The following is a 57671-nucleotide window of genomic DNA, read 5'->3' on the forward strand; positions in this document are numbered from 1 at the left end:
AATCCGCCAACGCGCATCGCCACCGGGTACTTGGTGGTAAACCAACCCACCGTGCGCGACAGGTCAACCTCCTCGGCCAGCTCCTCATAGCGGCCATGACCCTCGACGTCGATACCGACCGGCGCATCAGGGTTGCCAAAAAACTCCGCCGCCGCCAACCCGAAGGCGATCAACAACACCTCGTGCACCCCGGTGTGAAACGCTGCGGGCACCTCACCGAGCAGCATCGAGGTGATCTCGGTGTCCAACTCCATCGTCACGTGCCCGGCACTGGCAAACGTATCGACGACCGGCTGCACCGCCTGCAACATCGCCGGCGTGGCGGCCACCCGTTTCCAGGCATCCGCCTGGTCGACCACCTCCGGGTGATAGGCGTGCTCAGCCAGCAGTGCCGACCACCGGGCAAACGACGTCTCACCGGCGGGCAACACCACCGGCTGTCCGCTGCGATGCTGGGCCCAGGCGATGTTGAGGTCTTCCAGCAGGATCCGCCACGACACCCCATCAACGGCCAAATGGTGAACGATCACCACCAACTGACCCGTACTCGCAGCCCACACCGCGCTCAACATCACCCCGGCGGCCGGGTCCAATCGCGACCGCGCCGCCGCTACCGCCTCATCAGAGAGCGCGTCCGCGGTGTGCAGGCATCCGCGCGCATCCACCGACCCCGCCTCGGGCACCATCAACGACCACCCACCAGCACCATCGTCGTCGACCCGGGCCCGCAACATGGCGTGCCGATCCAGTAACGCCTGCAGCACCACCACTACATCGGCCTCGGTGACTCCTGCCGGTGCCTGCAGCGGGACCGTCTGGTTGAACTGCTCAACCAGGCCCTCCAGGCTCTGGAGCCACCGCATGATCGGGGTGGCCACCACTGGCCCTACCCCTTCATCAACCGAGCCGCCCGATGACCCGCCGACCGTTCGGGCGACCCGGGCCAGCCGGGCCACGGTCTGCTCGACGAAAACATCTCGCGGCCGACACACCAGCCCGGCGAAGCGGGCCCGCGCCACCACCTGGATCGACAAAATGCTGTCGCCGCCCAACTCGAAGAACGAGTCATCGACCCCCACCCGCTCCACACCGAGCACCTCGGCAAAAATGCCGGCCAGCGTCTCCTCGACCGGATCGGCCGGGGCACGGTACTGATCAACATGCTGATACTCCGGTGCCGGTAGCGCTCGGGTATCGAGCTTGCCGTTAACCGTGAGCGGTAGCGCCTCGAGCACCACCACCGCCGCGGGCACCATATAAGCCGGCAACCGCTCAGCCAACTTCGTGCGCGTGGCGCCCGGATCGGCGGTGCCGGTGACATAACCGACCAGCCGCTTGTCGCCGGGGTGGTCCTCGCGGGCGATCACCACGGCCTGCTTGACTCCATCGCACCGGGCCAATGCGGCTTGGATCTCTCCCAACTCGATGCGATACCCGCGGATCTTGACCTGCTCATCAGCACGTCCCAGATACTCCAACTGCCCATCAGGGCCCCAACGAACCAGATCCCCGGTGCGATACATTCGCGCCCCGGGTCCGCCGAAGGGACAGGCCACAAACCGCGACGACGTCAACGCTGACCGGCGCACATACCCATAGGCCAGCCCGGTACCGGCCACATACAACTCCCCCACCACCCCGGCGGGCACCGGACGCAACCACCCGTCGAGAACGAAAAAGCCCAAATGTGCCAACGGCACCCCGATCGGGCTGACGCTGCGATCAACATCAGCCTCGACGATCTCGCGGAACGACGCGTGCACCGTGGTCTCGGTGATGCCATACATATTGACCAACCGCGGCGAACCCCGGTGATGATCCAGCCAACCGCCCAAACGCGAAGGATCCAGTGCCTCACCACCGAAGACGACCGTCTCGAGGGTGAGTTGAGATCCGACCTCCGGCGCCAGAGAGTCAGCGGTCTGCAGCGCATAAAACGCTGCCGGCGTCTGACTCAACACACTGACCTGCTCAGCGGCCAGCAACGCGTGCAGCTCTTCGGGCGAACGCACCACCGAGTCGGGCACCACGACCAGGCGCCCCCCATGCAGCAGCGCGCCGAAGATTTCCCAGACCGAGAAGTCGAACGCCAACGAGTGACACTGCGTCCAGACTTGCCCTGCCGACAACTCCAGGTCAGCATCCAACGTTTCCAGCAGCCCGATCACGTTGCGATGAGCAACCGCCACGCCTTTGGGCATTCCGGTGGTACCCGAGGTGTAAATCAAATACGCGATGTCGTCAGGCCTCGGCGTGGGCAGTGCAACGCTCGGTTGGCTGTCCACAGCAGGGTCGTGGATGTCGACGACCGCAACGTGATGGTCACCAAGTCGTCTGGCCAGCCCGGCGGTGGTGAGTGCGGCGATCGGCGCGGCATCGGCCACCATGAAGCCGATCCTGGCATCGGGATGGCCGGGGTCGATCGCCAGATACGCCGCCCCCGTTTTGAGCACCGCCAACAGCGCCACAATCGCCTCGGCGGATCGCTCCACCAGCAGCGCCACACACTGCCCTGCACCGGCTCCGCGCTCAACTAACAAGTGCGCCAACCGATTCGACGCTTCATCGAGCTCCCGGTAGCTCATCGCGCAACCGTCAAAGCTGACCGCCACCGCCTCGGGAGCACGCGCCACCTGCGCGGCGAACAGCGCAGGAATCGACTGCCCAGCAGGGGCCGGCAAGCTCAGTACCGCCCGGTTGCCGATCTCATCGAGGCGGACATGTTCACCCGCATCGAGCACATCGACCGACGACACCTGCCGAGCCGGGTCGGCGGTCACCGCCATCAGCACCCGCTCCAACCGTTCAATCAGTATCTCGATGCTGGCGGCGTCGAACACATCGGTGCGAAATTCCACCGTGCCACCGATCCCGGCAAGCTCCCCGTCCTCGGTGAAACGTTCCGCCAATGAGAACGTCAAATCCATTCGGGCGGTGTGGGTGTCCACCGGCAGCGGGGTCAGCTCCAAATCACCCAAACCCAGCCCGGTAACCGGATCTCCGGCGAAGTTCTGCCAGGCCAGCGCGACTTGGACGAGCGGGTGATACGTCAACGACCGGGTCGGGTTGAGCCGGTCTACCAGTACCTCAAAGGGCACGTCCTGGTGCTCGTAGGCGGCGAGGCTGCGCGAGCGCACCTGCGCCAACAACTCTGCCACGGTGGGATCACCGGCCACATCGACCCGCAGCACCAACGTGTTGACGAAAAAGCCGACCAACTCATCCAGGACGGGGTCACGTCGTCCGGCGATCGGGAACCCCACCGCCACATCCGAATTGGCGCTGATCTTGGCCAGCAGCACGGCCAGGGCGGCCTGCATCACCATGAAACTGGTCGCGTTATGCTCAGCGGCCAGCGCGCGCACCCGCTGCTGCAACTCCATCGGCCACTCCACCGCTACAGTGGCCCCGCGCTGATCAGCCACCGGCGGGTAGGGCCGATCAGTGGGCAACGCCAGGCGCTCGGGCATTCCGGCCAATGCGTCCTCCCAGTAGGCCAACTGGGAGGAAATCAAGCTCTCGCTGTCATCCAGCGCACCGAATTGCGCGCGCTGCCACAGCGTGTAGTCCACGTATTGCACCGCCAACGGCGCCCACTGCGGAGCCCCACCGGCACACCGACTGGCATACGCCACACCCAGATCAGCCACCAACGGTCTCATCGACATACCGTCGGCAGCGATATGGTGCACCACCGCTACCAGCACATGCTCGTCCTCGGCAACACGGAAAAGCCGTACCCGCAAGGGAAGGTCGCTCGCTAGATCGAACGGCCGGCCCGCCGTTTCCTCGATGGCCTCACCTAGCCGGTTTGCCGGCCAACCGCTGGCATCAACGGTGTCCCAACCCAATTCAGCGCGCTCAATCGGGACAACCACCTGTTGCGGGACACCGTCAGCAGCGGCGAACACCGTGCGCAAGCTTTCATGGCGAACCACCACATCGCCCAGCGCTGCACCTAACGCCGCGGTATCCAGGCGCCCGCCCAGCCGCAACGCCACCGCCAAGTTGTAAACCGGTGAGGGACCCTGCAATTGGTCGATAAACCACAACCGGTTCTGGGCAAACGACAACGGCACCACCGCCGGCCGATCGCCGGCCACCAACGGCGCCAAGCCAGGTCCGCCAGCAGACAGTCGCGGCGCCAACTGCGCAACCGTGGGCGCCTCGAACAACACCCGCACCGCCACACCGGCATCCAAAACGGTATTGATCGCAGCGACCACTCGCATCGCCGAGAGCGAATCCCCACCCAGATCGAAGAACGAGTCATCGACCCCGACCCGTTCGATCCCCAGCACCTGGGCGTAGATACCGGTCAACACTTCCTCGACCGGGTTGCCCGGAGCGCGATAGCGGTCAACACTTTGGTACTCGGGGGCAGGCAGGGCGTGGGTATCCAATTTGCCGTTGGGGGTGAGCGGCAGCGCTTCGAGCACCACCACCGCGGCCGGCACCATAAATGCCGGCAACCGCTCGGCTAGCTTCGAACGGGCGGAGGCCGCATCCACGGTCCCGGTGACATAACCGACCAGGCGCTTGTCGCCGGGGCGGTCCTCACGGGCCATCACCACCGCCTGCTCAACCCCGGCGAGCACGGCCAGCGCGGCCTGAATCTCCCCCAGCTCGATGCGATAGCCGCGGATCTTGACCTGCTCATCGGCACGGCCCAGATACCGCAACTGACCATCGGCGCCCCACCGCACCAAATCCCCGGTGCGATACATCCGCCGTCCACGCGATCCCGCATCCCCGAAGGGACACGCCACAAACCGTGATCCGGTCAGCCCCGAGCGATGCCGATACCCGTAGGCCAAGCCGCCGCCGGCCACATACAACTCACCGACCACCCCAACCGGCACCGGGTGCAGCCAGCCATCGAGCACAAACAACGCTGCGCCGGGTACCGGCGCACCGATCGGCACCCCCCACCCTGGCGCCAACGGCGCACTGATTGCCACACACATCGTGGTCTCCGTGGGCCCGTAGGCATTGAGCATCACCCGCCCAGGCGCCCACCGATCCACCACCTCGGCCGGACATGCCTCACCGACCACCACCAACGCCGCCGACTCCAACCCCTGCGGCGACAACACCGCCACCGCCGACGGCGTCTGAGTCAGCACATCGACGCGTTCACGAACCAGCAAGGTGTGCAAGTCTTCTGGCGAGCGAGTCACCCACTCCGGCGCCACCACTAACCGTCCGCCGCGCAACAGCGCACCAAAGATCTCCCACACCGAAACGTCGAAGGCCAACGTATGAGTCTGTGACCACACCCCGGCGCGGGGCAGACCACCATCCAACGACGCCAGCAGCTCGGTCACGCTGCGATGCGCAACCGCCACCCCTTTGGGCAACCCCGTGGTGCCCGAGGTGTAAATCAAATAGGCGATGTCGTCAGGCCCAGGTGCCGGCAAACCCGTGCTGGGCTGGCTGTCCACAGCAGGATCGTCGACGTCGATGACCGCCACCTCATGCTCGTCGAGCCGCCCGGCCAAATCCGCGGTCGTGATTGCCGCGATCGGGGCGGCGTCGGCCACCATGAACTCGATCCGGGTATCGGGATGGCCCGGGTCGATCGCCAGATACGTCGCCTGCGTTTTGAGGACCGCCAGCATCGCCACGACCGCTTCGGCGGATCGCTCCATCAGCAGCGCCACACACTGCCCCGCACCGGCCCCATGATCAATCAGCAAGTGCGCCAACCGGTTCGCTGCCGCATCCAACTCCCGATACGTCATCGAAGAGCCATCGCAGCTCAGCGCCACCGCCTCCGGTGCGCGCTCAACCTGCGCCGCGAACAACGCTGGGATCGACACCGCAGCAGGCGCCGGCAGACTCAACAACGCCCGGTTACCGATCTCATCGAGGCGGGCATGCTCACTGGCGTCAACCACATCCATCGACGACACTCGCCGAGCCGGGTCAGCGGTCATCGCCACCACTACCCGCTCCAACCGCTCGATCAGCGTTTCGATGCTGCCCGCGTCGAAGACATCGGTGCGAAACTCCACCGCACCACCGATTCCGGCAAGCTCACCATCCTCGGTGAACCGCTCGGCCAACGAAAATGACAGATCCATCCGTGCGGTGTGAGTGTCCACCGACAGCGGGGTCGCCTCCACATCACCCAAACTCAGCGTCGCGGGCTGGTTGTTCTGCCAGGCCAACAACACCTGCACCAGCGGGTGATGGGCCCGGCTTCGGGTCGGGTTGAGCCGCTCCACCAACACCTCGAAAGGCACATCCTGATGCTCGTAGGCGGCCAGGCTGCGCGCGCGCACCTGCGCCAACACCTCCGCGACCGTGGGGTCGCCCGCTACATCGACCCGCAACACCAACGTGTTGACGAAGAAACCGACCAACTCATCCAGGGCCGGGTCCCGGCGCCCAGCGATCGGGAACCCCACCGCCACATCAGAGCTGGCGCTCAACTTAGCCAACAACACCGCCAACGCGGTCTGCAGCACCATGAAACTGGTCGCATTATGCTCATGAGCCAGCGCGCGTACCCGCTGCTGCAACTCGACCGGCCACTGCACGGCCACACTGGCCCCACGCTGATCAGCCACCAACGGATAAGGCCGATCAGTGGGAAGCTCCAGACGCTCGGGCATCCCGGCCAAAGCGCTTTCCCAGTAGGTCAATTGGGAGGCGATCAGGCTCTCGCTGTCATCGAGCTCACCGAATTGCACGCGCTGCCACAGCGTGTAGTCGACATACTGCACCGCCAACGGCGCCCAGCCCGGAGCCCCCCCGGCACAGCGGGCGGCATACGCCACCCCCAGATCAGCCACCAACGGAGCCATCGACACCCCGTCGGCCGCGATATGATGCACCACCGCCACCAGCACATGCTCACCCTCGGCAACGCGGAAAAGCCGCGCCCGCAACGGGATCTCAGTCGCCAAATCAAAACAGTGACTGGTCGTCTCCTCAACGGCCTCCTGCAGGCGGCTTACCGACCAACCGGTGGCATCAACGACGTCCCAACCCACCTCAGCGCGCTCCACCGGAAGCACCACTTGCTGCGGAACACCATCAGCAGCGGCGAACACCGTCCGCAGGCTTTCATGGCGGGCCACCACATCGGCCAGCGCTGCACCCAGCGCCTCCTCATCCAGACGCCCGTCCAGCCGCAAGGCCACCGCCATGTTGTAGACCGGCGACGGCCCCTGCAACTGATCCAAGAACCACAACCGGTTCTGGGCAAACGACAACGGCACTACCGCCGGCCGCTCGACCGCTACCAACGGCGCCAACACATCTCCACCAGCTGCCAGCCGCGGCGCCAACTGCGCAACCGTGGGCGCCTCGAACAAAACCCGCACGGCGACACCGGCATCCAAAGATTTGTTGACCGCCGCGATCACCCGCATGGCCGATAACGAATCCCCACCCAGATCGAAGAACGAGTCATCGACCCCGACTCGCTCCACACCCAGCACCTCGGCGTAGATGCCAGCCAGGATCTCCTCGGTGGGGCTGGCGGGCGCGCGGTAACGATCAACGTGCTGATACTCCGGTGCCGGCAGGGCCCGGGTATCGAGTTTGCCGTTGACTGTCAGCGGCAGCGCATCAACTACCACCACCGTCGCGGGCACCATGTAGGACGGCAACCGCTCAGCTAGCTTGACGCGCGCGGTGGCCGGATCGACAGTGCCGGTGACATAACCGACCAGACGTTTGTCGCCGGGGTGGTCCTCACGGGCAATCACGGCCGCCTGCTCGACCCCCGCCAAACCGCCCAGCGCGGCTTGAATCTCACCGAGCTCGATGCGATACCCGCGGATCTTGACCTGCTCATCAGCCCGGCCCAGATACTCCAGCTGTCCATCCGAACTCCAGCGCACCAGATCCCCGGTGCGATACATGCGTGTTCCCGGCGCCCCGAACGGACAGGCCACAAACCGCGACGACGTCAACGCCGACCGGCGCACATGCCCATACGCCAGGCCGGCGCCGGCCACATACAACTCGCCGACCACACCCGCCGGCACCGAACGCAACCAGCCGTCGAGAACAAAAAAGCCCAAATGCGCCAACGGCACCCCGATCGGGCTGGCGCTGCTATCGACGTCACTACCGACGATCTCGCGGAACGAGGCATGCACCGTCGTCTCGGTGATGCCATACATATTGACCAACCGCGGCAACCCCGGATGACGATCCAGCCAACTGCCAAGACGCTGCGGTTCCAGCGCTTCCCCGCCGAACACCACCGTCTCCAACTTGAGCTGAGATCCCAACTCAGGGGCCAGCGCATCAGCGGTCTGCAGCGCATAAAAGGCCGAGGGGGTCTGACTCAACACGCTGACCTGTTCGGTGGCCAACAACGCATGCAGATCTTGGGGCGAACGCACCACCGCATCGGGCACCACTACCAGTCGCCCACCCCGCAACAACGCACCCCAGATCTCCCACACCGAGAAGTCGAAGGCCAACGAATGGCACTGCGACCACACCTGTCCCGCCGACAGCTCCAGGTCAGCATCCAAAGTGTCCAGCAGCCCGACCACGTTGCGGTGCGGGATCGCCACTCCCTTGGGCATCCCGGTGGTGCCCGACGTGTAGATCAGATACGCGACGTCGTCAGGCCGTGGCGCCGCTAGCGCAGTGCGCGGTTGGCTGTCGACAGTGGGATCGTCGATATCGATGACCGTCACCTGATGGCCATCCAGCCGACCGGCCAGCCCGGCGGTGGTGAGCGCCGCGACCGGCGCGGCATCGGCCACCATGAACTCGATGCGTGCATCGGGATGACCGGGGTCGATCGCCAAATACGCCGCGCCGGTTTTGAGCACCGCCAGCATCGCCACGACCGCTTCGGCCGATCGCTGCACCAGCAGCGCAACACACTGACCCGGGGCGGCACCGTGGCTAATCAGCAAGTGCGACAACCGGTTCGCAGTCTCATCGAGCTCACGGTAGGTCGTCGAGCGGCCATCAAAGCTGATCGCCACCGCCTCCGGAGCACGCGCTACTTGTGCGGCGAACACCGTCGGAATCGACCCGAAGGCCGCCTCCGGTTGGGTCAAGACCGCCCGATTGCCAACCACATCCAGTCGGACATGCTCACCGGCGTCGACAACATCGACCGACGACAGCCGCCGAGTTGGGTCAGTTGTCACGGCTACCAACACTCGCCGCAACCGCTCGATCAGCGTTTCGATGCTGACCGCGTCGAACACGTCGGTGCGGAATTCCACGGCCCCGCCGATCCCGGCGGGCGCACCATTGTCAGCCCAGCGTTCCGCGAGCGAGAACGTCAAATCCGTCCGGGCAGTGCGGGTCTCTACCGGTACCGGCGTGACCTGTAAATCGCCTAAACCCGAACCTGCGACGGGATCCGCCGCGAAGTTCTGCCAGGCCAACAACACCTGCACCAGCGGGTGATGGGCGCGGCTTCGGGTCGGGTTGAGCCGCTCAACCAGTACCTCGAAGGGCACGTCCTGGTGCTCGTAGGCGGCCAGGCTGCGCGCGCGCACCTGCGCCAACACCTCAGACACGGTGGGATCACCAGCTAAGTCGACCCGCAACACCAACGTGTTGACAAAAAAGCCCACCAACTCATCCAGGACCGGGTCACGCCGCCCTGCGATCGGGAAGCCCACCGCCACATCAGAATTAGCGCCTAACTTGGCCAACAACACCGCCAACGCAGCCTGGACCACCATGAAACTCGTCGCATTATGCTCACGCGCCACCCGAGCAATCTGCTGCTGCAACTCGACCGGCCAGTCCACCGCCACGCTGGCCCCACGGAAATCAGCCACCAATGGATAGGGCCGATCAGTGGGAAGCTCCAGACGCTCCGGCATCCCGGCCAAAGCGCTTTCCCAATAGGCCAATTGGGAGGCGATCAGGCTCTCGCTGTCGTCCAACTCACCGAATTGCGCGCGCTGCCACAATGTGTAATCGACATACTGCACCGCCAACGGCGCCCACCCAGGAGCCTCGCCGGAACACCGGGCGGCATAGGCCGCACCCAGATCAGCCACCAACGGGGTGATCGACCAACCGTCGGCAGCGATATGGTGCACCACCGCCACCAGCACATGCTCATCCTCGGCAACGGTGAAAAGCCTTGCCCGCAAGGGGATCTCGCTCGCCAAATCAAAACAGTGGCTGGTCGTTTCCTCAACGGCTTCCTGCAGCCGACTTACCGACCAACCGGTGGCATCAACGACGTCCCAACCCACCTCAGCGCGCTCGACCGGAAGCACCACCTGCTGCGGAACACCATCCGCCGCGACGAACACCGTGCGCAAGCTCTCATGCCGGGCCACCACATCGCCCAGTGCTGCACCCAATGCCTCGGCATGCAAACGTCCGCCCAGCCGCAATGCCACCGCCATGTTGTAGACCGGTGAGGGACCCTGCAACTGATCGATGAACCACAACCGGTTCTGAGCAAACGACAACGGCACCACCGCCGGCCGCTCGCCAGCCACCAACGGCGCCAACACATCTCCGCCGGCACCCAGCCGTGGCGCCAACTGCGCAACCGTGGGCGCCTCGAACAACGCCCTTACCGCCACACCGGCATCCAAGGATTTGTTGACCGCAGCGATTACCCGCATCGCCGAAATGCTGTCGCCGCCCAAATCGAAGAACGAGTCGTCGACTCCGACCCGCGCGACCCCCAGGACTTGGGCGTAGATGCCAGCCAGGATTTCCTCAACGGCGTTGGCCGGGGCGCGGTACTCAGCAGCGGTGTACTCCGGCGCGGGCAGCGCGCGAATATCCAGTTTGCCGTTGACTGTTCGCGGCAGCGCCTCGAGCACCACCACCGCCGCGGGAACCATAAACGCCGGCAACCGCTCAGCCAAGGCAGCGCGCGCGGCAGCTGGCTCGGCGGTCCCCGTCACATAGCCGACCAGACGCTTATCACCGGGGCGCTCCTCGCGAGTAACCACCGCTGCCTGCTCCACACCGTCGAGTGCGGCAAGCGCTGCTTGAATCTCACCCAACTCGATGCGATAGCCGCGGATTTTGACCTGCTCATCAGCACGACCCAGATAACGCAGTTGCCCGTCGGGGCCCCAGCGCACCAGGTCTCCGGTGCGATACATCCGTGCACCAGAACCTCCGAACGGACACGCCACAAATCGCGACCCGGTCAAACCGGCCCGGTGCCGATATCCATATGCCAATCCGGCTCCGGCCACATACAACTCACCCACCACCCCGGCCGGCACCGGGCGCAACCATCCATCGAGCACAAACAATGCCGCCCCAGGCACCGGTGCACCGATCGGCACCACCCCCGACCCCGGTTTCAACGGCGCACTGATCGTCACAATCATCGTGGTCTCGGTGGGGCCGTAAGCGTTGACCATCACCCGTCCGGGCGCCCACCGATCCACCACCTCGGCCGGACAAGCCTCCCCGGCTACCCATAACGTCGCGGACTCCAGACCCTGCGGCGATAACGCCGCCACCGCCGACGGCGTCTGCCCAAGGATGTTGACGTGCTCGGCAACCAGTAAGCCGTGGAAGTCATCCGGCGAGCGCGCCACCGAATCGGGTACCACCACCAGCCGCCCACCACGCAGCAGGCAGCCGAAGATCTCCCACACCGAGGAGTCGAAGGCCAAGGTATGCGTCTGCGACCACACGCCCGCGCGCGGCAAGCCGGCATCCGGCGACGCCAACAGTTGGGTCACGTTGCGGTGAGTCACCACCACGCCTTTGGGCACTCCGGTAGTACCCGAGGTGTAAATCAGATACGCGATATCGTCAGGGTCGGGCACCGGCAGTGCAGTGCTGGGTTGGCTGCGCAGGGCGGGGTCGTCGACATCGATGATCACCAGGTCGTGCCCGTCGAACCGCTCAGCCAGATCAGCGGTGGTGATCGCGGCGATCGGCGCGGCATCAGCCACCATGAACCCGATCCGCGCGTCGGGATGGCTTGGGTCGATCGGCAGATACGCCACCCCTGCCTTGAGCGCCGCCAGCATCGCGACGACCGCCTCAGCGGAACGCTCCAATAGCAACGCCACGCACTGCTCTGGACCGGCACCCCGCTCAACCAGCGTGTGCGCCAACCGATTAGCTGCCTCATCCAACTCTCGATAGGTCATCGAAGAGCCGTCGAAACGCAGTGCCACCGCCTCTGGGGCACGGGCCACCTGCGCGGCGAACGCCACCGGAATCGACCCCAACACCGTTTCCGGCTGGGTCAACGCTGCGTGATTACCCATCACATTCAGCTGGGCGTAGTCAGTCGCATCGAGCAGATCCATCGACGAAAGCTGCCTACTCGGGTCCGCGGTCATCGCCGTCAACACCCGCTCCAACCGCTGAATCAAGACCTCGATGCTGGCCGCGTCGAACACATCGGTGCGAAACTCCACCGCGCCGCCGATCCCGTCCGGCTCGCCGGACTCAGTCCAGCGTTCAGTCAACGAGAACGTCAAATCCATTCGCGCGGTGTGGGTGTCCACCGACAGCGGGGTGGCCTGCAGATCACCCAAACTCAACGTGGCGGGCTGATTGTTCTGCCAGGCCAACGCCACCTGCACCAGCGGGTGACGGGTCAGCGACCGGGTCGGGTTGAGCCGCTCAACCAGTACCTCGAAGGGCACGTCCTGGTGCTCGTAGGCGGCCAGGCTGCGCGCGCGCACCTGCTCCAGCAACTCCCTCACAGTGGGATCACCGGCCACATCGACCCGCAGCACCAAGGTGTTGACGAAAGACCCCACCAATTCATCGAGCGCAGGGTCGCGGCGTCCGGCGATCGGGAAACCCACCGCCACATCAGAACTGGCGCTCAACTTCGCCAGCAACACCGCCAGTGCGGCTTGCAGCACCATGAAACTGGTCGCATTGTGCTCACGAGCCACCTGGGCAACCTGCTGCTGCAGCTCGGCCGGCCACTCCACCTCCACGCTGGCCCCGCGGTAATCCGCCACGGCCGGGTAAGGCCGATCGGTGGGAAGCTCCAGGCGCTCCGGCATCCCGGCCAGGGCCTCTTCCCAATAGGACAACTGGGAGGCGATCGGACTATCGCTGTCATCGAGTTCACCGAGTTGCGCGCGCTGCCATAGTGTGTAATCCACATACTGCACCGCTAGCGGCGCCCAGCCAGGAGTCTGCCCGACACACCGACTGGCATAAGCCATACCCAGGTCAGTCACCAGCGGAGCGATCGACCAACCGTCGGCAGCGATATGGTGCACCACCCCCACCAGCACGTGCTCATCCTCGCCGAGGGTGAAAAGCCGTGCCCGCAAAGGGATCTCAGTCGACAAATCAAAGCAATGGCGGGCGGTCTCCTCGATAGCGTCCTGCAGCCGGCTAGTCGGCCACCTGCTGGCATCAACAACGTCCCAGCCGAAGTCGGCTCGCTCCGGGGCTACCACCAGCTGTTGGGGGATGCCGTCCGGAGCGGTAAACAGCGTCCGCAGGCTTTCATGGCGGGCCACCACATCGGCCAGTGCTGCATCCAACGCCTCAGCATTCAGGCGCCCACCTAGCCGCAACGTCACCGCCATGTTGTAAACCGGCGAGGGCCCCTGCAACTGATCAACGAACCACAACCGGTTCTGGGCAAATGACAACGGCACCACCGCCGGCCGCTCGCCAGCGATCAACGGCGCCAACACATCCCCGCCAGCGGCCACCCGCGGCGCCAACTGCGCAACTGTGGGCGCTTCGAACAACTCCCGCACCGCCACACCGGCATCCAACGATTTGTTGACCGCAGCAATCACCCGCATCGCCGAAATGCTGTCGCCACCCAAGTCGAAGAACGAATCATCAGCCCCGACCCGCTCCAGACCTAACACCTGGGCGTAAATACCGGCCAGCACCTCCTCCACCGGACCGGCCGGGGCGCGATATTCACCACCGATGTACTCAGGTATCGGCAGGGCCCTCTTGTCGAGTTTGCCGTTGACCGTCAGCGGCAGCACCTCGAGCACCACCACCGCCGCGGGCACCATATAGGCCGGCAGCCGCTCAGCCAGTGTGCTCCGCATCTGGGCAGGATCAGCGGTCCCGGTGACATAACCCACCAGGCGTTTGTCGCCAGGATGGTCTTCGCGGGCGACCACCGCCGCCTGCTGCACGCCGGCGCAGGAGGCCAGCGCGGCCTGAATCTCGCCCAACTCGATGCGATAGCCGCGGATCTTGACCTGCTCATCGGAACGCCCCAGATACCGCAATTGCCCATCGGGGCCCCAACACACCAGATCGCCGGTGAGATACATCCGCGACCCGGGCGCCCCGAACGGACACGCCATAAACCGCGACGCCGTCAGACCCGACCGCCGCCAATAGCCATACGCCAACCCGAGTCCGGCCACATACAACTCACCCACTACGCCCGCCGGCACTGGATGCAACCACTTATCCAGCACAAACAACGCCGCTGCGGGCACCGGCGAGCCGATCGGCACCGCCCCCGACCCCGGTATCAGTGGCGCACTGATCGTCACGACCATCGTGGTCTCGGTGGGGCCGTAGGCGTTGACCATTACCCGCGCGCGCGCCCACCGATCCGCCACCTCGGTCGGGCAGGCCTCCCCGGCTACCAGCAACGCCGTCGACTCCAAACCCTCCGGCGACAATGCCGCCACCGCCGACGGCGTTTGGGTGAGCGTGGTGACCTGCTCAGCAACCAGCAAGTCATGCAAGGCATCTGGCGAGCGGGTCACCGAGTCGGGCACCACGACGAGGCGCCCCCCACGGAGCAGTGCACCCCAGGTCTCCCACACCGAGACGTCGAAGGACAACGAGTGACAGTGCGACCACGCCTCCGGGGGCAGCAGCTCGGTATCCAGCGTCGCCAGCAGCTGGGTCACGTTGCGGTGGGTCACTGCCACGCCCTTGGGCACGCCGGTGGTGCCCGACGTGTAGATCAGGTACGCAATGTCGTCAGCCGCAGGCGCCGGCAACGCAATACACGGACAGCTGTCGATGCGGGGATCAACGACATCGATGACCGGCACATCACATCCGCCTAGCCGGTCGGCCAGCCCGGTGGTGGTAATCGCGACGACCGGCGCAGCATCGGCCAGCATGAACTCGATACGCGCATCGGGATGGCCCGGGTCGATCGGCACGTACGTTGCCCCCGCTTTGAGCACCGCCAGGATCGCCACGACCGACTCAGCGGAACGCTCCACCAGCAACGCCACCCGCTGCCCGACACCCACACCATGGTCGACCAGCAAGTGCGCCAGCCGATTCGATGTTTCGTCGAGCTCGCGGTAGCTCATCGAGCGGCCGCCGCAGGTCAACGCCACGGCATCTGGGGCACGCGCCACCTGCCCGGCGAACAACACTGGAATCGACCCCGCCGGCCCCGCCGGCGGCAGGCTCAACACCGTCCGGTTAGCCCACCCGTCCAGTCGGGCGTGCTCAGCGGCATTCAGCACATCCACCGACGACACTCGTTGTGCGGCGTCGGCAGTCAGCGCCACCAACACCCGCTCCAAGCGCTGAATCAGGGTCTCGATGCTGGCCGCATCGAAGACATCGGTGCGAAACTCCACCGCCCCGCCGATCCCCGCAGGTGCACCGCTGTCAGTCCAGCGTTCAGCCAGTGAGAACGTCAAATCCATCCGGGCAGTGCGGGTCTCCACCGGCATCGGCGTGACCTGCAAATCACCCAAACCCAGCGCGGCAATGGGGTCGCCAGAGTGCCCGGCGAAGTTCTGCCATGCCAGCAACACCTGCACCAGGGGATGGTGGGCCCGGCTCCGGGTCGGATTGAGCCGCTCAACCAGAGCCTCGAAGGGCACGTCCTGGTGCTCATAGGCGGCCAGGCTGCGCGACCGTACCTGAGCCAACACTTCACCGAGGGTGGGATCCCCGGTCACATCGACCCGCAGCACCAAGGTGTTGACGAAAAAGCCGACCAACTCATCCAGGACCGGGTCACGCCGCCCGGCTATCGGGAAACCCACCGCCACATCAGAACTGGCGCTCAACTTGGCCAGCAGCACTGCCAGGGCAGCCTGCACCACCATAAAACTGGTCGCATTGTGCTCACGAGCCACCTGGGCAACCTGCTGCTGCAATTCGACCGGCCAGTCCACAGCCACACTGGCTCCGCGGTAATCGGCCACCAGAGGATAGGGCCGATCAGTGGGAAGCTCCAGGCGCTCGGGCATTCCGGCCAAAGCGCGCTCCCAGTAGGCCAACTGCGAGGCGATCGTGCTCTCGTTGTCGTCGAGCTCACCCAATTGCGCGCGCTGCCACAGCGTGTAGTCGACATACTGCACCGCCAACGGCGCCCAGCCAGGAGCCTCGCCGGCATAACGGCTGGCGTAAGCCACACCGAGATCAGCCACCAAGGGGGCCATCGACAAGCCGTCGGCAGCGATGTGGTGGGCTACCGCCACGAGCACATGCTCGTCCTCAGCAGCGCGGAAAAGCTGTGCCCGCAAGGGGATCTCGCTTGCCAAATCAAAACAGTGACTTGTCGTCTCCTCGATGGCCTCCTGAAGCCGGCTCGTCGGCCATGTGCTGGCATCGACGACCCGCCAACCCAAATCGGCGCGCTCCACCGGGACCACTACCTGTTGTGGAACACCATCAGCAGCGGCGAACAGCGTCCGCAAGCTTTCGTGACGGGCCACCACGTCGCTCAGTGCTGCACCCAACGCCTCAGCATCCAGGCGTCCGCCCAGCCGCAATACCACTGCCATGTTGTAAATTGGCGAGGGCCCCTGCAACTGATCGATGAACCATAACCGGTTCTGGGCAAATGACAACGGCACCATCGCCGGCCGCTCGCCAGCGATCAACGGCGCCAACGCATCCCCGCCGGCACCCAGCCGCGGCGCCAACTGGGCAACCGTGGGCGCTTCGAACAACTCCCGCACCGCCACACCGGCATCCAACGATTTGTTGACCGCAGCAATCACCCGCATCGCCGAAATGCTGTCGCCACCCAAGTCGAAAAACGAATCATCAGCCCCGACCCGCTCCAGACCTAACACCTGGGCGTAAATACCGGCCAGCACCTCCTCCACCGGACCGGCCGGGGCGCGATACTCACCAGCGGCGTATTCGGGTGTCGGCAGTGCCCGGGTGTCGAGTTTGCCGTTCGGGGTGAGCGGCAGCACCTCGAGCACCACCACCGCCGCGGGCACCATAAACGCCGGCAACCGCTCAGCCAATGCGCTACGTGTCTGAGAAGGATCAGCGGTCCCGGTGACATAACCGACCAGGCGCTTGTCGCCGGGGCGGTCCTCACGGGCAATCACCACCGCCTGCTCGACCCCAGCGCACCGAGTCAGCGCGGCCTGAATCTCACCGAGCTCGATGCGATAGCCGCGGATCTTGACCTGCTCATCGGCACGCCCCAGATAGTCCAGCTGCCCATCAGCACCCCAGCGCACCAAATCCCCGGTGCGATACATCCGCCGTCCAGCACTGCCGAACGGACAGGCCACAAAGCGCGACGACGTCAATCCCGACCGGTGCCGATACCCATAGGCCACTCCGCCACCGGCCACATACAACTCACCGACCACCCCGACCGGCACCGGACGCAACCACCCATCGAGCACAAACAACGCCGCCCCAGCCACCGGCGACCCGATCGGCACCCCCGCCCCGGGGGCCAACGGCGCACTGATCGCTACACACATCGTCGTCTCCGTGGGCCCGTAGGCATTGAGCATCACCCGCCCCGATGCCCAGCGCTCCACCACCTCAGCCGGACACGCCTCACCGACCACCACCAACGCCGCCGACTCCAACCCCTGCGGCGACAACGCCGCCACCGCCGACGGCGTCTGAGTCAACACATCAACCTGCTCGTCAACCAGCAAAGCGTGCAGGTCCTCAGGTGAGCGGGTCACCGAATCGGGTGCCACCACCACCCGGCCGCCCCGCATCAACCCACCAAAGATCTCCCACACCGAAACGTCAAAGGCCAACGTGTGACACTGCGACCACACGCCCGGGTCGGGCAGCCCCTGCAGCGACCCCAACAACTCCGTCACGCTGCGATGCGCAACCGCCACCCCCTTGGGCACCCCCGTAGTGCCCGAGGTGTAAATCAAATACGCGACATCATCAGGTCCAGGTGCCGGCAACGCCGCGCTGGACTGGCGCTCAATGCGCGAATCGTGGACATCCACGATCACCAGCTCATGCCCGGCAAGGCGCACCGCCAGATCCGCGGTGGTGATCGCGGCGATCGGCGCAGCATCCGCCACCATGAACTCAATCCGCGCATCGGGATGACCCGGATCGATCGCCACATACGCCGCCCCGGTCTTGAGCACCGCCAGCATCGCCACAATCGCCTCAGCAGAACGCTCCACCACAAGCGCCACACGCCGCCCCGGACCCGCGCCTTGCTCAATGAGCAAGTGCGCCAATCGGTTCGACGCCTCATCCAGCTCGAGGTAACTCATTGACTCACCGTCAAAGGTCAACGCCACGGCCGCGGGGGCACGCGCCACCTGGTCGGCGAACAACGCGGGAATCGACGCCCCAGCAGGAGCCGCCAGGCTCAATACCGCCCGGTTGCCGACCTCATCGAGCCGGACACGCTCGCCCGCATCCAGCAGGTCCATCGACGACAACCGCGTGCCAGGATCGGCGGCCATCGCTACAAACACTCGTTCCAACCGCGCGACTAAATCGCGCGTATCGCAGTTTGAAAACAATTCCCCAGCGCCGGGTGTGCTGAGGAAAAGCTGATCGTCGTCCCTAAAAAAGACCAGCCTGAACTGGTCCCCGAGTCCATCATGAGTCAGAGTCGCCGATACCGGAGAACCGGCAAGGTCTGCCATATGCGTGGTCGGAATGAAATTGACAGCTACCCGATTCGACGCCGGTCCGGTTTCGCGGAGACGCATTTTGTTTTCGATAGCATGCACTGGGTACCGCTGATGCTGTAGCGCTTCCCGGATTCGGGTATCGACATGTTCACAAAAATCAGCAACCGTACCATCCGGCAAAGGTTTGAACACCAGCGGAACCACCCCGGAAATCATTCCGGGCACCAGTTTTACCTCGGGACGCATTCGCCTGCTGACGGGAAAGTCGAACACCACGTCCGATCCCTCGGTGTCGCTCCCGCGTACCAGCAGTGCACACGCTGCGGTAATCACCGACGAGCGACGCATCCCCAATGTTTTTGACAGTTCGTCGATGCCGGCAACGGCGGAGGGGTCCAGTTGAATCGGTGCCGAAGACTCATCCCGATCGCGCCCGCCCACGTCGTGCATCGACCGAGTACGCACCTCGCCTTCTGCCGCAAGATTGGTCGTCCAAAAGTCCTGGTCATCGAGATATTCGCTGGATGCTTCGTATTCTGATTCGCAATCAATCAAATCATTCAGCGATCCGAAAAACCCCGGTGGAATCGGCTCGCCGGAAGCAAGTGCGTTATAGACCACTGCGATCCGGTGGCACACAAAGGCGAGGCCAATTCCATCTACCACAATGTGGTGGCAGCACACGAAAAAATAGAATTCGTCGACACGGGTTTGCAGCAACGCAAATTTGAATAGCGGGCCATCAAGCGGCATCAGCGTGCGTTGAATCGACGATGCTAACCGGTAGGCGTCCTGCGCAGGTTCTTGCGAGGCGGTGAGATCGTAGCGAGCGAGCTCAACGTCCGGATGATCGACCACCTTTTGGTAAATCTGATCGTCTACCTGGAAAAAAGTGGCTCTCAGTGGTTCGGCTTCACGCACCGCCTCGCGTATCGCCGACTCAAATAGATCAGGATCAATCGGCCCTGCGATGTGAATAAAAACGCCCAGTTGCCACTTGGCGTCTGCGCGCCCAGTTTGCTCGGCCAGCCATATATCCAGTTGGCCCCGCGTCAGCGGAAGCGACACCCCGTCATTAAGTGCCATCGAACTCCCCCGGGCCTCACGGTTTATTTCGCGGACGCGCGGTCTGCAGCCAGCCTGTCGCGCAGACTCTTCGGCCGAATATCAATCCAGTTCTGTTCGACGTAGTCCGAACACGCAGCACGGCCTGCTTCGTCGTAATCCACTCGCCCGCCGACCGCAACGTCGACGAAGGCTGGCCACAAGCTGTGTTGCTCCTCGTCGTCGACCAAGACGAAAAAGCTGGAGTCGTCATCGAACGAATTGACACTCACCGTTTCCTCATTACTAACAGTCTGACGCTGAAACCCGTTCCAAACCTAATGCAGGGAACAGGGGCCTGTCCGGGATTTGGACAATGTACATAGTGTGACCTAACCCGCACCTGGCGGGGTTCCGACGACGGGTCATTTTTGGTACTTGACCTGCAGCGATAGGTTGCGAACACCACCTCGATGCCGCTCCTCATCCGGCGAGCCGTTGAACGCCGCGAATCCCGCCATCCCTACGAGGTCAGGGCGGCTTCTCGGCAGATGCTTTCATCCGCGTGGTCATGGCCGAGCGCGTCACACGCTGGTGCCGTGGATAGGACGGGGTAATTCCTGCACCGGTGCATGCTTCACGGGCGCTTCGTGCTGCGAGCCGGTGAGCGAGAATTCGTCCAAGACGCTCAAAAGTTCTTGTCGCCAAACATCTTTCGAGTTAAGACGACCAGGCAGATAAGCGGTCACCGAAAGAAAGACTCGTCCCTGTGCCTTTCCGGAAAGCACAAACAGTCGTCCACCGCCGCGGTACATCATCGCCGTGGGCACGTTCGAGTGACGAAGCTTCATCGCGAAGTAGCCGGCGTCGCTGCCATCGGCCCGGCCGGCGGCCGGGTTGACAGCGCCGACATTGGATGAGGCCACCCCGCCCCCAGCCGCGCCACCGCCGACCTTGAGCAGCACCCGCTTAGGCACCAGAGCCAAAAAAGGAATGATTGACATCGCTGCCCGCTCGTCATCGCGCATTTTAAGGTGACTAGCCAGCGCTTGTTTGACCGCTACCCGGATCGGGCCCAGATCCGTTGTCGCAGGTGCCGGGTCCACTATGACGATGACATCACCGACCGCGTTTGCGCGCGTATCACCGGCGACGCGCTCGCTGACCGGCATTCTCACGACGACCAAGCCGTCTGCGGTGATTCGCCTTGCGCGCTGAGCCAACCGGGCCGCCACTCCCACAAGCAGCGCGTTGCTGGTCCCGCCAAGTGCCTGTGCGCGAGCCTCCCACTCGTCGGCTTCCACGAAAATCGTTGCCGTTGGCAGACTGATGAATTCATCGGCGCCGGCGGGCGCCTTAAGCGGCTTGGCAGCTTGTGGAGTGGCCGCTTTGGCAACGTCCCGGCCTTGCCGCGTCAACCGTGACGCGGCGGCCATGCCGGGGCCGACAGCGCGGATGTCGCGCGCACTTTGGCGGGCGTCCTGACGCACCGCCTGCCACCGCCGACGCGACCCAGAAGCCGGCCAGCTGATCGGATCATGGCGTCCCGACGCCGCGTCCGCCAGCGCCTCGCCCAGCCCGACGCCGTCGATGAGACTGTGCGAGACAACCAGACTGACCCCCGCGCCCCCGTCAGTGAACGGCATGACCGCAAGGTGCCATCCAGGTCCCTGCTCGCAATTCAGCGGTGTGATGGCCTGCTCATCGAGCCAGGCATCGAACTCTGCGCGCGGCCCCGGCGCGGCGAGCTCCATGTCTGAGAAACGATCGGCCGATACCCAGCGGTGACGGCCAAACCGTAATGGTGATCGTTTGATGCCGCGCGACAACCGCCCCCGCTGAAGATGAGCATGGAACCGCCGCAGCCCCTCAATGTCAACCGGACGGTTGTACACCCAGACACACTGCAGATCGGTGGTAACTCCTGACACCAAGGCGATGCCAAACGCGGCTTGGTCTTCCAGGTCGAGCATGTTGTCCATTTTCGTACGGTATGCCCGAGAGGGCGTTTCCAACCTAAAATCGACACCAAAAACCACGCGTCACGGGTCGGTTAGACGTGGCTCATCGGTAATGCGTCGATCAACGTGTCGAGCGTGACCTCGCCGGGGTGGTTTTACCGTTCGCGGGCCGTACCGAAGTCGGAGACTTGTTTTGCCGCGCTGGCATGGGCGTCAAGTTGTTGGCTCAGGTTTCTCACTGATGATGCGTCGAAGAGGATGCGCACTCCCAACTGAGTATCAAGAGTCGCGTTGATCGCGTTGATCGCGTGCATCGCCGACAACGAGTCTCCGCCCAAGTCGAAAAACGACTCCTGGACCCCGACGTGGTCTACCCCTAGTACTTGGGCGTAGATGTCGGTAAGGACTTGCTCGACCAGGCTGGCCGGGGCGCCGAGACCGTTGTCCGGGTGGGGGGTTTGCGGAGTCGACACCGCATCGTTGTTCCGCCCCTCCAACCGGCTGTGCGCACCGCCGTCAAATGGATCCACCGGCGACAGCGGTCGGTTGGGGTCAGTAATCATGGCCACCAGTACCTGCTGGAACCGCTCGATGAGGGCGTCGATGCTGGCGGTGTCGAATACGTCGGTGCGGAACTGAACGCGAAGGTTCAATTCGGGGCCCGGCACGGCTTGGACGGCCAGCGGGTAGTGGTAGTAATCGCGGAACTCGACGATCGCCAATCGATGGGAACCTGACAACGCATCGGTGTCGGTCGGGTAGTTCTCGTAGACGAAAACGGTGTCGAATAGCTGCTTGTGACCGGTGATGCGGTGGATGTCGCTGAGCGCCAGGTGCTGGTGGTCGAGCGTGTGGTTGTGGGCGCTTTGCAACTGCTGCAGCAGGGCCGCGGTGGTGGTCTGTGCGGTGATAGTCGCCCGCACCGGCACCGTGTTGATCAACAGCCCCACCATCGAGTCCGCGCCGGGCACTTCGGCTGGCCGCCCCGAGACCACAGCGCCGAAGGCCACATCGTCATGACCGGTCAAGCTGCGCAGGATCTGCGCCCACGCCGCCTGCAGCACGGTGTTGACGGTGGTTTGCCGTGAGCGGGCCAGTTCGCCAACCGCGCGGGTGGTCTGCTCAGACACCCGAAACGATGCCGTGCTGCGCGGTCCGAGCCCCAGCCGATCCGCCGGCCTGACCAGGGTGGGGGTATCAAACCCGGCCAACACCTGATTCCACGCCGACAGAGCGGCAGCACGCTCTCGATCGGCCAGCCAGCTGAAAAACCGCCGATACGGCACAGGCGCGGGCAGCCGGGCCCCGTTGTAGCTGGCAAAGATTTCGGTCAGCAGGATTGGCACCGACCAGCCATCGAACACGATGTGATGATTGGTCAACACCAAGCGGTGCCGATCTTTTGCGGTGCGAATCAAAGCCGCCCGAAACGCCGGCTGGTGGGCAAGGTCAAAGACCGCCGCGCGTTCCTCAGCACACACCTGCTGAATCCGCTCCTCGACATCGACCTCGCTGGTGGCAAGGTCGACATAGCGCCACCCTGCAATCGGATCGGCCAGGATGACCTGCACCGGCTCACCGAACCCTGATAAGAATCGGGCTACCAGATTGGGATGGCGGCTGACCACCGTGCGTACCGCTTCATGCAGCTGATGCTGATCGATCGGACCGGCCACGGTGATATCTACCTGCACTGCGTAAGCGTCGTCACCGCTACCTTGGGCGATTCCGGCGTGAAAAAGCAGCCCCTGCTGCAAGCCTGTCAACGGCAATACATCAGCAATTTCATAGCGGTGCTGAAGTTCGTCGAGTTGCTGCTGGCTGAGTCGGGCCGGTGCGATATCCGAAGGGGTCAACCCGCCCCCACCCCCGCGCACATGTGCGCAGATCCCGGCCAAGGCTTCAAACCACAACCGGCCCAGCCGGCTGACCTGCGGTTGTTCTAACGCCGAGGGCGCCCAGGTCCAGTTGGCTTGCAGCTGCGGTCCGGTGTCGGTGTCGACGGTTGCGGCGTTGAGTTCAACGGTGTGGGCTAAGGCCATCGGGATCGCGGCGGCTGCGGCGGTCACCGACCCGCCCTCTTGGCTGATCCGCCACACATCACCTGAGGCATAGGCCGCCGGGGCGCCCAATCGGCCCAGATAATTGAATCCGATCGCCGGATCCTCCCCGGCCAGGTCCACCTCGGTGTTCAAGTACCGCAACAGCCCATAACCCAGCCCGTCCGGCAGCGCCCGAAGTTGCTCCTTGGCGTCTTTGATCACCGTCCCCAACACGGCTTCACCTGCGAGCACCTGCGTCCACGACAACCCACCCGTACTCAAGGACACCGGATACTTGGCGGTAAACCACCCCACCGTCCGTGACAAGTCCACATCGGCGCCCAACTCCTCGTGACGCCCGTGGCCCTCGACATCAATACCGACCGGTGCGCTGCCCGTGCCTAAAAACTCCGCCACCGCTAAACCGAATGCGATCAATAAAATGTCATGTATTCCGGCATGGAAGGCCGCAGGAACCTCACCCAGCAGCATGCGGGTGATTTCGGAATCCAGTTCCACGGACAACTGCCCTGCCGTGGCAAGCGTATCCACCTCGGGGCGCACCGCGGGCAACACCGCAGGCGTGCTTGCCACCTGTCGCCAAACCTCGGCCTGGTCCATCACTTCCGCTGTGTGTGCGTGCGCCGCCAACAGCTTCGCCCACCGGGCAAACGACGTCCCACCGGCCGGCAACGCCACCTTCTGCCGAGCACGATGCTGGGCCCAGGCGATGTTGAGGTCTTCCAGCAGGATCCGCCACGACACCCCATCAACGGCCAAATGGTGAACGATCACCACCAACTGACCCGTACTCGCAGCCCACACCGCGCTCAACATCACCCCGGCGGCCGGGTCCAATCGCGACCGCGCCGCCGCTACCGCCTCATCAGAGAGCGCGTCCGCGGTGTGCAGGCATCCGCGCGCATCCACCGACCCCGCCTCGGGCACCATCAACGACCACCCACCAGCACCATCGTCGTCGACCCGGGCCCGCAACATGGCGTGCCGATCCAGTAACGCCTGCAGCACCACCACTACATCGGCCTCGGTGACTCCTGCCGGTGCCTGCAGCGGGACCGTCTGGTTGAACTGCTCAACCAGGCCCTCCAGGCTCTGGAGCCACCGCATGATCGGGGTGGCCACCACTGGCCCTACCCCTTCATCAACCGAGCCGCCCGATGACCCGCCGACCGTTCGGGCGACCCGGGCCAGCCGGGCCACGGTCTGCTCGACGAAAACATCTCGCGGCCGACACACCAGCCCGGCGAAGCGGGCCCGCGCCACCACCTGGATCGACAAAATGCTGTCGCCGCCCAACTCGAAGAACGAGTCATCGACCCCCACCCGCTCCACACCGAGCACCTCGGCAAAAATGCCGGCCAGCGTCTCCTCGACCGGATCGGCCGGGGCACGGTACTGATCAACATGCTGATACTCCGGTGCCGGTAGCGCTCGGGTATCGAGCTTGCCGTTAACCGTGAGCGGTAGCGCCTCGAGCACCACCACCGCCGCGGGCACCATATAAGCCGGCAACCGCTCAGCCAACTTCGTGCGCGTGGCGCCCGGATCGGCGGTGCCGGTGACATAACCGACCAGCCGCTTGTCGCCGGGGTGGTCCTCGCGGGCGATCACCACGGCCTGCTTGACTCCATCGCACCGGGCCAATGCGGCTTGGATCTCTCCCAACTCGATGCGATACCCGCGGATCTTGACCTGCTCATCAGCACGTCCCAGATACTCCAACTGCCCATCAGGGCCCCAACGAACCAGATCCCCGGTGCGATACATTCGCGCCCCGGGTCCGCCGAAGGGACAGGCCACAAACCGCGACGACGTCAACGCTGACCGGCGCACATACCCATAGGCCAGCCCGGTACCGGCCACATACAACTCCCCCACCACCCCGGCGGGCACCGGACGCAACCACCCGTCGAGAACGAAAAAGCCCAAATGTGCCAACGGCACCCCGATCGGGCTGACGCTGCGATCAACATCAGCCTCGACGATCTCGCGGAACGACGCGTGCACCGTGGTCTCGGTGATGCCATACATATTGACCAACCGCGGCGAACCCCGGTGATGATCCAGCCAACCGCCCAAACGCGAAGGATCCAGTGCCTCACCACCGAAGACGACCGTCTCGAGGGTGAGTTGAGATCCGACCTCCGGCGCCAGAGAGTCAGCGGTCTGCAGCGCATAAAACGCTGCCGGCGTCTGACTCAACACACTGACCTGCTCAGCGGCCAGCAACGCGTGCAGCTCTTCGGGCGAACGCACCACCGAGTCGGGCACCACGACCAGGCGCCCCCCATGCAGCAGCGCGCCGAAGATTTCCCAGACCGAGAAGTCGAACGCCAACGAGTGACACTGCGTCCAGACTTGCCCTGCCGACAACTCCAGGTCAGCATCCAACGTTTCCAGCAGCCCGATCACGTTGCGATGAGCAACCGCCACGCCTTTGGGCATTCCGGTGGTACCCGAGGTGTAAATCAAATACGCGATGTCGTCCGCCGCAGGAGCCGCCAGCCCAGTACACGGATAGGTATCGATGCGTGGGTCGTCGATGTCGACGATCAGCAGATCATGACCATCCAGCCGTCCGGCCAGATCGGTGGTGGTGAGCGCGGCGATCGGCGCGGCATCGGCCACCACGAACCCGATCCGCGCATCGGGATGACCCGGGTCGATCGCCAGATACGCCGCACCCGTTTTGAGCACCGCCAGCAGCGCCACGATCGCCTCGGCGGATCGCTCCATCAGCAACGCCACACACTGACCGGCACCGGCACCGTGCTCAACCAACAGGTGCGCCAATCGATTCGACGCTTCATCGAGCTCCCGGTAGCTCCTCGAGCGGTCATCAAAGGTCAACGCCACCGCCTCCGGTGTGCGCGCCACCTGCGCGGCGAGCCGCGCGGGAATCGACTGCCCAACAGGGGTCGGCAAGCTCAGCACCGCCCGGTTGCCGACCTCATCGAGGCGGACATGTTCACCGGCGTCGAGCACATCGATCGACGACACCCGACGAGCTGGGTCGGCGGTCACCGCCATCAAGACTCGCTCCAACCGCTCAATCAGCGTTTCGATGCCGGCGGCGTCGAACACATCGGTGCGAAATTCCACCGTGCCGCCGATCCCGGCAAGCTCACCGGCTTCGGTGAAACGTTCAGCCAGCGAGAACGTCAAATCCATTCGGGCGGTGTGGGTGTCCACCGGCAGCGGAGTCAGCTCCAAATCACCCAAACCCAGCCCGGTAACCGGATCTCCGGCGAAGTTCTGCCAGGCCAGCACGACTTGGACGAGCGGGTGATACGTCAACGACCGGGTCGGGTTGAGCCGCTCGACCAGCACTTCGAAGGGCACATCTTGATGCTCGTAGGCGGCCAGGCTGCGCGCGCGCACCTGCGCCAACAACTCCGCCACTGTGGGATCACCGGCCACATCGACCCGCAACACCAAGGTGTTGACGAAAAAGCCCACCAACTCATCCAGGACCGGGTCGCGCCGCCCAGCGATCGGGAACCCCACCGCCACATCGGAACTGGCGCTTAGTTTGGCCAGCAGCACCGCGAGTGCGGCCTGCATCACCATGAAACTGGTCGCGTTGTGTTCAGCTGCCAGCCCCCGCACGCGCTGCTGCAACACGGCCGGCCACTCCACCGCCACACTGGCCCCGCGGTAATCAGCCACCGGCGGATAGGGCCGATCAGTGGGCAACGCCAGGCGCTCCGGCATCCCCGCCAACGCCTCCTGCCAGAACTCCAACTGGGAGGCGATGCGACTATGACGGTCCGCCAAGTCACCGAATTGCGCGCGCTGCCAAAGCGTGTAATCGACATACTGCACCGCCAACGGCGCCCATTGCGGAGCCCCACCGGCACACCGGCTGGCATACGCCACACCCAGATCAGCCACCAACGGCCTCATCGACACACCATCAGCAGCGATATGGTGCACCACCGCCACCAACACATGTTCATCGTCGACAACCCGGAAAAGCCTTGCCCGCAAAGGGATTTCGGTCGCCAGATCGAACGACCGGCCCGCCGTTTCTTCGACGGCTTCCTGCAGCCGGCTTACCGGCCAACCGCTGGCATCAACGATGTCCCAACCCAACTCAGCGCGCTCAATCGGGACAACCACCTGTTGCGGGACACCATCAGCAGCGGCGAACACCGTGCGCAAGCTTTCATGGCGGGCCACCACATCGCTCAGTGCGGCCCCCAGTGCCGCGGTATCCAGGCGCCCGCCCAGTCGCAACGCCACCGCCAAGTTGTAAATCGGTGAGGGACCTTGCAACTGGTCCAAGAACCACAACCGGTTCTGGGCAAATGACAACGGCACCACCGCCGGCCGCTCATTCGCCACCAACGGCGCCAAGTCACGTCCGCCAGCAGCCAGCCGCGGCGCCAGTTGGGCAACGGTGGGTGCTTCGAACAGCATCCGCACAGCAACGCCGGCATCCAACGCGGTATTAATCGCGGCAACCACTCGCATTGCCGACAACGAATCCCCGCCCAAGTCGAAAAATGAGTCGTCGACCCCAACCCGCTCTATGCCCAACACCTTGGAATAAATACCAGCCAATACCTCTTCAACCGGGCTGGCCGGAGCGCGGTAACGATCAGCATCCTGATACTCCGGCGCCGGCAGTGCGCGGGTATCCAGTTTGCCGTTGGGAGTGAGCGGCAGTGCCTCGAGCACCACCACCGCGGTCGGCACCATATACGGCGGGAGCCGATCGGCCAGCTGCGCGCGCGCGATGTCCGGATCTGCGGTTCCGGTCAGATAACCGACCAGGCGTTTATCGCCGGGTCGTTCCTCGCGGGCAACCACCACCGCTTGATCCACCCCGTCCAGTCCGTCCAGGATGGATTGAATCTCGCCCAACTCGATGCGATAGCCGCGAATCTTGACCTGCTCGTCGGCACGCCCCAAATATCGCAGCTGACCATCCGGGCCCCAATACACCAAATCGCCGGTGCGATACATGCGTGTTCCAGAACCGCCGAATGGACACGCCACGAACCGCAATCCGGTCAATCCAGGGCGATGCCGATATCCGCAAGCGACGCCGCGGCCAGCCACATACAGCTCCCCGACTACCCCAGTCGGTGCCGGTCGCAGCCAATTATCCAACACAAACAACGCCGCCCCGGGCACCGGCGAACCGATCGGCACCCCCCCGGCCCCCGGCGTCAAAGGCGCACTGACCGTCACGACCATCGCCGTCTCGGTGGGTCCGTAGGCGTTGACCATCACCCGCCCGGCCGCCGCCCACCGGCCCACTATCTCGGCCGGACAGGGCTCACCGGCCACGATCAACGTCGCCGCCTCCAAACCCTGCGGCGATAACATAGCCACCGCAGAAGGCGTCTGGGCGAACACGTTGACGTGTTGGCGAACTAGCAAGGCGTGCAAGTCTTCTGGCGAGCGCGCCACCGAGTCGGGCACCATCACCAGTCGTCCACCCTGCAACAGCGCACCCAAAATCTCCCACACCGAAGTGTCGAAGGCCAAGGTGTGATACTGCGGCCGCACCCCCTCGCGAGGTAGGCCGACATCCGGCGACGCCAGCAACTGGGTCACGTTGCCGTGAGTGACCGCCACCCCCTTTGGCACGCCGGTGGTTCCCGAGGTGTAGATCAGGTACGCGATATCGTCTGCGCTCGGCGTCGGCAACGCGGTGCTGGGCTCGGTGCCCACGGCGGTTTCGTTGACGTCGATGACCGCCCCGTCGAACCCGTCCAGCCGATCGGCCAGATCAGCGCTGGTGATCGCTGCGACCGGCGCCGCGTCGGTGAGCATGAACTCGATCCGCGCGTCGGGATGCCCCGGGTCGAGCGGCAGATACGCCGCCCCGGCCTTGAGCACCGCCAAGATCCCCACCACGGCCTCGGCCGATCGCTCCAACAACAGCGCCACGCACTGCCCCGGGCCCACACTGTGGGCAATCAGCTTGCGCGCCAACCGATTAGTGGCGTCATCGAGCTCGCGGTAGGTCCACGACCGCTCCCCGTCGCTGATCGCCACCGCATCTGGGGCGCGTTCCACCTGCGCAGCAAAGGACACCGGAATCGATACCGACGTCGCCTCCGGCTGCGTCAACACCGCCCGGTTGCCCCACCGGTCCAGTCGGTTCTGCTCAGCACCGTCGAGCAGATCCATCGATGACAACCGCTGTGTCGGATCAGCGGTCAGCGCCAACAACACTCGCTCGAATCGCTGGACCAAGACCTCGATGCTGACCGCGTCAAACACATCGGTGCGAAACTCCACCGCCCCGCCGATCCCGGCTGGCTCGCCGGTCTCAGTCCAGTGTTCAGCCAATGAGAACGTCAAATCCATTCGCGCGGTGTGGGTGTCCACCGACAGCGGGGTTGCTTGCACATCACCCAAACTCAGCGTCGCAGGCTGATTGTTCTGCCACGCCAGCCCCACTTGGACCAGGGGGTGATGGGCGCGGCTTCGGGTCGGATTGAGCCGTTCCACCAGCACCTCAAACGGCACATCCTGATGCTCGTAGGCCGCCAGGCTGCGCGAGCGCACCTGCGCCAACACCTCCGCGACCGTGGGGTCACCGGCGACATCGACCCGCAACACCAAGGTGTTGACGAAGAAACCGACCAACTCATCCAGGGCCGGGTCCCGGCGCCCAGCGATCGGGAACCCCACAGCCACATCAGAACTGGCGCTTAGCTTGGCCAACAACACCGCCAGCGCGGCTTGCACCACCATGAAACTGGTCGCATTGTGCTCACCGGCCGCTTTGCACACCCGCTGTTGCAGCTCGACCGACCAGTCCACAGCCACAGTGGCGCCACGATAGTCGGCGACCGGCGGATAGGGCCGATCAGTTGGCAGCTGCAGTCGTTCAGGCATCCCGGCCAGCGCATTCTCCCAGTAGGTCAGCTGGGAAGCAATTGGGCTATCGCTGTCATCTAAGTCGCCAAACTGCGCGCGCTGCCACAGCGTGTAATCGACGTATTGCACCGCCAACGGCGCCCAGCCCGGAGCCCGCCCGGCACACCGGCTGGCGTAAGCCACACCCAAATCCGTTACCAGCGGCGCCACTGACCAGCCGTCGGCAGCGATATGGTGGACCACCGCCACCAACACATGCTCACCCTCGGCAACGCGGAAAAGCCGTGCCCGCAAGGGGATCTCGCCCGTCAAATCAAAGCTGTGCCGGGCCGTCTCCTCGACGGCTTCCTGCAGTCGGCTGGCTGGCCAGCCGCCGGCATCAGTGATGTCCCAACCCACCTCAGCGCGCTCGACCGGAAGCACCACCTGCTGCGGAACACCATCCGCCGCGGCGAACACCGTCCGCAGGCTTTCATGACGGGCCACTACATCGGCCAGTGCTGCACCTAGCGCCTCGGCATCCAGACGCCCGTCCAGCCGCAATGCCACCGCCATGTTGTAAATCGGTGACGGCCCTTGCAATTGATCCAAGAACCACAACCGATTCTGGGCAAACGACAACGGCACCACCGTCGGCCGCTCACCCGCCACCAACGGGTCCAGGCCACGTCCGTCAGTACCCAGCCGCGGCGCCAGTTGCGCAACCGTGGACGCCTCGAACAACACCCGCACCGCCACACCGGCATCCAAAGATTTGTTGACCGCAGCGATCACCCGCATCGCCGACAACGAATCTCCGCCAAGTTCGAAGAAGGAGTCGTCGACGCCGACGCGCTCAACCCCGAGAACTTCGGCGAAGATGCCGGCCAGGATCTCTTCGACCGGATCAGCCGGGGCGCGGTAATGGTCAACGTGCTGATATTCCGGTGCAGGCAGCGCTCGGGTATCGAGTTTGCCGTTGACCGTCAGCGGCAGCGCATCAAGTTGCACCACCGCGGCGGGCACCATATAGCTCGGCAGCCGTTGCGCCAGCGCGCTACGTGCGACGGCTAGGTCGGCGGTTCCGGTGACATAGCCGACCAGACGTTTGTCGCCGGGGTGGTCTTCGCGGGCGATCACCACCGCCTGGTCGACGCCGTCGAATGCGGCCAGCGCGGCCTGGATCTCACCGAGCTCGATGCGATACCCGCGGATCTTGACCTGTTCATCAGCCCGGCCCAGATACTCCAGTTGTCCATCCGAACCCCAGCGCACCAGATCCCCGGTGCGATACATCCGTGTTCCCGGCGCCCCGAAAGGACAGGCCACAAACCGTGACGACGTCAACCCTGAGCGGCGTACGTACCCATGCGCCAGGCCGGCGCCGGCCACGTACAACTCCGCCACCACCCCGGCGGGCACCGGACTCAACCACCCGTCGAGAACGAAAAAGCCCAGATGTGCCAACGGCACCCCGATCGGGCTGGCGCTGCGATCAACATCGCTACCGACGATCTCGCGGAACGAGGCATGCACCGTCGTCTCGGTGATGCCGTACATGTTGATCAGCCGCGGCAACCCCGGATGATGATCCAGCCAACTCTGAAGACGCTGCGGGTCGAGGGCTTCCCCGCCGAACACCACCGTCTCGAGGCTGAGTTGAGCGCCCAACTCGGGGGCGAGCCCATCAGCGGTCTGCAGCGCATAAAAGGCCGAGGGGGTCTGACTCAACACACTGACCTGTTCGGTGGCCAGCAACGCATGCAGATCTTGGGGCGAACGCACGACCGGGTCGGGCACCACGACCAGCCGGCCCCCATGCAGCAGCGCACCGAAGATCTCCCACACCGAGAAGTCGAAGGCCAACGAATGGCACTGCGACCACACCTGTCCCGCCGACAGCTCCAGATCAGCATCCAAAGTGTCCAGCAGCCCGACCACATTGCGGTGCGGGATCGCCACTCCCTTGGGCAATCCGGTGGTGCCCGAGGTGTAGATCAGATACGCGACGTCGTCAGGGCCGGGCGCCGGCAGCGCAGTGCGCGGTTGGCTGTCGACAGCGGTGTCGTCGACGTCGATGACCGTCACCTGATGGCCGTCCACCCGACCGGCCAGCCCGGCGGTGGTGAGCGCGGCAATCGGCGCGGCATCGGCCACCATGAACTCGATGCGGGCATCGGGATGACCGGGGTCGATCGCCAAATACGCCGCGCCGGTTTTGAGCACCGCCAGCATCGCCACGACCGCTTCGGCCGATCGCTGCATCAGCAGCGCAACACACTGACCCGGTCCGGCACCGTGGCTAATCAGCAAGTGCGCCAACTGGTTCGAGGTTCCATCGAGCTCGTGGTAGCTCATTGGCTGACCGTCAAAGGTCAACGCCACCGCCTCCGGGGCACGCGCCACTTGTGCGGCAAACAACCCCGGAATCGACTCCCCAGGCGGGGCCGGCAAGCTCAATACCGCCCGGTTGCCGATCTCGTCGAGGCGGACATGTTCGCTGGCGTCGAGCACATCGACCGACGACACCCGCCGGGCCGGATCGGCGGTCATCGTCACCAACACCCGCCGCAACCGCTCGATCAGCGTTTCGATGCTGACCGCGTCGAACACGTCGGTGCGGAATTCCACTGTTCCGCTGATCCCGGCGAGTTCACCGTCTTCGGTGAAACGTTCCGCGAGCGAGAACGTCAAATCCGTACGCGCGGTGTGGGTATCCACCGGCAGCGGGGACAGCTCCAGATCACCCAGCCTCAACCCGGCGACGGGGTCACCGGCGAAGTTCTGCCAGGCCAACAACACCTGCACCAGCGGATGGTGGGCGCGGCTTCGGGTCGGGTTGAGCCGCTCAACCAGTACCTCGAAGGGCACGTCCTGGTGCTCGTAGGCGGCCAGGCTGCGCGAGCGCACCTGCGCCAACACCTCCGCCACTGTGGGATCACCAGCTAAGTCGACCCGCAACACCAATGTGTTGACAAAAAAGCCCACCAACTCATCCAGGACCGGTTCACGCCGCCCGGCGATCGGGAAGCCCACCGCCACATCAGAATTAGCGCTCAACTTGGCCAACAACACCGCCAGCGCGGCCTGGACCACCATGAAACTGGTCGCACCGTGCTGACGAGCCACTCCGGCAATCTGCTGCTGCAACTCGACCGGCCAGTCCACCGCCACGCTGGCCCCACGGAAATCAGCCACCAATGGATAGGGCCGATCAGTGGGCAGCTCCAGACGCTCCGGCATCCCGGCCAAAACGCTTTCCCAATAGGCCAATTGGGAGGCGATCAGGCTCTCGCTGTCCTCCAACTCACCGAATTGCGCGCGCTGCCACAGCGTGTAATCGACATACTGCACCGCCAACGGCGCCCACCCAGGAGCCTCGCCGGCACACCGGGCGGCATAGGCCACCCCCAGATCAGCCACCAACGGGGTGATCGACCAACCGTCGGCAGCGATATGGTGCACCACCGCCACCAACACATGCTCATCCTCATCGAGGGAGAAAAGGCTTGCCCGCAACGGGATCTCGCTCGCCAAATCAAAGCTGTGCCGGGCCGTCTCCTCGATAGCCTCCTGCAGGCGGTTTACCGACCAACCGCTGGCATCAACGACGTCCCAGCCCAATTCGGCGCGGCCAACAGGAACCACCACCTGCTGCGGAATGCCATCCGCCGCGGCGAACACCGTGCGCAAGCTCTCATGCCGGCCCACCACATCGCCCAGTGCTGCGCCCAACGCCGCGCTGTCCAAGGGCCCATGCAGCCGCAATGCCACCGCCATGTTGTAAACCGGTGAGGGACCCTGCAACTGATCGATGAACCACAACCGGTTCTGAGCAAACGACAACGGCACCACCGCCGGCCGCTCGCCAGCCTCCAACGGAGCCAACACATCTCCGCCAGCAGCCAGTCGCGGCGCCAACTGCGCAACCGTCGGTGCCTCGAACAAAACCCGCACCGCCACACTGGCATCCAAAGATTTGTTGACCGCCGCGATCACCCGCATGGCCGACAACGAATCCCCACCCAAATCGAAGAACGAGTCGTCGACCCCGACCCGCGCCACCCCCAGGACCTGGGCGTAGATACCGGCTAGGATTTCCTCAACCGCGTTGGCCGGGGCGCGATACTCACCAGCGGTGTACTCGGGTGTCGGCAGTGCGCGGGTATCGAGTTTGCCGTTGACCGTCATCGGCAGTGCCTCGAGCACCACCACCGCCGCGGGCACCATAAACGCCGGCAACCGCTCAGCCAAGGCAACGCGCGCGGCAGCTGGCTCGGCGGACCCCGTCACATAGCCGACCAGACGCTTATCACCGGGGCGGTCCTCGCGAGCAACCACGACCGCCTGCTCCACACCGTCGAGTGCGGCAAGCGCTGCCTGCACCTCACCCAACTCGATGCGATAGCCGCGAATCTTAACCTGGTCATCGGCACGGCCCAGATAGTGCAGTTGCCCATCGGGACCCCACCGGACCAAGTCACCGGTGCGATACATCCGGGCTCCGGAATCCCCGAATGGACACGCCACATACCGCGACCCGGTCAACCCGGGCCGACGCCAGTATCCACATGTGATGCTTCGGCCGGCCGCATACAACTCACCGACTACACCAGCCGGCACCGGACGCAACCACGTATCCAGCACAAATAATGCCGCCCCGGGCACCGGTGAACCGATCGGCACCATCCCCGACCCCGGTATCAACGGCGCACTGATCGTCACAACCATCGCGGTCTCGGTGGGGCCGTAAGCGTTGAGCATCACCCGCCCGGGCGCCGCCCACCGGTCCACCACCTCGGCCGGACACGGCTCGCCGGCGACGATCAACATCGCCGACTCCAACCCCTGCGGCGATAACGCCGCCACCGCCGATGGCGTCTGGACGAACAGATTGACCCGTTCGCTAACCAGCACGCCATGCAAATCTTCCGGCGAGCGCGCTACCGAATCGGGCACCACCACCAGTCGTCCACCCTGCAGCAGGGAACTGAAGATCTCCCACACTGAGGTGTCGAAGGCCAAGGTGTGGTACTGCGGCCGCACCCCGGCGTGCGGCAGGCCGACATCCGTCGACGCCACCAGTTGGGTCACGTTGCGATGAGTGACCGCCACGCCCTTGGGCATCCCGGTAGTGCCCGAGGTGTAAATCAGATACGCGATGTCGTCGGCCGCAGGTGCCATCAGTGCGGTCGAAGGCTGGCTGTCCACTGCGGGGTCGGCGACGTCGAGGATCACCAGGTTGTGCCCGTCGAACCGCCCGGCCAGATCAGCGGTGGTGATCGCGGCGAACGGCGCGGCATCAGCCACCATGAACCCGATCCGCGCGTCAGGGTGCCCCGGGTCGATCGGCAGATACGCTGCCCCGGTCTTGAGCACCGCCAGGATCGCCGCGACTGCCTCGGCCGAACGTTCCAGCAGCAACGCCACACATTGCCCCGGACCCGCACCTTGCTCAACCAGCAAGTGCGCCAACCGATTCGCCGCTTCGTCGAGCTCACGATACGTCCACGAATCGTCTGCGCACACTAGTGCCACCGCCTCCGGTGCACTGGCCACCTGCGCGGCAAACAAGGCGGGAATCGACTCTGAGACCGGCTCCGGATGCGTCAACACGGCCCGGTTGCCCCACCGATCCAGTCGGGCTTGCTCCTCCGCATCGACCAGGTCCATCGATGACATCCGTTGGGCCGGGTCGGCGGTCATCGCCACCAACACGCGCTCCAACCGCTCAACCAGCGCTTCGATGGTGCCCGCGTCGAACACGTCGGTGCGAAACTCCACCGCTCCGCCTATGCCGGCAAGATCGCCGTCCTCGGTGAAACACTCCGACAACGAGAACGCCAAATCCATGCGGGCGGTGTGGGTGTCCACCGGCAACGGGGTGACCTGCAGATCACCCAAATTCAACGAGGCAGGCTGATTGTTCTGCCAGGCCAACAACACCTGGACCAGCGGGTGATGGGCCTGACTTCGGGTGGGGTTGAGCCGCTCGACGAGTACCTCGAAGGGCACGTCCTGGTGCTCATAGGCTGCCAGGCTGCGCGCGCGCACCTGCTCCAGCAACTCCGCCGCGGTGGGATCCCCGGCCACATCGACGCGCAGCACCAAGGTGTTGATGAACGAGCCCACCAAGTCATCCAGTGCGGGATCGCGGCGTCCGGCGATCGGGAAACCCACCGCCACATCAGAAGTCGCGCTGATCTTCGATAACAACACGGCCAGCGCGGCCTGCACCACCATGAAACTGGTCGCATTGTGCTCACTGGCTACTTTGCGCACTCGTTGCTGCAACTCGACCGGCCAGGACACCGTTACAGTGTCGCCACGGTAGTCGGCAGTCGGCGGGTAGGGTCGATCAGTCGGCAGCTCCAATCGCTCCGGCATTTCAGCCAAAGCGCCTTCCCAGTAGGCCAATTGGGACGCGATCAGGCTCTCGCTGTCGTCGAGATCCCCGAACTGCGCGCGTTGCCACAGTGTGTAATCGACATACTGCACCGCCAACGGCGCCCAACCCGGGGCCTGCCCGGCACAGCGGGCGGCATAAGCCACACCCAAATCAGCCACCAACGGAGCGATCGACCAACCGTCGGCAGCGATATGGTGCACCACCCCCACCAGCACATGCTCATCCTCATCGAGGGTGAAAAGGCTTGCCCGCAAAGGGATCTCAGTCGACAGATCAAAGGGGTGACGAGTTGCGGCGCCGATGGCCTCCTCCAGCCGGCTTGCCGGCCAGCCGCTGGCATCGACAACGTCCCAAGCCAACTCAGCACTTTCGGCAGAAACGACCAACTGCTGGGGCACGCCGTCCGGGGCGGCAAACAACGTGCGCAGGCTCTCATGACGGGCCACCACGTCGCCCAGCGCTGCACCCAACGCCTCGGCATCCAGGCGCCCGCATAGCCGCAACGCCACCGCCATGTTGTAAATCGGCGACGGTCCTTGCAACTGGTCCAAGAACCACAACCGGTTCTGGGCAAACGACAACGGCACCACTGCCGGCCGCTCACCCGCGACCAACGGCTCCAAGCCACGTCCACCAGCGCCCAAACGCGACGCCAATTGGGCAACCGCAGGCGACTCGAACAAGATCCGCACCGATAGGGCGGCGCCCAACGATTTGTTGACTGCAGCGATCACCCGCATCGCCGACAACGAATCTCCGCCAAGTTCGAAGAAGGAGTCGTCGACGCCGACGCGCTCGAGTCCGAGAACTTGGGCGTAGATGCCGGTAAGAATCTCCTCGACCGGGTCGCTCGCGGCGCGGTAATGATCGGCATCCTGATACTCCGGTGCCGGCAGCGCCCTCTTGTCGAGTTTGCCGTTGACCGTCAGCGGCAACGCATCTAGCGCCACCACCGCCGTCGGCACCATATAGGCCGGCAGCCGATCAGTTAGCGCGGTGCGCGCGGCCGCCGGGTCGGCGGTCCCGGTGACATAACCCACCAGGCGCTTATCGCCCGGGCGGTCCTCACGGGCGACCACCACGGCCTGCTGCACCCCGTCCACTCCGGCCAGCGCCGCCCGCACTTCACCAAGTTCGATGCGATAGCCGCGGATCTTGACCTGGTCATCAGCACGGCCCAGAAAATCCAGCTGCCCGTCGGCGCCCCAGCGCACCAAATCGCCGGTGCGATACATCCGGGTGCCAGAACCCCCGTATGGGCAGGCCACAAACCGCGACGACGTCAACCCAGCCCGGCGCACATACCCATACCCTGCGCCGGAACCCGCCACATACAACTCCCCGACCACCCCGGCCGGCGCCGGCCGCAACCAGCGATCCAGCACCAGAAAGGCAAGATGGGCCAACGGCCCCCCAATGGGGCTGGCGTTGCTGTCGACGTCATCATCGACGATTTCCCGAAACGAAGCATGCACCGTCGTCTCGGTGGTGCCATACATATTGATCAGCTGCGGCAGACCCGAATGGTGATCCAACCAAGTCCGAAGACGAGGCGGCTCCAGCCCTTCACCGGCAAACACCACCGTCTCGAGTTTGAGCTGATCGTTTAACTCGGGTGTCAACGCAGCGGCGGTCTGCAACGCATAAAAAGCCGACGGAGTCTGGCTCAGCACGCTGACCTGCTCGCTGATCAGCAGGGCATGGAATTCTTCGGGCGAACGCGACACCGACTCGGGCACCAGTACCAAGCGACCGCCATGCAGCAGCGCACCCCAGATCTCCCACACCGAGACGTCGAACGCCAGCGAATGCCACTGCGACCACACCTGACCGGCCAGCTCCAAGCCATCGCCGGCGGCCCTCAGCAGCTCGATGACGTTGTGGTGGGTGATCGCCACGCCCTTGGGGACACCGGTCGTGCCCGAGGTGTAAATCAGATACGCAATGTCATCGGCTGCCGGCGCGGGCAACGCAGCGCATGGATAGGTATCGATTCCAGGGTCATCGACATCGATGACCAGCAGATCATGCCCGTCGAGCCGGTCGGCCAACTCGGTTGTGGTGATCGCCGCCACCGGCGCGGCATCACCGATCATGAACTCCACCCGTGCCGCCGGCACCACCGGATCGATCGGCACATACGCCGCGCCGGTCTTGAGCACCGCCAAAATCGACACGATCGCCTCGACCGACCGGGAAAACAGCAACGCCACACACTGCCCCGGACCCACACCCTGCTCGACCAACAGGTGCGCCAACCGGTTAGCCGCTTCCTCCAACTCCCGGTAAGTCATCGACCGGCCGTTGAAGGACAGCGCCACCGCCTCCGGAACAAGCGCCACCTGCGCGCTGAACAAAACCGGAATCGATACCGCCGGCAGCGCCGGCGCCGTCAACACCGCCCGGTTCGCCCACCTATCCAGCCGCGCATGCTCGCCGGCATCCAGCACATCCACCGACGACAGTCGTCGGGTGGGGTCGGCGGTCATCGCCACCAACACCCGCTGCAAACGCTCGAACAGCGCCTCGATGCGATCCGCGTCAAACACGTCGGTGTCGAATTCGACGCGCAGGCCCAGTTCGTTGCCGGGGAGCGCCTGCACTGCAAGCGGGTAGTGGTTGTATTCGCGGTTGCTGAACTTGGTGATGGCCAACCCGTCAACGTCCGACAAGGCATCGGTGTCGAGGGGGTAGTTCTCGAACGCGAAGAGGGTGTCGAAGAGACGTTCCTGGCCGGTGATGCGGTGCATCTCACTCAGCGCCAAGTGCTGGTGCTCGAGGGTATGGCTGTAAGCGCTTTGCAGTTGGTTGAGCAGCTCTGCGGTGGTGGTTGCCGCCGTGATGGTGGCCCGCACCGGCACTGTGTTGATCAATAGGCCCACCATCGAGTCCGCCCCGGGCACCTCGTCGGGCCGGCCCGAGACCGTGACGCCGAATGCGACATCGTGTTGCCCGGTCAGCGAGCTCAGCAGTAACGCCCAAGCACCCTGCAGCACGGTGTTGACGGTGGTTTGCTGCGAGCGAGCCAGCTCGCCGATCGCGCGGGTGGTCTGCTCAGACACTCGAAATGAGCCAACACCTCGTTGCCCGAGGCCCAACCGATCCGGCGGCCCGACCAGTGTTGGGGTGTCAAACCCGGCCAACACCTCACGCCACGCTGCGCCCGCGGCGTCGCGATCGCGGCCGGCCAGCCAGCCGACAAAACGGCGATACGGCGCGGCGGCAGGCAACCACTGCCCGGTGTAGCTGGCAAAAATTTCCCCCAGCAGGATCGGCAGCGACCAACCATCCACCACGATGTGGTGGATGGTCAGCACAAACCGGTGCTGGTCTGGTGCGGTGCGGATCAACGCCGCCCGACAAGCCGGCTGCTCGGCCAGGTCGAAGACCGCCGCGCGCTCGGCAGCGCACACCTGCTGGATCTGCTCGTCGACATCGACCTCCGGGTCGGCGTCGACATACCGCCACGCTGCGACCGGGTCGGCGGGGATGATCTGCACCGGCTCGCCGAACCGTTCCCAGAATCGAGCCACCAGGTTGGGATGGCGGTTGACCACCGTCTGCACCGCCTCATGCAGCCGGTGCTGATCGAGCGGGCCGCTTACGGTGATATCGAGTTGCACCGCATACAGATCATCGCCGCTACCCTGCGCGGTGCCGGCGTGAAAGAGCAGGCCCTGCTGCAGGGGGGTCAGCGGTAAGACGTCAGCGATCCGCATATTGACGCTGGAGCTCGTCGATCTGCTCCTGGCTCAGCCCGACAAGCGCGAGATCAGAGGGCGTCAGCCCACCCCCGCCACCGCGCACATGGGCGCAGATACCGGCAAGAGCCTCAAACCACAACCGGCCAAGCCGGCTGATCTGCGAGCGATTCAGCGCCGACGGCGCCCAGGTCCAGTTGGCCTGCAGCTGCGGCCCGGCGTCGGTTTCGACGGTGGCGGCGTTGAGGTCCACGGTGTGCATCAGCGGCATGGGCACCGCCGCGGCAGCCGCGGCCAACGACAAGCTTTCCGGGCCGATCCGCCAAAGGTCACCGGAGTTCTGGGCCCCAGCTGCGCCCAGACGGCCCAGATAGTTGAATCCGACCGTCGGCTCGGGCACGGCCAAGTCCACCTCGGTGCTCAAATAGCGCAGCACACCGTAGGTCACACCTTCGGGAAGTGCCCGAAGCTGTTCTTTAGCGTCCTTGACCAGCGCTCCCAGCGCGGCGTCGCCGCTTTTTACCTGCGCCCAATTCAGTCCGGCGACGGCCAACGACACCGGGAATTTGGTGGTGAACCATCCCACGGTGCGGGTCAGGTCCACATCAGCGGCCAACTCCTCGTCGCGCCCATGGCCTTCGACGTCGATGCCGATTGGCGCGCTGGCCGTGCCGTAAAACTCCGCCAACGCCAACGCGAATCCGATCAACAAGATGTCGTGCACGCCGGCGTGAAACGCTGCCGGTACCTCACCCAGCAGCACCTGGGTGGTCTCGGCATCCAGATCCATCGAAAAGTGCCCGGCCGTGGCGAAGGTATCCACCTCGGGTCGCACCGCCGGCAACACCGCAGGCGCTGCCGCTACCTGCCGCCAGGCATCGGCCTGCTTCAGCACCGCCGGTGCGTGCGCGTAGTCAGCCAACGCCGACGACCACCGGGCAAACGATGTGCCACCGGCCGGCAACTCCACCGGCTGCCCACTGTGATGCTGGGCCCAGGCAAAGTTGAGGTCTTCCAACATAATTCGCCACGACACACCGTCAACAGCCAGGTGATGAATGATCAGCGCCAACTGACCGGTAGAGGCGGCCCATAACGCGCTCAGCATCACTCCTGCGGACGGGTTCAACAGCGACCGCGCCTTGACCAGCGCCTCGTCGCTCAAGACGTCCACCGATCGCAGGCAACCGCCGACATCCACCGATCCCACTTCGGGGACCTGTAACGACCAACCGCCAGTGCCGTCGTCATCGACGCGCAGCCGCAGCATCGCATGGCGGTCGATCAACGCCTGCAGCACCACCTCCACATCGGCCTCGGTCACCCCCGTCGAGACCTGCACTACCACCGTCTGATTGAACTGATCAACCGGACCGTCGACACTTTCCAGCCACCGAATGATCGGGGTAGCGGTCACCGGCCCGATACCCTCATCGACCGCACTAGACATACCGTCGGCCTCCCGGGCCACCCGGGCGAGCCCGGCCACGGTTTGCTCGACGAAAATATCGCGTGGCCGGCACACCAACCCGGCAAGTCGGGCCCGTGCGACGACCTGCATCGACAAAATGCTGTCGCCACCCAGTTCGAAGAACGAATCATCGACCCCGACACGTTCGACACCGAGCACTTGGGCATAGATGCCGGCCAGGATCTCCTCAACCGCACTATCCGGGGCGCGGTAACGATCGACATCCTGATACTCCGGAGCCGGCAGCGCCTTTTTATCGAGTTTGCCGTTGACCGTCAGCGGCAACGCCTCGAGCGCCACCACCGCAGCCGGCACCATGTACGCCGGCAGCCGGTCAGCCAGTTTTGGTCGCGCTGTTGCCGGATCGGCCGTCCCGGTGACATAACCCACCAGGCGCTTGTCGCCCGGGCGGTCCTCGCGGGCGATCACCACCGCCTGCTCCACCCCGTCCAGCTCCGCCAGGGCAGCCCGCACCTCACCGAGCTCGATGCGATAGCCGCGGATCTTGACCTGTTCATCGGCGCGGCCCAGATAGTCCAGCTGGCCGTCCGCACCCCAGCACACCACATCCCCGGTGCGGTACATCCGCGCGCCGACCCCCCCGAACGGGCAGGCCACAAATCTCGAGGCCGTCAAACCGGCCCGGCGCAGGTAGCCATATCCGGCCCCGGAACCCGCCACATACAATTCTCCGACCACACCCGCGGGGACCGGCCGCAACCAGCTGTCGAGCACAAAGAAAGCAAGGTGCGCCAATGGCGTCCCGATAGGACTGGCGCTGCCGGCAACATCGCTGTGGAGGATCTCCCGGAACGAGGCGTGCACGGTCGTCTCGGTGGTGCCATACATGTTGATCAGGCGCGGCAGCCCTGGGTGATTGTCCAACCACGTCCCGAGACGTTCGGGTTCCAGCGCTTCACCGGCGAACAACACGGTCTCAAGCTTGAGCTGATCGCGCAGCTCAGGAGCGAGCGCATCAGCGGTTTGCAGCGCATAGAACGCCGACGGAGTCTGACTGAGAACAGTGACCTGTTCCGTGACCAGCAGAGCATGGAAATCCTCCGGTGAGCGCGCCACCGGCTCGGACACCACGACCAGCCGCCCACCGTTCAGCAGCGCGCCCCAGATCTCACACACCGAGACGTCGAACGCCAACGAATGCCACTGCGACCACACCTGACCGGCCAGCTCGAGGTGGGCGTCGAGCGACTCCATCAGCTGCGTGACGTTGCGGTGGGTGACGGCCACGCCCTTGGGAACGCCGGTGGTGCCCGACGTGTAGATCAGGTAGGCAACGTCGTCTGCCGTGGGCACCGGCAATGGTGTGCACGGGTACGTCTGGATTTGGGGGTCGTCGACATCGATGACCAGCAGATCGGAGCCATCGAGCCGGGACCGGAGGCCCGCGGTGGTGATCGCCGCGACAGGCGCGGCGTCAGCAATCATGAACTCCATGCGCGCTGCCGGCACCGCCGGGTCGATCGGCAAGTAAGCCGCCCCGGTCTTCAAAACCGCCAAAATCGACATGATCGCCTCAGCGGACCGCGAAAACAGCAGTGCCACACACTTACCCGGGCCTACACCCTGAGCACCCAATAGCTGCGCCAACCGGTTAGCGGTCTCATCTAACTCGCGGTATGTCCAGGAACGCTCCCCGCACACCAGCGCCACTGCTTCCGGCGCACGGGCCACCTGCGCGGCGAACAACGCCGGAATCGACGCGGCCGGCGATGCGCTCGCCGTCAAGGCGGCCCGGTTGCCGACCTCATCCATCCGGGCGCGCTCCCCGGCATCCAGCACATCCACAGACGACAACAACCGCGCGGGATCGTTGGCCATCCCCACCAACACTCGCTCTAGTCGCGTCACCAAGTCGCGAAGATCACAATTCGCAAATAGTTGTCCAGTTCCGGGCGTGCTGAGAAACAGCTGATCGTCGTCCCTAAAGAAAACCAGCCTGAACTGGTCGCCTAGGCCATCGTGCGTCAGGGTCGCCGTTACCGCAGAGCCGGCAAGATCGGTCATGTGCGTAGTCGGAATAAAGTTAACCGCTACCCGATTCGGTGCCTGCCCAGCGCCACCCTGGAAACGCGTGGTGTTCTCAATGGCACGCGTAGGGAACCGTTGATGCTGCAGCGTTTCGCGGATTTGGGCATCGACATGTCCACAAAAGTCAGCAACCGTAGCATTCGGCGACGGTTTCAGCACCAGGGGAACCACCCCGGAAATCATTCCGGGCACCAGCTTTACCTCGGGACGAACACGCCTGCTGACCGGAAAATCGAACACCACGTCCGAGCCCTCGGTGTCGCACCCACGCACCAGCAGCGCACACGCCGCGGTAATCACCGATGAGCGACGCGTCCCCAACGCCTTTGACAGCTCGTCTATGCCGGCAACGGCGGACGGGTCCAATTGAATCGGCGCCGAGGACTCATCCTGATCACGTCCGCCGCCGGTGCGTCCCACCCGAGAAGCCACATCGCCTTCCGGCGCAAGCTTACTCGTCCAAAAGGCCTGGTCATCGAGATAGTCGCTGGATGCTTCGTATTCCGATTCACATGCAACCAGCTCATTCAGTGACCCAAAGAACCCAGGTGGGATCGCGGCGTCCGAAGCGAGTGCATTGTAAACAGCTGCAACCCGATGTAAAACGAGAGCGAGGCCGATCCCGTCTACCACAATATGGTGACAGCAGACGAACAAATAAAATTCATCCGCCCGCGTCTGCAGCAACGCGAATTTGAACAACGGACCATTTAGCGGCATCAGCGTGCGTTGAATCGATGACGCTAACTGGTAGGCGTCCTGAGCAGGATTCTGAGAATCCATGAGGTCGTAGCGAGCAAGCTCAACGTCCGGATGATCGACGATCTTTTGCAAAACCTGGCCGCCCACCTCGTAAAAGGTGGCTCTCAGCGGATCGGCCTCGTGCACCACCTCGCGGATCGCCGACTCAAATAAATCAGGGTCGATCGGTCCTGCGATTCGAACAAGCACGCCCAGTTGCCACTTGGCGCCAACAAGACCCGTTTCCTCGGCAAGCCATATATCCAGCTGACCACGCGTCAGCGGAAGTCCACCGTCGTCAGGTTCCATTTAACACCCCCCAAGCCATGTGGTTTAACTCCACATTTCTCAGAATTCCGGGCAGCCGTAGCCTCTCGCGCAATTCTTCGGCGAATATTCAGTCCAGTTCCGTTCGAGCTGGTCCAAGCACGCAGCACGGTCCGCCTCCCCGTGAACCGTCCGTCAGCCGGCCCAAACATCGGCGAAAGTCAGCCACCGGCTGGGTTGCTGCGCGTCGATGCCCGAGACCAGCGAGCTGCAGTCGCGATCGCAGCGACTGACGCTCCCCGGGCCCTGCACCCTTCTGTTCGACATGAGTGAAACTATACGGTAGTGCAAGACCATCGGGCTTGTCCGGGTTTCGACGAAGTCCATAGTGCCACATGATCCGCCGGTACCTTGCAAGCGCAGTGTTCGAGCAGCGGTGACTTCCGGTGAACGGCGGCAATACGATTGGCTTCATGGGCTGGTCCGCTGAGCAAGCACTGTGCCGAGGACCTTCAACTTCTCTGCACTCGTTGGCGCCGCGACCCTACACCACTTCGTAGTCCGCCTCCCCCGATCCGGGCTCTGACCCTGATCAATCCGGTGCCGAGGCCAGGCATTTAGTGGTGCGTGCCGGTGAGCGAGAATTCGTTTAAGACGCTCACCAGATCGCGGCACAAGGCCTCTTTCGAGTTGGGACGACCGGGCTGATAACCAGTCACCGAGATAGCGACCTGTCCACGCGCTCTCCCGGAGAGCAAGAACAGCCGTCCGCCGAACCGGTGCATCATCGCCTTGGGTACGTCCGAGTTGAGAAGCCTCATCGCGAAGTAGTCGGCGTCCGTGCCATCTGGCCGGCTTGCGGCCGGTTGAACCACACCGAGGTTGGATGAGACGACGCCTGCTGCAGCGGCGCCGCCGCCCGCCTTGAGGAGGAACCGCTTCGGCACCAGGGCCAACAGGGGAACGATAGACATCGCAGCGCGCTCTTCATCGCGCAGCTCGCGCTGACCCATCAGCGCTTGTTTGACAGCGGCCCGGATCTCACGCAGGTCCGTCGCCGCGATGACAGGGTCGACCGTGACGGCGATATCGCTGACTGCGTTGGCGCGAGTGTCACCTGCGACGCGCTCGTTGACCGGCACCCTCGCGACGACCGAGCCGTCTGCGCTGACCCGTCCCAGTCGCTGGGCCACGCGGGCCGCCAAACCCACAAGCAGTGCATTGCTGGTCCCGCCGAGGGCATGCGCACGGGCCTCCCACTCGTCGGCATCGACGAAGATCGTCGTCGTTGCCAGCGCTACGGGCTCGTCCACTCCATTAGGCAGCGTCGGTGCCGTGGTAGGCAGCGGGATGGCAGCTTGAGCACCACGGCGGCTACGCCGGGCCAACCGGACCACGGCACCAACACCGCGGCCGATGCCGCGGGTGTCGCGCCCGAATTGGCGAATATCCTCGCGCAGCGCCGGCCACCGCCGCCGCGATGCAGCCGCCGGCCAACGGATCGGATCGTCACGGCCCAACACCGCATCCGCCACCGCCTCACACAACCCCACGCCGTCAATCAGACAATGTGAGACGAGCAAGCTCACCCCGGCGCCGCCGTCGGTAAACGGCAGAACCGCAAGATGCCATCCAGGTCCCTGCTCGCAATCCAGCCGCGTGCCGGCCTGCTCTGTGAGCCAGGCGTCGAATTCCTCACGCGGCCGAGGCGACGCGACCTCCATCTCAGATGAGCGCTCAGCTGATACCCAGCGGTGGCGACCAAACCGCAATGGCGACCGCTCGATGCGGCGACACAACCGCCCTCGCTGAAGATGGTCATGGAACTGCCGCAGACCCTCGATGTCGACCGGACCGTCGTACACCCACAGACACTGCAACTGAGTGGTGACTCCCGTCACTCGCCCGATATCAAACGCGGCCTGGTCGACCACATCAAGCACATTGCCCATCGTCGTACCGTACTTCGTGCCAAATGCCGAGCGACCGATTCCACCCTGAAGTGACACCGAAACCGCACGCCCAGCATCTCGGTATCGCGGTCCGGACTTGAATCCCGCTATCTGGCTTGCAGTTTGCGGGCTTTGGTGCGTCAAGCGCCTGTATCGTGACCCTCGGGCGCTCCGAAATGCGTGCCGGCGAGCGAGAAGTCGCTCAAGGCCCTCGAAATTTCTTGTCGCAAATCATCGTTCGAATCGAGACGGCCCGGCTGATAACCAGTCACCGAAACAAAGACCTGCCCGCGCGCTGTTCCGGAGAGAAAAAACTGCAGCCCGCCGAACCGATGCATCATCTCCGTGGACACACCTGAGTAGCGAATCTTCATCGCGAAGTAGTCGGCGTCCGTGCCATCTGGCCGGCTCGCCGCAGCGTTGACCACGCCGAGGTTTGATGAGGCGACGCCGGCAATCACGGTGACCGTTTGCCTGAAAAGCCGCTGCGGCAACAGGGGAATAATCGATAACAGTGCTCGACGCTCATCGGCCTCCTCCCCGTAGTCAATCAGCGCTTGTTTGACTGCGGCCCGGATCTCACGCAGGTCTGTCGTCGCAGGTGCAGGGTCGATCGTGACCGCGATATCACTATTCGCGTTGGCGCGAGTATCGCCGGCGACGCGCTCGTTGACCGGCATCTTCAGGGTGAGCGAGGCGCCTGCGGTGATTCGTCCCAGTCGCTGGGCCACGTGGCCGGCCAATCCGACAAGCAGTGCATTGCTGGTTCCCCTGAGTGAATGTGCGCGGGCCTCCCAATCGTCGGCATCGACGAAGATCGTCGTCGTTGCCAGCGTTACGGGTTCGTCCACTCCGGTAGGCAGCGTCAGTGGCGTGGTACGCAGCGGTGGGGCAGCTTTTGCACGACGGCGGCTACGCCGCGCCAACCGGACCCCGGCAGCGACGGCGCGGCCGATGCCGCGGGTGTCGCGCGCGGCCTGACGAGCATCCTCGCGCAGCGCCGGCCAGCGCCGCCGCGATGCGGCAGCCGGCCAGCTGATCGGGTCATCGCGGCCCAGGACCGCATCCGTCACCGCCTCACACAGCCCCAGGCCGTCAACCAGACAATGTGAGACGAGCAAGCTCACCCCGGTGCCGCCGTCGGTAAACGGCAGAACCGCAAGATGCCATCCAGGTCCCTGCTCGCAATCCAGCCGCGTGCTGGCCTGCTCGTCGAGCCAGAAATCAAATTCTTCCCGCGGCCGAGGCGCCGCGACCTCCATCTCAGATGAGCGCTCAGCTGACACCCAGCGGTGGCGACCAAACCGCAATGGCGACCGCTCGATACGGCGGGACAACGGCCCCGGCCGAAGATGCTCATAAAACTTCCGCAGACCCTCGATGTCGACCGGACCGTCATACACCCACAGACACTGCAACTGGGTGGTGACTCCAGTTGCCCGCCCGAGATCAAACGTGGCCTGGTCAACCAGATCGAGTACGTTGTCCACTTTCGTACCCTACTTCGTGCCATGTGCCGAGGGACCAGTTCCACCCGCCAAAATGGCAACGTGATATTAGAGTGATTGCTGGTACGTGTCAGCAAGCATTTTGAGCCAAATAGAACGGATTCGCTTTCGTGCCGCTCTGACGCAGCGCGCTTTTCCCGATCAGCCCGCATGCCGCAAACGGGCGGCACGTTCCACAAGATCAGCGGCGGCCGCAACGCTTTCGGCGGCTTTAGTCATTTGGGTGGCGATCTCGCGAGCCCGGGTGGCATAGTCCCGGGTGAGGACGGTGCGCAAGTCAGCGATCAGTGATTCCTGGTTCGTCCCCGAAAGACGCCGGGCGACGCCCACCTTCAGCCGTTTGACCCGAGACCCCCAGAGCGTTTGATCGAGGTCCGTCGAAAGGATCAACGTGGGGACCCCAGCACGCAGGCCTATGGCCGTAGTGCCCGTGCCACCGTGGTGGACGACCACGCGGCAAGCCGGAAAGATGGCCGCATAGTTCACCGTGCCTACCATCTTGACGTGCTCGAAATGGGGAACGCCACTGAAGTCCGTCCCGGCGGAGCAAACCAACGCCCGCTCGCCCAACTGCGTGCACGCCGCGCTGATCATCGCGACCGTGTCGGCGGGTGATTCGACAGGAATGCTGCCAAAGCCGAAGAAAATCGGCGGTGGTCCCGCGGCAATCCACGAGGTGACCTCCTCATCGGCATCGGTTGGCAATTCCATCGTCAGCGCCCCGACAAAAGGCCGTCGCCCATCGAATTGCGCCCATTCGGCTGCCAGCCCGGGGAAGCACACCTCGTCGTAAGCCTGGATCTCCAACGATCCACGTTCGGCGATCCGTCGCGTCCAAGGGCGAGTTGCCTTTGGTAGCCCCAATTCGCGGCGCTGCACATCCTCGAACTTCTTCTCCACGCGCCAACCCAGCCAGTCGAACGTCGTCATTGCCGAGCGACCCAATGACGCCGGCAGGAATGGCAGGAGCCGGCCGCTGGCTCGCACGGGAAAATAATGCAGCGTGACCAACGGGATGTCGTAATACTCGGCGACGTTGGCAGCGGCGCCCTCGAAATTCAGACTGGTGCATAGCAGATCGGCCCCGTCCGCCAACGACTTCAGCGTGGTGCTGATCTCCGTCCAGTACCGAGTAACGGGCTCCCAAACTTCGCGCCGCAACCTGATCAGCTCATGGATTCTCCAGGGCTTGCTGAAGAATTGCGTCCAGAACTTGCGGTGGTCGTCCAAAATGCTATGCACATCCGGACCGGTGGCAACCGCCGCAAGCCCAGCCGATTCGGCAAAGCCAACCAGATCGGGCGGGACGGCCATGCGCACGTCGTGCCCCCTGCGCAGCAACTCACGGCCGACAGTGACGCAAGGTTCGACATCGCCGCGAGTTCCAAAGCTTGCCAGCACGAATTTCAACGTGGTCCTGGCCTTTCACTTCCAGTGCCCGTAGGCATTCTCAAGGGTATCGGTCATGTTCAGGTTTCTCCCACATGCGGCAAGGGGAAGCTCGGCCTGCCTGTGGCAATGGGTGGTAGGTTCGTGATTCGCCCAAACTGGCAAAGCTTTGGGCCATCGTCCCCTGAGGAGCTCCTTTTTGGTTGACGGCGAGCTGACCGCGCGCGAGGCGGAACGTGTGGTGTGGGACGCGATTGTGGTGGGCACCGGCATGGGGGGCGGAATGCTGGGCTACTCGCTGTCCCGGTCAGGCCGCAGGGTGCTGTTCGTCGAGAAGGGCCGCTCAACTCTGCCGGGCGTGCCCGGGATCATTCGCGCTTCGTTGCCAGAAGTGGCCGAGCCGCTGGCGGGCCATTCCGCCGAGGCCTACTACGACGCCCTGGCCCGGGCCGGACGCTCAATCGACGAGGTCGAAGACATCAGTGGGCGCTTCTCGCGGCGGTTCGTGCCGTTCCTCGGCAGCGGGACGGGAGGGTCGTCGGGCCTTTATGGCATGGTCTGCGAGCGCTTTTTCGTGCGCGATTTCACTCCGCGTCAAAATTTCCGCGACCCGGGCGATTCGACCGTGCCGGATGCCTGGCCGATCAGCTACGACGAGCTGCGATCCTGGTACGCAGCGGCGGAGAAGCAGCTGGGAGTTCGCGGCCAACCCGATCCCCTCCGACCGGAGGCAAGTGAGGTCGGCCTGCCCGCCGCGCCGCCGTTTTCAGCAGACAACCAACCGCTGGTTGACTATCTGACCGGCCGCGGATTACATCCCTACCACCTGCCGATGGCCTGTGATTACGCCGATGGTTGTTCCACCTGTCAGGGTTACCTGTGCCACCAGTCATGCAAAAACGACGCCGCCCGTAACTGCTTGCTACCGGCTATTACCGAACACGGCGCGCACCTGTTGGCCGAATGCCGGGCTGTGCACCTGGAAGCAGACGGCAGGCAGGTCCGCCAAGTGATCTGCGAGAGCGCCTCGGGCATGCTGGCTTTGAAGGCCAAGGTGGTGGTGCTGGCCGCCGGTGCACTGGCCACCCCGCTGCTGTTGCTCAATTCACGTTCGGCTGATTGGCCGCGAGGACTGGCCAATGGCTCAGACATGGTGGGGCGCAACCTGATGCGTCATCTGATCGATTTGATCGAGATCTGGCCCCAACCCGATTGCAAGATCACGGCCCAAAATAAAGAGATCGGGCTGAACGATTTCTATTTTTGGGAGGGAGAGAAATACGGCACCGTGCAGTCATTTGGCTCGATGCTTCCCATCCAAGTGTTGAGCACCGGCCCGGGCTGGCGGGCGAAGGCGCTGCGCCTGATGAGTCCAGCGGTTCGCTGGGGCTATGAGCGGTTCTTCAACGGCGGACTGGTATTGGCATCGATCACCGAAGATCTGCCTTATCTGGACAACTGCGTCCTGCCATCCGACCGGCCCAACTTGAATGGTCGCCAGCGGCTGCGGCTTCAGTATCGTCTGCACGCCAGCGAGATCGAGCGCCGCAACGTGTTTATGCGGCAGTTGAAAGAGGTGCTCCAGCCGTTTCGTAAAATCACGTTGCGGGATGGCGAAAACAACGCTTCCGTGGGCCATGTCTGCGGCACGTGCCGCTTCGGTACCGACCCCAAAACCAGCGTGCTGGACCCACACAACCGGGCGCACGAGATGGACAACCTCTATGTGGTGGACACCTCGTTCTTTCCTTCGAGCACTGGTTTGAATCCCAGTTTGACGGTCGCGGCCAACGCCTTGCGGGTGGCCGAGCACGTGAATCAGGTGCATTTCACCAGCTGATTGCCCGAACTGCCAACTGAGCCAACGGATCAGCGTTCAGGCCGGCTTGCGCAGCGGCAGTCCTGCAGCGCGATAAATCGCGTCGATGACGGTCATGTTCTCGACCGCGTCTTCTGGCGGCGTCTTCACCGGTTCGCCACGCAGCACCGCCGCGGCGAACGCGTCAAGCTGATACGCGTAGGAAGCGCGCCGCGGAAAGCGCTCCACCCGCTTGCCATCGGCTGAACGGACCGACAGCCGATGGAAAACGTGCGGTAACACCGGATTGAGCACACGCAGCTCGCCGCGGTCGCCAACGACCTTGGCGCTCACCCGCAGCAGATCCGACGACCACATCGAACAGCGAACCCGGCCGGTGTGTCCGCTCGCGAACCGCAGCTCGGCCTTCATAGCCCTGTCGACCTCAGAGCCGCGCAATTTGGCCTGTGCTGAAACGACTTCCGGGGTCGAGCCGCTAAACGTGCGGGTCATGTGAACTGCATAGCTTCCGGCATCCATCATCGCCCCACCGGCCAGGGAGTAGTTGTAGCGAATGTCAGCGAATCTCGGCAACGGAAAGCACAAGGCCGCCTCTACCCGCTCCAATGTGCCCAACTCGCCAGAGGCGACGATCTCCTCGGCACGCAAAGTCAACGGGTGGTAGCGGTAATGGAATGCCTCCATGACAACCCGGTCCGACTTTGCGGCCAGTTCGGCGATCTCACGAGCCTCGGTGGCATTGGCAGTAAACGGCTTCTCACACACTACGTGCTTGCCCGCGACAAGCGCAGCTCGAGTCCACCTGCCGTGCAGGCCGTTCGGCAGCGGGATGTAGACAGCGTCCAGATCCGGATCGGCGACTAGAGCCTCGTAGCTGTCATGCACACGGGCGATGCCATGTTTGGCGGCGAAGGCTTGACCACGAGACACATCACGTGCAGCAACCGCGGCCACCACCACCTCGGCGCTTTCCCGGGCCGGGTTGATAAGCGCCAACGGGGCTATGCGGGCCGCGCCCAAAATCCCGATTCGCACCGAGGCCCCGCGTTCAGGCACGGACCCGATGCTAGCAGGCAGTTCGGATCGAACCGCTGTGCCTGACGGCGGTCGACGACTCTTCGCCGCAGACCACGAGACTTGTGACCCCAACTGCCAACTGAGCTAAGAGATCAGCCTTCAGGCCGGCTCGCGCAACGGCAGGCCGGCGGCGCGATAGATCGCATCGATGACGGTCATGTTCTCGACCGCGTCTTCTGGCGTCGTCTTCACCGGTGCGCCGCGCAGCACCGACGCAGCGAAAGCATCAAGCTGATACGCGTAAGAGGCGCGCTTTGGAAAGCGCTCCACCCGCTTGCCGTCGGCTGAGCGGACTGTGAGCCGACGGAGAACCTGCGGTACAGCCGGATTGATCACACGCAACTCGCCGCGGTCGCCAACCACTTTGGCGCTCACCCGCACCAGATTCGACGACCACACTGCGCAGCGGAGCTGGCCGGTGTGCCCACCGGCAAACCGCAACTCGGCCGTCATGGCCCGGTCCACCGCAGGACCATGTAATTTCGCTTTGGCCGAAACGACTTCCGGGGTCGAGCCGCCATAAGCGCGGACCATGTCAACTGCATAGCTTCCGGCGTCCATCATCGCCCCGCCGGCAAGAGAGTAGTTATAGAGGTTGACGTTGTTGGACTTGCGCAGCAATACGCACATGGAGACATCCACCCGCTCCAGTGTGCCCAGCTCTCCCGAAGCGATGATCTCCTCGACACGCACAGTCAACGGGTGGTAGCGGTAATGCAGTGCCTCTACCACAACCCGGTCCGACTTCGCGGCCAATTCGGCGATCTCACGAGCCTCGGCGGCATTGGCAGTAAACGGCTTCTCACACAGCACGTGCTTGCCCGCAATAAGCGCAGCCCGAGTCCACCTGCCGTGCAGGCCGTTTGGCAGCGGGATGTAGACGGCATCCAGGTCTGGATCGGCCACCAGGTCCTCGTAGCTGGCGTGCACCCGGGCGATGTCGTGCTCAGCGGCAAAGGCTTGAGCATCGGCCAAATGGGATCCATCGCGTGCCGCCACCGCCGACACCACAACATCGGCGTTTTCCCGGGCGGGGTTGATGAGGGTCAGCGGTGCGAAGCGGGCTGCGCCCACAATGCCGATCCGTACCCGGCCGTCGCGTCCAAACACGGACGGGATGCTAACACTTGGCCCGAGCCACCGGTCGTAGGGTGCGTGGGCCCTGCTCTCACGTTCGCAACAGAATCTTGCGCTGGCTGTCCAGAACAACCGGGGGGCGTCAAAAAGAGCGAACACACAAAAACCGCACGAACCGACAAGGTAGTGTCTCCGGCCATGTGGGGCTCACTGCTTGGGGTGGCGCTGCTGATGGCGTTCAATCCGGCGCTTCTCGGCCTCATCCTCCTCTTGATCTCCCGGTCACGGCCGGTGCAAAACCTGCTCGCCTACTGGGCGGGCTGCGTGGTAATGAACGTTCCCATCCTGCTGGCTCCGCTATTGGTGCTGCACTCAACACCGACGTTCACCTCTTTTTCGCATGATTTGGCCACCCCGACCACGGCCGCCAGTTCCACGGTCCGGCACATCCAATTCGGCATGGGTGTGCTCGTGCTGGCGATCGCCGCGGTAATAGCAGTGCGCTTCTTCGCGCGCCGACGAGCGCAGGTGCCAGCACGGAGCGGAAACAGCTCGACCCTGGTGCTGGACTCGGACACGCCGGACCCAACCTCGTCGTCGCCTTTTGGCCGCGCGGGTGATGCAACGGCGGAGGGCGCATCGCCAATCCGACGGCTGCTGGGCCGACTCCAAAGCGCGTGGGACAGTGGATCCTTATGGGTCGCGTTCGTACTCGGCATGGCGCTGTTGCCCGGGCCCTACCTGGTGATATTTATCGACACTACGATCGTGACCTCGGGGGTTCCGCTCGGCGCGCAGGTCGTAGGCGTCATCGGGTTCGTCATCGCGATGCTTGGGGTGATCGAGATCACGCTCATCAGCTACCTGATCACGCCCGTGAAAACCCAAGCAGTGCTGCGACCGGTACACGAATGGGCGCTGGCACACCGTCAGCAGATCCTGCTAGGCATCTTTGCAGTGGTTGGGGTCGCGCTGGTAACCCAGAGCTTGGGCATCGGCGTCCGCTGACCTGGTGGCTGAGAGCCTGGCTGCTTGTGCGGCGGCTCCTTCAGGGCTGCACGCGGTTCAAGACGGTGTAAGCCTCAGCGATTAGGCCCAAGTCCCGCTGCGGCGGTGAGCTATCGCGCGGGCGGAGCGGATCAGCTTCTGGATGGACGGCCGAAGGAACCTGCTGTTGTCGCGGCCGCGGAAATCCTCGAACACCCCTCGGAACTTGTGCTCGTTCAACCGATACTCGCCGTAGACACGCTCCAGGGCAGACCTATCCAGGGGCTCATCCCGCGCGGCTTCACGCAGCGCTTCGTAGACCGTAGAAATCCAGTCTGTGCCAAGAACTTCTGTCACCGGACCGTCGTGTTGTTGGCGCCGAAGATCCGGTGTGAGAAACTCCTCGACTGCGCCGGCGCCCGGCGGGCTGAGATCGATCGCAAGCGCCGCGGAAATCCGCGTTATTTCCCGGCGCCAGTCGTCGAGAAGGTTGGCGTATTCTACGAACACGCGCGGAAGGCCATGGGTTTCTCTCTCGGCCAGCAAATTGTATTTCAGCCACACGGCACTCGCGAGCTCCGCCGGGGTTCGAATAGCCGCCGCGATCGACGCAATGACCTCTTGCGGGTGACGCAACGCAACCAGGGTGGCGATGTCGAATCCGGCGAGACGGGCCGCCTCAAACCACATGCCGGACAGCAGCGTTATCCGAGGTTCCTTGATGACCACGAGCGGCGCGGCCGGCAGTGTGGTGAAAAACTCCCCAATCTCGGCGACGCAACGGGCGTACTCTTTGGCATCGAACGCACCTTCGTCCTGTAGGTGCATGGCCGGGTCGTACCAGGCACTGGCGTTGCGGTGCAAGATCTTGTCGTTGAGATGCAGGGCAGCGCGCGGCTCCCAATAGCCGGCCGGATTGATTGCGTCGGCACCCAGCACCCCGGCCGGGAGCTCACCCCCGCACAGCGAGAGAACGCGCGCGATCGCCGACGTTCCGGACCGGCCCATGCCCAACACGAACAGAGCGACTGGGCGGGCCGCAGTCCCGCGCTGCGCGCCGGCGCCGGTCACGAGCACCACTCCGCGCCCAATGCCGCATGCGGGGTGAGACAGCGGTGCTCCGCCATACGATCCTCCGTCGACAGGTCGGCTTGTTGCGCTCGGTACACCTGTTCGAAGGACTTCGCGGTGGTGCGTGGGCTCCGGCTCATGGCACGAGACTAGACGACACCCCAGCACTATTCGCCATCGACCGCCAAGTCCTCCCATAAGGTCCGCGAACGGCGTGTCAACCCCCGCTGTCAACGCGGTCATCGAGTCGACCCGCTTTACGACTGTGGCGATAGGAGCTGCGAATCCGGGTGGATCGGCCGGGAGTTGCTGCCGCGCAAGGCTATCTACATCTACGCACCGAAACTCTCCACGGTGGCATCGATTTCGCCGCTACGGGTTACCGGCGGCGGCTTCCGACACCGATCTAGGTCTCGGCCTCCGGCGTCGTCGACCACGGCCTGGCTCTGCGCGACATCTCGGCCTAGCTGGAGTACCACATCGGCTAGTCTCATCTGATGAATTGGGCCGATCCCAGCAAGGCGCAGGCCGTCCCGCGCAACGTGATCCGCCGTGACCAAGCGTACGCCACACGGGGAATCACGCGCGAATCCCACGTCATCGGAGGCTGACCAGTGCCACTCCGGAAGCGTTCTGCACGCGCCTCGTTTGACAACCGCGAATCCAACGGTGGTGCATCGCCAGACAATCGGCTCGCGTTCATGGACCACGGCTTGTTCGCGGGGCAGCGCGCCGCCGGCCAGGAGTTAGTGATCCAGGGTTTGTGGGTTTATGAGCACCCAGTCGACCTCGATGCGCTACGACGTTTTCACCACAATCTCGGCTACGGATTGATTGGACGGCGCATCGAGCGTTCGCCGCTGCCGTTCGCTCGGCATCGGTGGGTCGTAGACCGCGGTCCGTCGGACATCGATATCGCCGAGCGTGCCCGTCCCCGCGCTGAAGTCAATGACTGGGCTGATGACCGCGCGCACCTGCCTATCGATCCGGAATTGGGACCCGGCTGGCATCTGGGCATTCTTCCGCTTACGGATGGCTCGACCGCCGTCAGCCTGGTGGTTTCTCATTACCTGGTCGACGGCCTCGGCCTCGGTGTCGCCGTACTGGATGCGGTCTTGGGCAACAAGCGCGAGCTTGGCTATCCGCCGCCGCGTTCGCGTACTCGACGTCGTGCGGTGGCACAGGATGCTCGCCAAACAGCGCGGGACGCCCCTGAGGTTGGCCGAGCCCTTGTCGCGGCAGCAAAACTGGCTCGGAAACAGGCCCGCGAGCGGCGGGACGGTGCCCAATCATCCAAGCCCCGACCTGTCGCCCTCGAGAACGGCGATGACATTGTCCGCGTGCCAGGTGTCACGATCTACGTCGACCTCAACGATTGGGATGCCCGCGCGACAGCGCTTGGCGGAACGAGTAACGCGCTTGCCGCGGCGTTGGCTGTCAAACTCGCCGAGCGACTGGGGCGCCGACGTGCCAGTGACGGCGCCGTCACGTTGTTACTCCCAGCGAGC

15 protein-coding genes and 1 pseudogene (2 of these 16 running past the window's edge) are annotated in these 57671 nt (G+C 64.3%); 3 read left to right on the plus strand and 13 right to left on the minus strand.

Annotated features, from left to right (window positions below; genetic code table 11):
- From AC5Y42_RS14010 to AC5Y42_RS14050, 9 genes and pseudogenes are all read right to left on the minus strand, one after another.
- Positions 1-19868: the 5' portion of a non-ribosomal peptide synthase/polyketide synthase gene (locus tag AC5Y42_RS14010; RefSeq protein ID WP_499899040.1), read on the minus strand. The gene continues 2095 nt to the left of window position 1, outside the view; only the first 19868 of its 21963 coding nucleotides appear in the window; it begins with the start codon at positions 19866-19868; the stop codon falls past the left edge of the window.
- Complete coding sequence (locus AC5Y42_RS14015) at positions 19865-20092, minus strand: MbtH family protein (RefSeq protein ID WP_499898908.1); 228 nt, start codon at positions 20090-20092, stop codon at positions 19865-19867. The genes AC5Y42_RS14010 and AC5Y42_RS14015 overlap by 4 nt, the downstream gene beginning before the upstream one ends.
- A gap of 291 nt (positions 20093-20383) precedes the next feature.
- Positions 20384-21781, minus strand: a complete 1398-nt coding sequence (locus tag AC5Y42_RS14020; RefSeq protein WP_499898909.1) for a wax ester/triacylglycerol synthase domain-containing protein — start codon at positions 21779-21781, stop codon at positions 20384-20386.
- Positions 21782-21915: 134 nt separating this feature from the next.
- A complete protein-coding gene (locus tag AC5Y42_RS14025) occupies positions 21916-40773 on the minus strand; it encodes a non-ribosomal peptide synthetase (RefSeq protein ID WP_499898910.1) in 18858 nt (6285 codons plus the stop codon).
- Entirely contained in the window at positions 40760-45325 is a 4566-nt protein-coding gene (locus AC5Y42_RS14030) for an amino acid adenylation domain-containing protein (RefSeq protein ID WP_499898912.1), read from the minus strand. The genes AC5Y42_RS14025 and AC5Y42_RS14030 overlap by 14 nt, the downstream gene beginning before the upstream one ends.
- A gap of 39 nt (positions 45326-45364) precedes the next feature.
- Positions 45365-45610: pseudogene (locus tag AC5Y42_RS14035) on the minus strand (MbtH family NRPS accessory protein).
- Positions 45611-45900: 290 nt separating this feature from the next.
- The gene (locus AC5Y42_RS14040; protein ID WP_499898913.1) at positions 45901-47235 is read right to left on the minus strand and encodes a WS/DGAT/MGAT family O-acyltransferase; all 1335 of its coding nucleotides are present in this window, start codon (positions 47233-47235) and stop codon (positions 45901-45903) included.
- Between the two features lie 140 nt (positions 47236-47375).
- Positions 47376-48725, minus strand: coding sequence for a hypothetical protein (locus tag AC5Y42_RS14045; protein ID WP_499898914.1), 1350 nt, complete (start codon positions 48723-48725; stop codon positions 47376-47378).
- A 159-nt stretch (positions 48726-48884) separates the two neighbouring features.
- Positions 48885-50153 (minus strand): glycosyltransferase, encoded by a 1269-nt coding sequence (locus tag AC5Y42_RS14050; RefSeq protein WP_499898915.1) that lies wholly within the window; start codon positions 50151-50153, stop codon positions 48885-48887.
- A gap of 178 nt (positions 50154-50331) precedes the next feature.
- Between AC5Y42_RS14050 and AC5Y42_RS14055 the strand changes: the two genes are divergently transcribed.
- Positions 50332-51972, plus strand: coding sequence for a GMC oxidoreductase (locus AC5Y42_RS14055; RefSeq protein ID WP_499898917.1), 1641 nt, complete (start codon positions 50332-50334; stop codon positions 51970-51972).
- A gap of 36 nt (positions 51973-52008) precedes the next feature.
- Here the strand turns inward: AC5Y42_RS14055 and AC5Y42_RS14060 are convergent, their stop codons facing one another.
- Together AC5Y42_RS14060 and AC5Y42_RS14065 are read right to left on the minus strand one after the other, a co-directional pair.
- On the minus strand, positions 52009-53016 hold the full coding sequence (locus AC5Y42_RS14060) for a Gfo/Idh/MocA family protein (protein ID WP_499899043.1): 1008 nt from the start codon (positions 53014-53016) through the stop codon (positions 52009-52011).
- Positions 53017-53127: 111 nt separating this feature from the next.
- The gene (locus AC5Y42_RS14065; RefSeq protein WP_499899045.1) at positions 53128-54147 is read right to left on the minus strand and encodes a Gfo/Idh/MocA family protein; all 1020 of its coding nucleotides are present in this window, start codon (positions 54145-54147) and stop codon (positions 53128-53130) included.
- Positions 54148-54303: 156 nt separating this feature from the next.
- On the opposite strand from AC5Y42_RS14065, the gene AC5Y42_RS14070 reads away from it, so the two are divergent.
- A complete protein-coding gene (locus AC5Y42_RS14070) occupies positions 54304-55113 on the plus strand; it encodes a GAP family protein (protein WP_499898918.1) in 810 nt (269 codons plus the stop codon).
- A gap of 81 nt (positions 55114-55194) precedes the next feature.
- Here AC5Y42_RS14070 and AC5Y42_RS14075 read toward each other — a convergent pair whose 3' ends face one another.
- Together AC5Y42_RS14075 and AC5Y42_RS14080 are read right to left on the minus strand one after the other, a co-directional pair.
- Entirely contained in the window at positions 55195-56100 is a 906-nt protein-coding gene (locus AC5Y42_RS14075) for a sulfotransferase family protein (protein WP_499899047.1), read from the minus strand.
- A gap of 59 nt (positions 56101-56159) precedes the next feature.
- Complete coding sequence (locus tag AC5Y42_RS14080) at positions 56160-56303, minus strand: hypothetical protein (RefSeq protein ID WP_499898920.1); 144 nt, start codon at positions 56301-56303, stop codon at positions 56160-56162.
- Between the two features lie 561 nt (positions 56304-56864).
- On the opposite strand from AC5Y42_RS14080, the gene AC5Y42_RS14085 reads away from it, so the two are divergent.
- Positions 56865-57671, plus strand: the 5' portion of a protein-coding gene (locus AC5Y42_RS14085) for a hypothetical protein (protein ID WP_499898921.1). It continues 510 nt past the right edge of the window; only the first 807 of its 1317 coding nucleotides appear in the window; its start codon is at positions 56865-56867; its stop codon lies beyond the right edge, outside the window.

It is taken from the genome of Mycobacterium sp. NGS48 (assembly GCF_059812585.1).

What these genes read in the sequence shown, in the direction of transcription:
- AC5Y42_RS14030 (WP_499898912.1), bottom strand. Translation starts at nt 45,325, where the DNA reads ATGGAACCTGACGACGGTGGACTTCCGCTGACGCGTGGTCAGCTGGAT.
- AC5Y42_RS14070 (WP_499898918.1), top strand. Translation starts at nt 54,304, where the DNA reads ATGTGGGGCTCACTGCTTGGGGTGGCGCTGCTGATGGCGTTCAATCCG.
- AC5Y42_RS14080 (WP_499898920.1), bottom strand. Translation starts at nt 56,303, where the DNA reads ATGAGCCGGAGCCCACGCACCACCGCGAAGTCCTTCGAACAGGTGTAC.
- AC5Y42_RS14025 (WP_499898910.1), bottom strand. Translation starts at nt 40,773, where the DNA reads ATGCGGATCGCTGACGTCTTACCGCTGACCCCCCTGCAGCAGGGCCTG.
- AC5Y42_RS14075 (WP_499899047.1), bottom strand. Translation starts at nt 56,100, where the DNA reads ATGGGCCGGTCCGGAACGTCGGCGATCGCGCGCGTTCTCTCGCTGTGC.
- AC5Y42_RS14020 (WP_499898909.1), bottom strand. Translation starts at nt 21,781, where the DNA reads ATGGACAACATGCTCGACCTGGAAGACCAAGCCGCGTTTGGCATCGCC.
- AC5Y42_RS14040 (WP_499898913.1), bottom strand. Translation starts at nt 47,235, where the DNA reads ATGGGCAATGTGCTTGATGTGGTCGACCAGGCCGCGTTTGATATCGGG.